This is a genomic window from Nocardia sp. NPDC051321, assembly GCF_044455225.1.
Lineage (GTDB): Bacteria > Actinomycetota > Actinomycetes > Mycobacteriales > Mycobacteriaceae > Nocardia.
Genome location: NZ_JBITEM010000011.1, coordinates 83,372 through 127,416, shown reverse-complemented (window position 1 = coordinate 127,416; position 44,045 = coordinate 83,372). Strand labels below are relative to the sequence as shown.

Below are 44,045 nucleotides of genomic sequence, written 5' to 3'. Positions count from 1 at the left end.
TACCAGCACGACTGGATCAGCTCGCAGAACAAATGAGCTGTCTGACGCCGCGAGTAGACGAGATGGCGGAGCAAGTCAGCCAGCTGGCACCACTACCAGCACGAGTGGATGGGCTTGCGGGCCAGGTGAACTACCTGACCGAGCAAGTAGACCGTCTTGCACCGCTGCCTGAGCAAGTGGACGGGCTCGCGGGACGAGTTGACGGACTCACAGAACACGTAGACGGACTCACAGGACGCGTCGACGGACTCGCAGAACAGGTAGGCGGACTCACAGGACGCGTCGACGGACTCACACAACACGTAGACGGACTCGCCGAACGCGTCGACGGGCTGACCGGACGCGTAGACATCCTCACCGGGCACGTTAATGACCTGGCGGGACACCTGAACGATCTCAACGGACACGTGAATGACCTGACCGGACACTTGAACGACCTCACCGGGCACGTGGACAACCTGACCGGACACATGAATCACCTGACCGGACGAGTGGACCACCTGACGGGCCGGGTGGATTTCCTGACGGAACAGATGGATCAGCTTGTGGAATTGCCTGCTCGGGTGGCCAGGCTCGAAGGGCAGGTGGGCGAGTTGGCGGTGATGGTGCGGCAGAACTCGCAGACGTTGGATGTGGTGGTCGATCTGCTGAGGAAGCAGCAGCCCGCGTCGCTCGAGGGCCAGGGGTAGTCGGCGTTCGAAGCGCGGGACATTTCCTGGTCCCACTTCATTTTAGCCCGGGTGACACCCGCAATACATCGGTCTGCGGGGCGATGTATTGCGGAGCGTTGCGCTTCTACGCTGTTGACCGGTCTTGGTCCGGCACAGGGTGGAGGGTAAATGGACGATCTGCGAGGCAAAGTCGCTGTTGTTACCGGGGCGGCCAGCGGAATCGGCCGGGGTATGGCCGAAGCATTCGCCGATGCGGGGATGCGGGTGGTGCTGAGTGATGTAGAGGTCGCCGCGCTGCATTCGACCGCAGCCGAATTCCGCACTGCCGGAGCGGATGTGCATGCCGTAGTGGCGGATGTTTCGGCGCCGGAAGATGTTACGACGCTGGCCGAGGCGACGCTGGAAAAGTATGGGGCCGTCCATGTTCTATGCAATAACGCAGGGGTCTATGCGGGTAGCAGGCCCAGTTGGAACAGCACGCTGGATGATTGGCAGTGGATTCTCGGGGTCAACCTGATGGGTGTGGTGCACGGCCACAGCATCTTTCTGCCGATCATGATCGAGCAGGGTGAGGCGGCGCACATCGTCAATACCGCGTCACTTGCCGCGGTGGTCGGCGGATCGTCGCTGTACGGTGCGACGAAGTCGGCGGTGCTGGCGTTGTCGGAGACCGTCTATCTCGAGCTCATCGACGGCGGTTTCAAGCCGCGGATATCGGTGCTGCTTCCCGGGGTGGTCGACACAAACATCTTTGATTCCGAGCGTAATCGGCCGAATCGGTTTCCCGACGTCGGCCCGCGCCCCGACGGCTGGAATGCCGAAGCCGCCCGGAAAGCATTCGCGCTCGGTACAAGTCCGCGAGTTATCGGCGAGCACGTGGTACGGGCAATTCACGAACAACGCTTCTATGTACTGACACACCCGGAGTGGAAAGGACACGTAGCACACCGGATGAACCAGATCATCAACGGCGACAACCCCACTCGGTTACCACCGCCCGGACTGTAATCGCCACTCAGGAAGCGACGCCGGTCTGCTTGCTGCCGGATCGCGGAAAGCCCAGTAGCAGTCGGCAGACCTCGTCGGGGACGTCCAGTTGCGGGCAATGGCCGACGCCGGGAAGGGCGACGAACTCGCTGCCGGGCAGCATGGCGTGCAAGGCACGGGCGGCGGAGATCGGGATGATGCGGTCCTTGGTGCCGTGCACGACCAGAACCGGGCAGGTGATGACGAGATCGACGTGACCCAAGGGATGTTCGCGGGCGTAGCGGGTGGCGTCCAGGCCGCGCGCGGCGACGGCGGCCATATCGGGCACCGAACGCACGGCGGTGGTGAGGAATTCGGGGTCGGCGAGGACGCCGGGTCCGTAGACGAACAGCGCCACCGCACGCCGGACACCCCAGCGGACCAGCGCGGTCGGGATGGGCAGCAGGGCAACGAGGCGGCAGAACATCCGGTATTCACGTAACCGACCGACCCGGGCCAGCCAGTGCCGGGCCAGGAGTGGCTCGTCGAGGGCGACCACGGCGGTGACCTCATCCGGATGCCGGGCGGCGGCGTGCAAGGCGGTGGCGGCGCCGAGCGAATTGCCGACGAGGGCCAGCGGGCCGTGCTCGGCGATGATCGCGTCGACGAAGCTGTCGAACTGTGAAGTCAGCGGGCCTGGCTCGCGCGGATCCGCGAGGCCGAAGCCCGGGAGGTCGACGGCGAACGCCGCACGTCCCTCGGCCGCCAGCGCGGCGAGGACGCCGCGCCAGGTGTCCGCACTGTCGGCGTAACCGTGCAGCAGTAGCATCGGGGTGCCGGAGCCGGAAACGGACAGGACCCGGGTCGTGACGCCGTGGTAGCGCGCCGTGGTTTCGGTGATCATCGCCCGGTTGCCCCTTTGCGAGCTCGCACCAGCGCGGTGCGTAGGACCAGCGGCGTTTCGATGGCGGAACAGGGCATCCCGAGCACGCACGCCGTTGTAGCGCACCCGGGACCCCGCAAAACCGTTATGCCAGCAGACCCTTGGCGATGTGCGTCACCTGGATCTCGTTGCTGCCCGCGTAGATCATCAGCGACTTGGCGTCGCGCGCGAGTTGTTCCACGCGATACTCGGTCATGTACCCGTTGCCGCCGAACAGCTGCACTGCCTCCATGGCAACCTCGGTGGCCGCCTCGGATGCGTAGAGCTTCATCGCGGAGGCCTCGGCGAGCGTCGGCGGCTTGCCGGCGCGACCCCGCTCCAGCGTGTTGAACACCATGTTCTGCACGTTGATCCTGGCGATTTCCATCTTGGCCAGCTTGAGCTGGACGAGCTGGAAACGACCGATCTCCTGGCCCCAGAGCTTGCGATTCTTCGCGTAATCCAGGCAGAGCCGGTGACATTCGTTGATGATGCCGAGCGCCATGAAGCCGACACCGATGCGTTCCGCGGTGAAGCTGGACCTGGCGCTCTCCCTGCCGTCGCCGCCCTTGTGCTCCTCGGTTTCGCCGAGCAGACGGTCCTTGCCGAGGCGGACATTGTCGAAGAAGAGCTCGCCGGTTGGCGAGGCGTGCAGGCCCATCTTCTTGAACGGCTTGCCCTGGGTGAGTCCCTCCATGCCCTTGTCGAGGACGAAGGTGAGCACCTTGCGCTCGCGCTTGTCGCCGCCGTCGCCCTCGTCGAGCTTGGCGTAGACGATCATCACGTCGGCGAACGGGCCGTTGGTGATGAAGGTCTTCTGGCCGTTGAGCAGGTAGTCGTCACCGTCCCGTCGGACGTAGGTCTTCATGCCGCCGAACGCGTCGGATCCCGAATCCGGCTCCGTGATCGCCCATGCCGCAACCTTTTTCATGGTCACGATGTCGGCAAGCCAGCGTTCTTTTTGCGCCAGCGTGCCGCGCGACATGATGGTGGTCGCGCCGAGACCGATACTGACGCCCATCGCGGTGACCAAACCCATACAGACACCGGACAGTTCGCCGATCAGCACGGCCATCAGCGATTCCTGCCCGGCGAACGGGCTACCGCCGGAGGACTTTTCCTTCTTCTCCGGCAGTGGCTCGCCCGCGGCGATGGCGGCCTCTTTGGCGCGCTGTTTGCCGAGCAGCTTGTCCACCGCCTCGCCACCCATGGCGTCGATCCCGAACTCGCTGAACAGCTTCCGGATGATCGGGTACGGCGACAATTCGCCGCTGTCCAGCGCATCCAGATTGGGCCGGATCTCCTTGTCGATGAACGTCCGCACGGCATCGCGGATCATCACATCGGTCTCGGACCATTCGAACATCGTTGTTCTCCTTATCGTTCCGGCGAGCTCAGGGCAGCCGAGCGGAGATGTCGTCGATCAGCCACGGTCCCTCGGTCTCGATCGTCTTCACATCGTGCCAACCGGCCAGCTCGGAGATGGCACCGCCCTGCACCGCGAACACCTTGCCGGTGATCGGGCACTTGTCCGAGGCGAGGTAGGCGACCAGCGGCGAGATGTTGGCGGGGCTGAAGGCGTCGAACTCACCGTCTTCGACCTCGTCGGCCTCGGCCGCCATCATGGCGCCCATGCCGGGCGTGGCCAGGGTGAGCCTGGTGCGCGCGATCGGCGCGATGGCGTTGACGCGCACGCCGTAGCGGGCCAGTTCGTCGGCCGCGACCAGGGTCAGCGCGGCAATCCCCGCCTTGGCCGCGCCGTAATTGGCCTGGCCCGCGTTCGGCACGGTGGTGCCGGAGGCGGACGCGGTGTTGATCACCGCGGCGTTCGGTTGATTGCCCGCCTTGCTCTGGTCTTTCCAGAAGGCGGCGGCGTGGTGCAGCACAGCGGCGTGACCCTTGAGGTGCACGGCGATCACCGCGTCCCACTGCGCCTCGTCCAGGCCCGCGATGAACGCGTCGCGCAGGATGCCCGCGTTGTTCACCACGATATCGAGGCCACCGAGCTCGGAAATCGCCTGGTCGACCACGTTTTTCGCGCCGTCCCAGGTAGCGATGTTCGCGGTGTTGGCGACCGCGGTGCCACCGGCGGCGATGATCTCGTTCGCGACCTCTTGCGCGGGCGTGGTGTCGGTGCCCTCGCCCGCATTGCTACCACCGAGGTCGTTGACGACCACGGCCGCGCCCTCACGGGCGAACAGCAGCGCGTGCTCGCGACCGATGCCGCGACCGGCGCCGGTGATGATGGCTACTCGACCTTCGAGTGCACCCATCGATGTCTCCTCTTCGTGAAGTCTGTGCTGAAAGTTGCGACTGGACAACGACCTTCGCCGGGACGGCGGAACCGTCCCGGCGAACGGTCACTCCGCGATCTCGGCGAGTCCGTCGCTGAGGACGACATCTTCACCGCGCACGGTCTCGAAGGCGTAGGTGGTGATGCCGTCGGCGGAACCGACCTTCCAGATCCGGGTCTCCAGATCGTCACCGGGGAAGACCATCTTGGCGAAGCGCACCGCAAACCGCTTCAGCCGGTGGACATCCGACCCACCAACCTCGGTCAGCACCGCCCACGACGCGAACGCCATGGTGCACAGCCCGTGCGCGATGATGCCGGGCAGCCCGGCGTCCTTTGCCACTTGCTCGTCCAGGTGCAGCGGCACGGGGTCGCCGGAAGCCGGTGAGTATCGGAAGGTTTGGTCGTCGTCCACATGCTGCGGGACAACGGCCACCGGCGGCTGTGTCCGCAGGTTCTCGTCGAACTTGTGCGCGGGCGCCGCGGCACCGACCGTCTTGCCAGCGTCGATATTGCGGAAGAAGGCGGTCAGGTACTGCTCATTGACCAATTCCCATGCCTCGGTGCGGCATTCGACGAGGATGGTGATGGCCGTGCCGTTGGACCGGCTGGTGTAACCGGTCGCCTTGGCGCGCGAGACCAGCCGGTCGCCCGGCTGGATGGCGCGGTGGAAGTGGAAGTCCTGCTCGCCGTGCAGGACCCGGCCGAAGATGTCCATCGGCGCGACCTCGATCACCGGCATCATCATCGCCTCGAAGACGGGGACGATCGCGAAGACCGGCGAGGCGACCTTGCCCGCGAGATGCGCCTCGATCGGATCGTTGGTGGCTGCGGCGTATTCGCCGATGCGCTCGCCGGTCACCTCGAAACGCTCATCGTCACACCAGGTTTCGAGACCGCTGTCGTCGAATTCGACGAGGCGGGCCGTAGTGGTTTCCGAGGTCATGCGGTGTCCTCTCCGGCACGAGCACCTGGCCCGCCGCTCATGCCGATGCCAGGGCGTCGAGCTGCTCGAGAGACTTGTCCAGCTGCTTGAGGCCGTCTTTCTCGACCGCCTTGCCGAGCGCGCCCTTGATCAGCGCGCCCTCGAAGTCACCGGAGACCACGATGGTGCTGCCGCCGTCACCCTTGGGCTGGATGTCGAAGGTGAATTCGGTCTTCACGCCGGCCATTCCGGTGCCGCCGAGGGTGAGCTTGGTCGGCTGCTGGACCGAGACCACGGTCCACTCCAGCTTGTTCGCCATGCCGAGCATCACAATCTTGGCGACCAGCTTGGCGCCCTCGGTCAGCACGGCGGGCGGCTCCTCCATGAAGCGCTCGTGGATGGTGAACCACTTCTCCCAGGTGTTCGGGTCGGAGACGACCGTCCAGAGCGCCTCCGGGGTGGCGTTGACGTCCTTGGTTGCTTCGATGTGTCCCATTGAGCTAACTCCTCGTCGAATTTCGTTGTGCGAGTTCAGCGAATCAGCGGTCGGCGCGCTGGTAGGCGGTCACCACCGCGGCACCGCCGAGGCCGATGTTGTGCTGCAGGCAGGCGGTGACGTTGTCGACCTGACGCTTGTCGGCGGTGCCGCGCAGCTGCCAGGTGAGCTCGGAGCACTGCGCCAAACCCGTTGCGCCGAGCGGATGTCCCTTGGAGATCAGGCCGCCGGAGGGGTTCACCACCCACTTGCCGCCATAGGTGGTCTGGTTGTCGTCGATCAGCTTTCCGGCTTCGCCCTCGCCACACAGGCCGAGCGCCTCGTAGGTCAGCAGTTCGTTCGCCGAGAAGCAGTCGTGCAGCTCGATGGCCTGGAAGTCCGCCGGGCCGAGGCCGGACTGCCGGTACACCTGCCGCGCCGCTTGCACGGTCATGTCGTAGCCGACCAGGTTCTTGGCGGTCTCGTCGAAGGTCGAGGTGAAGTCGGTGGTCATCGCCTGGCCGACGATCTCCACCGCCTGCGCGGCCAGGTTGTGCTTGTCCACGAACGCCTCGCTGGCCAGGATCACCGCGCCGGAACCGTCGGAGGTCGGCGAGCACTGCAGCTTGGTGAGCGGGTCGTAGATCATCCGCGAGCCGAGGATGTCGTCCATCGAATACTCGTCCTGGAACTGCGAATACGGGTTGTTCACCGAGTGCTTGTGGTTCTTGTAACCGATCTTGGCGAAGTGTTCGGCGGTGGTGCCGTACTGCTTCATGTGCTCGCGGCCTGCGGCGCCGAACATCCACGGCGCCACCGGGAACAACACCTCGGAGATCTCGGCGAGCGCCATGATGTGCCTTGCCATCGGCTGCTCGCGGTCGTCCCAGGTGGAGCCGAGCGAGCCGGGCTGCATCTTCTCGAAGCCCAGCGCCAGCGCGCTGTCGGCAAGTCCGCCTCGAATCGACTGTGCCGCAAGGTAAAGCGCGGTCGAGCCGGTGGAACAGTTGTTGTTGACGTTGACCACCGGGATGCCGGTCATGCCGAGCTCGTAGACCGCGCGCTGGCCGGAGGTGGATTCGCCGTAGACATAACCGACGTAGGCCTGCTCGACCAGGTCGTAGGCGATGCCCGCGTCGGCGAGCGCCTTGGTTCCGGACTCGCGAGCCATATCGGGGTAGTCCCAATCGGTGCCGTCTTCGTTCTTGCGGCGGCCCGGCTTTTCGAACTTCGTCATGCCGACGCCGACGACGTAGACCTTGTTCGCCATCGAACTCCCTCAGGTTGTCTGCCCGGCGCGCTCTGCCGGGTGCTGCCCGCACGCGGCAGCGGTGGGCCGATCCGTCCGGATCCAGCTGAAAACAAACATACAGAGATGTATGTAAGTACGCAAGGTTGTTGCCGCTACCGCAGGTTGCGGGTATCGAATAGCCCGGTGGTAGCGCTGAATCGCCGACATACAGGTGGAGGTGTATGTGTTGCCGGTTTGTGCTGGTACCCAGTGAATTTCCGGCGCGAACACAGTGGACCCCGTTGCTGTGACGTAGCTCATTGCGCCTGATGACGTAACAGCCGCGTAATCGTTCGGAAATTCCCCGACCACAACCGTGTACGACCGTCGAATGGTTGCATTCAACAGTGTGGGCATGAGGAGTTAACGTGGTCGAGCTCGAGACCCGGTCGTCGAATTCTGACGGGATCGCCGCAGCGAAGGAAACACTCGAGGACTACACCCTCCGGTTCGCGCCACGGAGTTATCGAAAATGGAGCCCGGCCGTGGTCGGGATCTCTGCCCTCGGTGGCATCGCCTACCTGGCCGACTTCGCCATCGGCGCGAATATCGGCATCGCGCACGGCACCGGAAACGCGCTGCTCGGCATCGGCTTCTTCGCGATCGTCATCATGGTGACCGGGTTTCCGCTCGCCTATTACGCGGCACGCTACAACCTCGATCTCGACTTGATCACGCGCGGTAGCGGATTCGGCTATTACGGCTCGGTGCTTACCAATGTCGTGTTCGCCTCGTTCACCTTCATCTTTTTCGCGCTGGAGGGCTCGATCATGGCCCAGGGGCTGGAACTCGGCCTTGGCGTACCGCTGTGGCTCGGATACCTGGCCTCGACGCTACTGATCTTCCCGTTGGTCATCTACGGCATGAACACGCTGGCCAAACTGCAGGTCTGGACGACGCCGCTGTGGCTGTTGCTGATGGTGCTGCCGTTCGGGTTCCTGCTGGTGCGGCATCCGGATTCGGTGTCGTCGTTCTTCGCCTACGGCGGCGAGAACGGTTCCGGGGTAAGCGTTTCCGGCACGCTGCTGGCCGCGGGCGTGTGTCTTTCGCTGATCGCGCAGATCGCCGAGCAGATCGATTACCTGCGCTTCATGCCGCCGCGCACGCCGGAGAACGCGCGCAAGTGGTGGGGCTGGATGCTGCTTGCCGGACCGGGCTGGGTGGTCTTCGGTGCGCTCAAGCAGGTGGTCGGCCTGTTCCTCGCGGTGTATCTGATCGCGAATCTGCCTGCCGCGCAGGGCATCGCGAATCAGCCGGTGCACCAGTTCCTGGAGATCTACCGCGACATGGTGCCGGGCTGGCTGGCGATGACGCTGGCCGTGGTGCTCGTGGTGATCAGTCAGATCAAAATCAATGTCACGAACGCATACTCGGGGTCGCTGGCCTGGACCAACTCCTACACCCGGGTCACCAAGTCCTACCCGGGCCGGCTGATCTTCCTCGCCGTGAACCTGGTGATCGCGCTGATCCTGATGGAAGCCAACATGTTCGACTTCCTCAACAACATCCTCGGCTTCTACGCCAACTGCGGCATCGCCTGGATCGTCACCGTCGCAACGGATATCGCGGTCAACAAGTACCTGCTGAAGATCTCGCCGAAGCAGCCGGAGTTCCGCCGCGGCATGCTCTACGACTTCAATCCCGTCGGCTTGGTCGGGTTCGGTCTCGCCGCGGTGCTGTCGATCATGACGTTCTTCGGCGTCTTCGGTGAGCTACTGAAGCCGTACTCCCCCATCGTCGCGCTGGTGGTCGCCCTCGTCGCCACCCCGCTCACCGCGGTCGCCACCAAGGGCAAGTACTACCTGCGCCGCACCGACGACGGCATCGACCTGCCGATGTTCGATGAGCACGGCAACCCGTCCGGCGAAACCCTGACCTGCCACGTCACCGGCCTGGAATTCGAACGCCCCGACATGATCGCCTCGGCGATTCCCGGACCCGAAGGCGAGATCCAGTACATCAGCTCCCTCGCCCTCTCCACCGACAAGGCGGGCCAACACCTCCTCCCGCAACAGCGTTGAACCCGGTCACTCGGCCGCGCGTACGTCGGCGAGTGCGGCTTCGGCGATGTTGCGGAGGTGGGCGGTGGCGCGGCGCCAGCGGCGTTGGGCGCGTTCGTTGTCCGGGTCGACGAAGTTGGAGATGAGGATGCCGCGTAGCGCGTCCATGGCGGTGTAGATGAAGTCGCGGGCCTCTTTGCGGCGGATTTCGTCGGGGACGAAGCGGGCGACGGCCATCAGGACGGCGTTGTTGACGAACGGCTCGACTTTTTCCATCGCGGCGGCCAGCACCGGATCGGTGCGGCCGGCGACCCACAGTTCTACGGTCGCGATGAACAGCGGGCCCTGGTGCAGCTCCCACAGGAATTCGAGCGCGGCGGCGACGGGATCGTCGCCGCGCTCGACCTTGGCCATCTCCCGCATCGCGGTCTCGGCGCGCAGTTGCGCCAGGTGGCTGATGGCGGCGACTACCAGGTCGGTCTTCGAACCGAAGTGATGCACCTGGGCGCCACGGGTTACGCCCGCGCGCTCGGCGACCCGCGGCGTCGTGGTGCCCGCGTAGCCGTACTCGACCAGACAGTCGATGGTCGCGTCGAGCAGCCGGGTGCGCATCTCGGTGCTGCGTTGCTCCTGGGTGCGGCGCTGTGGTTTCGCGACTTCGATCCTGGCCATCCGGCGATTCTACACTTACATACAGCTCTGTATGTTCAGATGGAGCGTGCCGTCAGGCGACCAGCGCCGCGGCCGCGACCAGGCGAGCGTCGCGACGGGCGGCGAAGACGGTGATCGCGAACAGCGCCACGCCGACCACGGCGAGTCCGGCGCCGACCATGGCGGGCGCGGTGTAACCGAGCCCGGCCGCGATCACGGCACCGCCGAGCCACGCACCCGCGGCGTTGGCGATGTTCAGCGCGGCGTGGTTCAGCGCGGCGGCCAGGGTCTGCGCCTCGTGCGCCACGTCCATCAGCCGGGTCTGCAGTCCGGGCGCCAGCGACGCGCCGGTCGCGCCGACCAGGAACGCGCCGACCGCGGCGGTGTACGGATTGTGGGCCGCCGCAACGAATATCGCCAGGATAACGGCCATGCCGATCATCGAGGCGTAGATCGCCCGGTCGACGCCGCGGTCGGCAAGCACGCCGCCGACGATATTGCCGACCACCATGCCGACGCCGAACAGCATCAGCACGATCGGCACCAGCCCGGCCGACATGCCGGCGACGCTGGTGAGCGTGGTGGTGATGTAGGTGTAGACGGCGAACATGCCGCCGAAGCCGATCGCGCCGACCAGCAGGGTGAGCAACACCTGGGGGCGGCGCAGCGCGCCGAGTTCGGTCATCGGGTTGGTCATGGTGATGCCGGTGAGCTCCGGCACGAAGCGGATCAGTGCGGCTACCGTCGCCAGCCCGATCACCGCGACCACCACGTAGGCGTCGCGCCAGCCGAGATGCTGGCCGAGCCAGGTGGCTGCGGGAACGCCGACAACATTGGCGGCGCTCAACCCGAGCATAACCGCGGCAACCGCCTTCGCGCGCTGACCCACCGGGGCAAGCGTGGCGGCGGCCAGCGAGGCGACGCCGAAATACGCGCCGTGCGGCAGGCCGGAGACGAACCGGGCGAGCACCAGGGTCTGGAAGGTCGGCGCGAGTACGGTCGCCACGTTGCCCAGCGTGAACGCCGCCATCAACGCGATGAGCAGCTTCTTGCGGGAGACCCGCGCGCACAGGGCGGCGATCACCGGCGCGCCGATCACCACGCCGAGTGCGTACGCCGAGACCGCGTGCCCCGCGGTCGGCTCGGAAACATTCATGGCATGCGCGATATCCGGCAGCAAACCCATGGTGACGAATTCTGTTGTGCCGATACCGAATCCACCGAGCGCCAGCGCGAGCATGGCAGGCATATGCCAAGTCGTCCGCGCAGGCTCGGGGCGTGCGGGGGCCTGGGCGGCGAGTGGTGTGGTCACGTATCCATGAAACGCCCCAACAGGCGGTTTCGCTTCCCCAGTAAACGTGAGTTGAGACACGCTAACAATGACGAAAACGTGCAGGTCAGAATGTAAAAATGCGCAATAGGGACACGTCATGCCCCGCCACCTGGCAAATTCCATTCGGAAACAACCGCGTACCCCACCCGACCCGGACGACCGTACGACCGGATGTGGTCAGCGTCATCCCTGCCTCGGATTCGCTTCCGGCGTCGAGCTATTCGATTGCTCGACGGCGCCTGGCCGGTGCCCGGAAAACAGTCCGGGCACCCGTACCACCGTGTGGTGCGGGTGCCCGTAAGGTCATCCTCCCGGCGCCGGATTCGCTTCCAGCGCCGGGTTATTCCTGGACTAGCGCAGTGCGCGGGCCAGGTTCGCGTCGAGCGCGCCGAGGAATTCCTCGGTGCTCAGGTAACCCTGGTCGCCACCGACCAGCGACGCGAGGTCCTTGGTCATCTGACCGCCTTCGACGGTCTTGATGACGACGTCCTCGAGGGTCTGCGCGAAGCCGATCACCTCGGGGGTGTTGTCGAGCTTGCCGCGGTGCTCGAGCCCGCGCGTCCAGGCGAAGATCGACGCGATCGGGTTGGTCGAGGTCGGCTTGCCCTGCTGATGCTGGCGGTAGTGCCGGGTGACGGTGCCGTGCGCGGCCTCCGCCTCACAGGTCTTGCCGTCCGGGGTCAGCAGCACCGACGTCATCAGGCCGAGCGAACCGAAGCCCTGGGCCACGGTGTCGGACTGCACGTCACCGTCGTAGTTCTTACAGGCCCAGACGTAACCGCCCTCCCACTTCATGGAGGAGGCGACCATGTCGTCGATGAGGCGGTGCTCGTAGGTCAGGCCCGCCGCGTCGAACTGGGTCTTGAACTCGGCATCGAACACCTCCTGGAAGGTGTCCTTGAACATGCCGTCGTAAGCCTTGAGAATCGTGTTCTTCGTCGAGAGATACACCGGGTAGTTCTGCTGCAGGCCGTAGTTGAACGAGGCCCGCGCGAAATCGACGATCGAAGCCTTGAAGTTGTACATGCCCATGACGACGCCGCCGTCTTCCGGCATCTTCACGACCTCGTGCTGGATCGGCTCGCTGCCGTCCTCCGGCGTGAAGGTGATGGTGACCGAGCCGGCCTGATACACCTTGAAGTCGGTGGCGCGGTACTGGTCGCCGAAGGCGTGACGGCCGATGATGATCGGCTTGGTCCAGCCGGGCACCAGGCGTGGAACGTTGGAGATGATGATCGGCGCACGGAAAATGGTGCCACCGAGGATGTTGCGGATGGTGCCGTTGGGCGACCGCCACATCTTCTTCAGGCCGAATTCCTCGACGCGCGCCTCATCAGGAGTGATGGTGGCGCACTTGACGCCGACGCCGTGGCGCTTGATCGCCTCGGCCGCGTCGATGGTGACCTGGTCGTCCGTCTTGTCCCGGTATTCGATGCCCAGGTCGTAGTACTCGAGATTCACATCGAGATACGGGTGGATCAGCTTGTCCTTGATGAACTGCCAGATGATCCGGGTCATCTCGTCGCCGTCGAGTTCGACGACGGTACCTTCAACCTTGATTTTGGACATGGATCTTCGTGTCCTCCTAGGATGGTGCCCTCATTGCACGGCCAGGCGAACACGCTTGTGAGCGGACCCCAGCTGTTCCAACAGACAACGTATATGCCCCGCGTTGTCCGCGAGACGTGTGGTGCAAACAAGACAAGCGTACTGCTGCCGATGATCGTGGTGTGCGGGCAGCCCCCTGAGTGAGAAACCCCACGAACTTACTGGCTGGTAGGTCATTCTGCAATTCGCAGGTCACCCGGCCCAACGACCTCGGTCCGCGCATCGCCGAGCTGGCGATACGCGGACCGAGGGGGTATCGAGGAGATTCAGACGCCGACGTGGACCGGGCGCGCCCCGTCCTCGGCACCCTCGATCAGGTTCGCGGGCCGGTCCCTGATCATGAACGCGATCACCGGAACGGCGGCGAGGAAGAACCCGGCGCCGACGTAGAACGCCACGTCGTAACTGTGAATCGAGGCACGGGCGATCAGGTTGTCGATCGTGGCGTGACTCTCCGCGTAGGACTTGGCGGTCTGCACCGAGATAGTGGTCAGCAGCGCCGTGCCGACCGCCCCGCCGACCTGCTGCGCCGCGTTCAGCAGCGCACTGGCCACGCCGGAATCCGCCTCCTCGACCTGATGCAGCGCGACGGTCTGCATGCCGACGAACAGCGGACCCATGCCGAGCGCGATCAGCACCTGCGCGGGCAACACGCTGGACGCGTAGCTGTCACCGAAACCGAGCTGCGCCAGCCACAGCAGGCCGATCACCCCGAGCACCGCACCGGCCACCATCAGCGGACGCGGGCCGAGCTTCGGCAGCAGCGCACTGGTGACGCCCGCGGAGATCGCGATGCCGGCCGGGAAGGGCAGGAACGCGAAACCGGCCTTCAGCGACGAGTAGCCCAGGGTGATCTGGAAGTAGTAGCTGAGGAACAGGAACATCGCGAACATGGCGATCGGCACAAGCAGCGCAGCGAGGAACGCGCCGCCACGGTTGATCTCGCCCGGAATGTGCAGCGGCAGTAGCGGATTGGCCGAGCGCCGTTCGATGACGACGAACGCGATCAGCAGCGCGGCACCGGCGATGAGCAGGCCGAGGGTGCTGCCGGACAACCAGCCGTCCTCGGCGGCGCGACTGAAGCCGTAGACGATCGCGATCAGGCCGAGCGTCACGGTGACCGCGCCGGGCACGTCGTAGCCGCCGGTACGCGGCGCCGGCACGTCCTTGACCACCCACGCCAGCGCGCCGAGCAAGGCGAGCAACGCGATCGGGGTGTTCACCAGCAGGCACCAGCGCCACGAGGCGTACTCGGTGAGCGCGCCACCGGCGATCAGTCCGAGCGCGGCACCACCGGCCGAGATACCCGCGAACACGCCGAATGCGGTGGCCCGCTCGCGCGCCTCGGTGAAGGTCACCGACAACAGCGACAACGCCGCCGGTGCGAGCAACGCCGCGAACGCACCCTGCAGCGCGCGCCCAGCGAACATCTCCGCGCCGTTCTGCGCGAGACCGGCAAGTGCCGACGCGGCGGCGAAGCCGACCAGGCCGATGATGAACATCCGGCGTCGGCCCAGGTAGTCGGCCAGTCGACCGCCGAGCAGCAGCAGGCCGCCGAAGATCAGCGTGTAAGCGGTCAGCATCCACTGCTTGTTGCCGTCGCTGATGCCGAGATCAGCCTGCGCGAACGGCAGCGAGATGGTCACGATGGTGGCGTCCAGAACCACCATGAGCTGGGCTAATGCGATCACGCCGAGGGCGAACCAGCGGGCCGAACCGCCTCGTTTTTCAGATATCTCTACCGCTTGCGCAGTGTCGGTCACGGTCATCTCCTCATCACTTCGAACTCGGTGGCTATCCTGTCAGTAGGCGCCAATTGGCGTCAAGCGAAAAATGTCGTGATGCGACATTTGGCGGTTAATGACACGAAAACGCTGGGTTTCGATAAGGTGGGAGCATGCTCGAGTCACCGACGCCGACGGGCGCGAGTGCCGCAGCGCAGACCCCTGCGAGCGCCGCGCCGAACGCCAACCCCGGCCTGCGCGAACGCAAGAAGCAGCAGACCAGGTTGCGGATCATCGAGATCGGCCTGAACCTGTGCGAGGCACAGGGTTTCGACGCGACGACGGTCGAGCAAATCGCCAATGCGGCCGACGTGTCGCCGCGCACGATCAACCGGTACTTCGACAGCAAAGAGGACATCGTCCTCGGTCCGATTCAGGACTTCGGCCAGGCGGTGGCGGCGGCCCTGCGCCAGCTCCCGGTCACCGGCAACGAACTGGAATCGCTGCGCACGGCGTTCCTGCAGGTCGTCGACCGAGCCGTCAGCGAACCCGGCGGCGGCCCGGTCTCCTTCCGGCAATTCCAGCAGATGCAGCGCATCGTGCGCAGCAGTCCCTCGGTCAGCGCGCGCAGCATCGAGCACGCCGACAACAAGAACATCGCCATCGCTGAGGTGGTCGCCGAACGGCTCGGCAGCACACCCTGCGCACTGCCGGTGCGGCTGATCCTCGGCACCTGGCAGCTCATCGGTCACCTCGCCATGGAGTGCGGCGAGAGCATGTTCGACTACGACGATCTGCACGAGGCCGCCACGGCAGGCCGGAACTCCTTCACCGCCGCGTTCAAGGAGTTCTTCCGCGTCTGCGGCGGCGCGCGGACCAGCGCTTCCGGCTGAGTTCGAGGACAGAATTCGGCCGCCGCTCGACGGCCGGTTATGATGCCCTCAGGTCATGAGTGCCAGCGCGAAGCCCCGGCTTGCTGGACGGCAACCCTCCAGCAGCGGTGGGGTGCTCCGGGTGATGACCGGGCTCTCGAAGGTCGAGAGCAAGCGCGCTTTCAGGAGGTTCCCGAAATGTGTTGTTGTCCTTCGCCTAAATCCCGATAACCCCCTAGTTCTGGCGAACAACCTTTTCTTTGGAGCAAAGCTCATGAGTAATTCCACCCTGCCCGCGGCCGATATCGATCCCACCGCGCAGTGGTCCTTCGAGACCAAGCAGGTGCACGCGGGCCAGGCACCAGACGGCACCACCGGTGCCAGGGCCCTGCCCATCTATCAGACCACCTCGTACGCCTTCCGCGATACCGATCACGCCGCGGCGCTGTTCGGCCTCGCCGAGCCGGGCAACATCTACACCCGGATCATGAACCCCACCCAGGACGTGGTCGAACAGCGCGTCGCCGCGCTCGAAGGGGGTGTCGCCGCACTGCTGCTGGCCTCCGGACAAGCCGCGGAGACGTTCGCGATCCTGAACCTGGCGACCTCGGGCGATCACATCGTGTCGAGCCCGCACCTCTACGGCGGCACCTACAACCTCTTCCACTACTCGCTGCCCAAGCTCGGCATCGAGGTCTCCTTCGTCGACGACCCCGACGACCTGGACCAGTGGCGGGCCGCGATCCGGCCGAACACCAAGGCGTTCTACGGCGAGACCATCGCCAACCCGAGCAGCGCCATCTTCGACATCCCCGGTATCTCCGCCATCGCGCACGACGCCGGGCTGCCGCTGATCGTGGACAACACCGTCGCCACGCCGTACCTGATCCAGCCGCTGGCGCACGGTGCCGACATCGTCGTGCACTCGGCGACCAAGTACCTCGGCGGGCACGGTTCGGCGGTGGCGGGTGTGCTCGTCGACGGCGGCACTTTCGACTGGACGGTGACCGACGCGCAGGGACAGCCGCGCTTCCCCGGCTTCACCACCCCGGACCCGAGCTACCACGGTGCGGTGTTCGCCGACCTCGGTGCGCCCGCCTTCGCGCTCAAGGCGCGCGTGCAGTTGCTGCGGGATCTCGGCTCGGCGATCTCGCCGTTCAACGCGTTTCTGATCAGCCAGGGCATCGAGACGCTCAGCTTGCGGGTCGATCGGCATGTCGCCAACGCCAAGGCGGTGGCCGAATTCCTGACCACCCAGCCCGACGTCACGAAGGTGATCTACGCGGGTCTGCCGACTTCGCCCTGGTACGAGCGGGCCAAGCGGCTGGCACCGAAGGGGCCGGGCGCGATCGTCGCCTTCGAACTTCGCGGTGGTGTCGATGCGGGCAAGAAGTTCGTCGACGGATTAGCCCTGCACAGCCATGTGGCTAACATCGGAGATGTGCGCTCCCTCGTGATTCACCCCGCGTCGACCACACATTCGCAGCTGACGCCCGACGAGCAACTGCTCGCCGGTGTCACCCCGGGTCTGGTCCGTTTGGCGGTGGGCATCGAGGGAATCGAGGACATTCTGAGCGACCTGCGTGCCGGTTTCGCGGCGGCGGCGACGTGACGGTGAGTACCGAACCGAGTTTCGCCCGTTCGTCCGGGGTGGCCCTGCCACCCCCGGACGGGCGGCTCGGCATCATCGCCATCGGAGACGTGAAGCTGGAAAGCGGCACGGTCATCCCGCAGGTGCACCTCGCGGTGCAGCGGTGGGGCGAGCTCTCCCCCTCGCTGGACAACGTGGTGCTGGTCGAGCACGCGCTGACCGGCGACTCGCACGTGGTCGGCCACCCGGACGACATTCATCAGCTGCCCGGCTGGTGGGACGGTATGGTCGGGCCGGGCTGTCCGCTCGACACCGACGAGTGGTGTGTGATCGCGACGAACGTGCTCGGCGGCTGCCAGGGCAGCACCGGCCCTTCGACGCTGGCGCCCGACGGAAAGCCTTGGGGCGCAAGGTTTCCGGAGATATCCATCCGCGACCAGGTGTCCGCCGAGGCGGCGCTGATGGACCGGCTCGGCATCGAGCGGCTCGCCGCGGTGGTCGGCGGGTCGATGGGCGGCATGCGGGTGCTGGAGTGGATGGTCGGCGCGCCGGACCGGGTCGGCTCCGCGCTGGTGCTGGCCGTCGGCGCCCGCGCCACCGCCGACCAGATCGGCACGCAGACCACCCAGATCGCGGCCATCAAGGCCGATCCGGACTGGCAGGGCGGCGATTATCACGACACCGATCGCGCGCCGATGGCCGGCATGGGCATCGCCCGGCGGATCGCGCACCTGACCTATCGCACCGAGGACGAGCTGGACCACCGGTTCGAGAACAGCGCGCAGGGCGCCGAGGATCCGTGGCGCGGCGGCCGGTACGCGGTGCAGAGCTACCTCGACCACCAGGCCGACAAACTTTGCGGGCGTTTCGATCCCGGCACCTACGTGCTGCTGACCGAGGCGATGAACCGGCACGACGTCGGGCGCGGACGCGGCGGCGTACGAGCGGCGCTGGCCGCGACGCCGGTCCCGTGCGTGGTCGGCGGCGTCGACTCCGATCGGCTGTATCCGCTGCGCACGCAGCAGGAACTCGCCGAGGGATTGCCTGGCTGCGACGGACTGGAGGTCGTGCACTCGCGCGACGGACACGACGGCTTCCTCACCGAGGCCGCGGCGGTGTCCAAGCTGCTGACCGAGACGATGCGGCTGGCGCAGCAGAGCCGTCAGCCTGCTAACTGAATCCACCTCGTGCGCAGCGGTTTCGCCGCGCACGATCAGTCGTCGGCGGGGGCGCCGACCAGCAGGCCGACGATGGCGTGGACGAATCCCTGCAGGCGTTCGCGGGGGTATTCGTCGGGCTCGCTGACCGCCAGCCTGCCGAGCATCTCGGCGACCTGTAGCAGCGAGTTGGTGAGCAGAACGGAATCCACTCCGGCCCAACGGGGTTCGAGCGCGGTGCCGATCCGGACCAGCGCCTCGGCCTGGTCGAATATGCCCGCGCGGGACTTGCGCAATGCCTCCCGATATTCGTCGGGGGCATTGCCAGGTCCGGCGAGGATCAGCCGCCAGCGGGTCGGATTCTCCAGTGCCACACCGACGAACGCCTCAACGGTGGCCGAGGCGGCGACGACCGGGTCGGCGCCCATCAGATCGGTCGGCATGGTCTCGGCGACCTGCTCGAGGCCCCGTTCGCGCTCCCGTTCCAGCAGTGCCGCAACGAGTTCGGCGCGAGTCTTGAAGACGGTGTAGAGCACCGGCTTGCCGACGCCGGCCTCCTGGGCGACCGCCTCCATGCTCAGTTCGTGCAGTTCCGCCCGGCTCAGCACCGCGAAGGCGGCGTCGAGCAGTTGGGCTCGGCGCTGCTCCGGCGGCAGCCGTGGCGCGTAGCGCCTGCGCGGCTTGTCCGCCGCGGTACGCGATGTCGTCACTGCCGCTGCACCTCCATGCGGTCCATCCTGACAGCATTCCGATCTCGATCCCGCATCCCCTCCGACACAAATGCTACGCATCCGTTGTATTCATTGCCAGCAATTGCTACGGTTGCGTTGTATTCACCCCCGGTGCCGGGGCGATCACCGCAAAGGAGCATGTGATGCACTTCGATCCGACCACCCTGCGCCGGGACGACTACGGGTTCTTCGGCCCCGATTCGCCCAGCTGGAAGGTCTGGACCGCGCCGACCGCGGTCATCGGCTTCCAGCGGGCCGTCGTGCTCGAGCACTTCGATCCGTACCTCACCGCGGCCGTCGCCGACTCGCGCGGCATCTACAGCGACCCGCGCAAGCGCCTCGATCACACCTTCTCCTACTTCCTGATCGCCGCGATCGCCGACGGGCGCACCGCCATCCAGGCGGCCGAGCACCTGATGCAGATCCACGCGCCGATGACCGGCATCGAACCGATCAGCGGGAACCGCTACAGCGCGAACAGCCCGGACACCCAGCTGTGGATCCACATCACCGGCTGGCACTCGGTGCTCAAGGCCTACGAAATGTTCGGGCCCGGACTGACCAAGGAAGAGGAGACGCGCTTCTGGCAGGAATGCGCGATCGCGGCCGAGCTGCAGACCTGCAAGCCCGAGGATGTGCCGCGCTCGCGCGCCGAGGTGCGCGAGTACTACGAGCGGGTCCGGCCGCGGCTGTGCACCTCCGAGCGGGCCGAGGAAGGCATGCACCATCTGCTGTGGACCTCACCGCGCAATGGCGCGGGCATCTCGTATTTCCTTGGCAGCAGGCTGCTTTCGCTGGCGTCGGTGTCGACACTGCCGAAGTGGATGCGCAAGCTCGGGCGTTTCGATCGGTGGGGCATCGTCGATCTCGCGGTTCGACTGCCCGCCAAGGTGCTGGTTTGGGGATTCAGCCGGTTCAACTCGTTCGGGCTACTGGTCGCCGCGCCGTTCATCGCGCCGATGGCGGGACAGATCCTGAAAGAGCACATCAACGCGCAGCCGCCGACCCGGCCGGAGACGATCACCCCGACGGAAGCACGTGCGTTGTACGGCAGTCGATCCGGGCGCGCCGCGCTGGTCGCTGAGCCTGCCTGAGTTTCGGGATTCGCCCGCCGCATCGAGGGGTGCGGCGAGCGGTTCACCGAATTGGTTCTACCGCAGCGAAATCCGCCGTGGCGGGCTCACCCCGAGCGGCGCGCCTGCTCGATCAGGTTGATGTTGGATTCGATCCAATCACGCAGTGCCGCAATGGGTGTGCGCAGGCTGTGGCCGAGATCGGTGAGGGTGTACTCGACGCGTGGCGGAACGGTGGGATGCACGGTGCGTGTGAGGAATCCGTCGTTCTCCAGCTCGCGAAGGGTCTGCGTCAGCATCTTCTGCGAGATGCCCTCGATGCGCTTGTGCAGGTCGGTGTAGCGCATGGTGCCGTCGGCCAGGGCGTCGACGATCAGTACCGTCCACTTGCCCGCGATCCGGTCGAGCACCTGACGGGTGGGACATTTTGCCGAGTAGATGTCGGCGGGCAGGCCGGAACCCTCGATGAGCGTGCGCACCTTCGCGAGTGTAACGCACTTTTTAGTGCCCTCTTCCTATTAGAGCGCCACTCTCCGATAGTAAGAATTATGGAAATACAGACACTTTCGGTTCCCGCCGCGATCCGCGCCCGCCGCACCACCCGCCACTTCCGGCCCGATCCCCTAGCACCGGAGCTGATCGATGAGCTACTGGACCTGGCGGTGCAGGCGCCGAGCGCATGGAACATGCAGGATCGCTCGATCGTCGTGGTCACCAGTGAATCCGGGCGGCAGGCGCTGTCGAAGGCCGCGTTCGGCCAGCCGCAGCCGCTGGAGGCGCCGGTCGTTCTGGTCTTCGTCGCCGATCCGACGGCCTGGCAGGACAGCAATGCCGACATCGCCGAACTGGCCGGGCGCAACGGGGCGTGGAACGCGGAGTTCGAGGCGATGTTCCACTCGCGCAACGAGTTCCATTCGTTGCGGGAACGCGGGCTACTCCGGGAGAACGCAGTCAAGAACGCGATGATCGCGGCCACCTACGTCATGCTCGCCGCCACCAGCGTCGGCCTGTCCTCGGCTCCGATGAATGGCTGGGACCCCGACCTGATCAAGCAGGCCATCGGTATCGGCGATCGCGACGATCTGGCCATCGCGGTCCTGGTCGCCGTCGGTTACAGCGACGCCACCCCGCCGCACCCAGGTCGGCGCCCTCGCGAACGGGCGGTTTTCACCGAGCAGTACCCCGTATTCCCTTGCGCACCAACGCTGCCCGCGGCTGCCGGGAACTAGCCTACGCCGAGGGTGTTGATGGTGGCGGCGATGAAGACGATGGCGGACCCGAGCAGGGTCAGCGCGCCGACGTCGAAGGGCTTGCTGCGCACGGCGAGCAAGCCCACCCGCGCGGTCGGCAGGCACAGGCGGAACGCCGCGGCGAGCAGGGTCGCCCCGCCGAAGAACAGTGCGCCTCGGCGCCACCGGTCCTGGGCCACGAACACGATCGCCACCGCGATGACCAGCGTCACGACGACCATCGGCAGGTGGCTGCGCAGGAACTGGGAGCCCAGGTTGCTGCCTGCCCGCTGGTCCGCGGTGGACGTGTCGGCATCGGTCACCCCTCGATTCTTACAGACGCCCCACCCTGCGCGCGCCGTCGACGGGCTCAGTCGGCGGCCGCAACATCTACTACAGGACGTAGTTTGAATGTAGAGTCGAATCATCCGATTTAGGAGGGTGGGTTGATGAGGGCCTTGACACGGATCCGGCACTACCTGAAGGCAGTGCGGCAAGCGAAGCGAAACCGGTCCGATCTGACCGGCTGGCTGCTGCGACGACCACAACTCTTGTTCAGCACCATGGTGTTCGAGTCCGCGCTGCTGTTCGCCAACCGGCTGGACCCGAAGCTCAAAGAGCTGGCCGAGCTGAAAACCGCGGGGCTGGTGAACTGCGAATTCTGCCTGGACATCGGCTCCGCGCTGGCCCAGTCCGCAGGCCTCACCGAACAACAACTCGCCGACCTGCCGCGCTACCGAACCAGCGACGCCTACACCGATCTGGAAAAGCTCGTCATCGCCTTCGCCGAAGCCATGACCGCCACCCCCGCCGTCGACCTCGAAGACCTGCGCACCACCTTGCTGACACACCTGTCGAAATCCCAACTCGCCGAACTAGCCGCCACCATCGCCTGGGAAAACCAGCGCGCCCGCCTCAACCAGGGCCTCGGCGTACGCCCGACCGGCATGGCCGAGGGCGGCATGTGCGCACTGCCGGAGCGCCCAGCAAACTAGGTCGCCGCAGCGGCCGGTTCGGCACCTGATTGACTGTCTGCCGTGTTCCGACTGATGTTTCATGAGCCCGCGATCCCCGGGAATACCGGCAATGCGATTCGGCTGGTTGCGGGGACCGGGTGTGAGCTGCATTTGGTTGAGCCGTTGGGGTTCGATCTTTCGGAGGCGAAGTTGCGGCGGGCCGGGTTGGACTACCACGATCTGGCTTCGGTGACGGTGCACAAGGATCTGGCGGCGGCGTGGGCGGCGCTGCGGCCGGAGCGGGTTTTCGCGTTCACCACGCGGGCGACGACGCACTACACCGAGGCGGCGTATCGCGAAGGTGATGTGCTGCTGTTCGGCACCGAGCCGACGGGGCTGCCCGCGGCGGTCGTCGACGATCCACACATCACCGCCCAGTTGCGCATCCCTATGCTGCCTGGCCGCCGCTCCATGAACCTGTCCAACGCCGCCGCGGTCACGGTGTACGAAGCCTGGCGTCAGCTCGGTTTTCCCGGCGGAGTGTGACCGCCGCGCACGAATTCGCGGGCGGCGCACACCGCCGTAAGGTGTACGGCTGCAGCGCTGTTCATCGTACGCACGGTAGCTCGGCGTGCCCGCCCTCGATCGCCGGGCACGCCGAGTATCGGTTCTCAGGACTCCGATTCTGCCGAACTCGCTGAACCCGAGGAACTTCCGGTAGCAGCCGAGGTTCCGGTGTTCGCCGAACTCTCGGCGCCCGCCGCGGCCCCCGAGCCACTACCGGCCGCCACACTCGGCGCCGGTCCACTCTTCTTGCGCCGCAACACCGTCCGCACGACGCCCCAGATCACGGCGGCGAGCACCACCAGGAAACCGAGCCACGGCAGCGCCTTACCGGTGAACACGACCGCGTCCTTCAGCCAATCCACCAGCGAGTGCCAGCCCGCGACGATGCCCTCCCAGAAGTTGTCGGCGCGGTCCTGCTGGGCTTTGGTGGTCGCGGTGGTGAGGTCGATGGTGAGCGTGGACAGCGCGACCTCGTCGTCGAGGTGCCGCTTCTGCGCGGTCAGGCTGTCGAGTTCGCCCTGACGGCTGGACAGCGCCTGCTCGGCGTTGATCAGGTCGGCGGTGTTGGTGGCGCCCGCGATGAGCCCGCGCAGCCGGTCGACGGAGGCCTGCAATGCCTTGATCCTGGCGTCCAGGTCTTCCCACTGCATCGTCACGTCGTCGCGGTTGGTGTGTACCCGGGTGACCCGGCCGATGCCGCCGAGCCCGTCGATGAACGCGTCGGTCTTGTCCGCGGGTATCCGGACGGTGAGCGTGGCGCTGGGATCGGTGTCGTCGGTGCCGGGCTGTTCGGTCCTGCTGTCGATTCGGCCGCCGACCTCGCGCACCCGGTCGGCGATCGTGCTTGCCGCCTCGACCGGTTTGCCCGCGGTCATCTCGACGTTGCCGGTGACGACTTCCTTACGCGCCGTGACCGTTTCACCGCCTGCGTTGTTGTCTTTGCGCGCGGGTCCCTGGTCGCGCAGCGCCGGTGGGGCCGACGCGGGGGCGGGCTCCACAGTGGCGTAGGAGTCGGGTCTGCCCGGTGGCGGCGGGACCTTCTTCGCGTTGTTGTCAGCGCCGCAGCCGACGAGCAACGTCAGACCGAGCAGACCGATGCACAGCACAGCAAGCTTCCGCATAATTCGCACAGTAGCCGCTGTGATCGCGCGAATAGCCCGACATAACCGTTCTCTAGAGCCCTTCTAACACTTTCTTAAAAGTGCGCGCGGCCAGGTCATTCGCCGAGCTTGGCGGCGATCTTCCGATCCGTGCGGCCAGCGGCGGATGCGACCCGTTCAGCGGAAGTCGCGCGACTTCGAGTCGACGCGCAGGTCCATCCGCTGCAGGTGTTCGGCGACGACGCTGACCGCGCCCTCGGCGTTCTGCACACGGCCGCGGATGATCAAGGCGGGAGCGCTCTGCGCCAGGCGGCGGAAGCGGGCCCACAAGCCGACCGAGCAGACGACGTTCACCATGCCGGTCTCGTCTTCCAGATTGAGGAAGGTGACACCCGCGGCGGTGGCAGGGCGTTGCCGGTGCGTCACCGCGCCGCCCACCAGCACCCGCGACCCGTCGCGGACGGCGAGCAGGCCCGCGGCGGGAATCACGCCGAGGGCATCGAGCTGTTGGCGCAGGAATTCGGTGGGGTAGCTGCCCGGGGAGACGCCGGTGGCCCAGACGTCCGCGGCGGCCAGTTCCAGGTCGCTCATGCCGGGCAGCACGGGGGCGGTGGTGGCGGCGCCGGTGCCGGGCAAGCGATCCTGGCGTTCTCCGGCGGCGGCGCCCGCGGCCCACAGCGCGGCGCGGCGGGTGCCGCCGAGACCGCCGAGGGCACCCGCGGTAGCGAGCGATTCCGCTTGGACGACGGTGAGTTCCACCCGTCCGGTCAGGTCGAGGAAGGAGGTGTACGGCCCGTGTTCCCTTGCGGCGACGATCTTTTCGGCGAGATCGGGGCCGATGTGCCGGACCGAGGCCAGGCCGAGGCGAATCTGGGTGCCGTCGTGTTCGAGGGTGGGTTCGGCGCGGCTGGCGTTGATGTCGGGGCCGTGCACCAGCACCCCGTGTCTGCGCGCGTCGGCGACCAGGGATTGCGGGGAGTAGAAGCCCATCGGTTGCGCGCGCAGCAGGCCGGCGCAGAAGGCCGCGGGGTGGTGCAGTTTGAACCACGACGAATAGAACACGATCGAGGCGAAGCTCTGCGAATGGCTTTCCGGGAAACCGAAATTCGCGAAGGCGTAGAGCTTCTCGTAGATGCGGTCGGCGATCTCGCCGGTAATGCCGTGCAGGTCGCGCATGCCCTGGTAGAGGCGTTCTTTGAGCCCCTCCATGCGTTCCGGTGAGCGTTTGGAGCCCATCGCGCGGCGCAGCTGGTCGGCCTCGGCGGCGGTGAAGCCCGCGACGTCGACGGCCATCTGCATGAGCTGCTCCTGGAACAGCGGGACGCCGAGCGTGCGGGACAGCGAATTCTCCAGTGCCGGATGGTCGTAGGTCACCTCCTCGGTGCCGTTGCGCCGCCGGATGTAGGGGTGCACCGAGCCGCCCTGGATCGGGCCTGGCCGGATCAGCGCCACCTCCACCACCAGGTCGTAGAACTTTCGCGGCTTCAGCCGGGGCAGCGTTGCCATCTGGGCCCGCGACTCCACCTGGAAGACGCCCACCGAGTCGGCGCGCGAGAGCATCTCGTAGACGGCGGCTTCCCGCAGATCGAGCTTGTGCAGCTCGACGATCACGCCGGTGTGCTCGCGCACCAGGTCGATCATGTAGTGCAGCGCGGAGAGCATGCCGAGGCCGAGCAGGTCGAACTTCACCAAATCGATTGCGGCACAGTCGTCTTTGTCCCACTGCAGCACGCTGCGACCAGGCATCCGTGCCCATTCCACCGGACAGACGTCGGCGATGGGGCGGTCGCAGATCACCATGCCGCCGGAGTGAATGCCGAGATGCCTTGGCAGTCCTTCTATTTCGGATGCCAGCTGCAGCACCTCGGTTGGGATATCGGTGCCGGTCTCAGTGCCGACGCCGGTCCATCTACTCACCTGCTTACTCCACGCGTCCTGCTGTCCCGGCGAAAAGCCAAGTGCGCGTGCGGCATCGCGGACCGCGGACTTGCCTCGATAGGTGATCACGTTGGCCACCTGGGCGGCGTACGCGCGGCCGTACTTGGTGTAGACGTGCTGAATAGCCTCCTCGCGGCGGTCGGATTCGATGTCGACGTCGATATCGGGCGGCCCGTCGCGCTCCGGCGCGAGGAAGCGCTCGAACAGCAGGTTGTTGGTGACCGGGTCGACGTTGGTGATGCCGATCGCGTAGCAGACGGCCGAGTTGGCCGCCGAACCCCGGCCCTGACAGAGGATGTCGTTGTTCTTGCAGAAGGTGACGATGTCGTGCACCACCAGGAAGTAGCCGGGAAACTCCAGCTTGTCGATCACCGCGAGCTCGTGCTCGAGCTGCCGGTACGCCTGCGGGTTTCGCTCCGGCGGGCCGTAGCGGGCCGCGGCGCCGGCCAGGGTGAGCGCGCGCAGCCAGGACTTCTCGTCGTGTCCGGCGGGCACGTCGAACGGCGGCAGCTTCGGCGCGATCAGCTTCAGGTCGAAGGCGCATTCGCGGGCCAGCGTGACCGCGTTGCGCACCGCCTGCGGGCAGTCGGCGAACAGCCGTGCCATTTCCGCGCCGGAACGCAGGTGCGCGCCGCCCGCCGGAGCCAGCCAACCGGCGATCTCGTCCAGGCTCTGCCTGGCCCTGATCGCCGCGAGCGCCATGGCGCGGCGGCGCTGGCCCGGCGCGGCGAAATGCGCTCCGGTGGTGGCTAGTACGGGGAGGCCGAGGCGGTCGGCCAGGGCGATGAGGTGGGCGTTGCGCTCGTCGTCCTCCGGAATGCCGTGGTGGGTGAGTTCCACGCTCACCCGGTCGGTGCCGAACCGTTCCGTCAGGTCGCGCAGCGCGGCCTCGGAACGCACGAGACGTGTACTGCCCGACTGTAAATCGGCCGCGAGCGCTTGGCGCAGGTGCCCTTTCCGGCAGCCGGTGAGGATCTGCCATTGCCCCTCGGCGGCCGCGGTGAGCGCGTCGAGATCGTAGCGGAGGATGCCCTTCTCCCCCGCCGCCATGTGGGCGGCCGCGATCTCCCTGGATAGTCGGCGGTAGCCCTCTTGACCGCGGGCGAGTACCAGCAGGTGCGGTCCGGCGGGATCCGGTGATCCGGTGCGCGGGATGGAATCCGGCGCGTCGACGTGCCTGCGGCTTGCGGTCGAATTACCAAGCCGCTCAGCGGTTTTCGGAGTCTCACTAAGCCCTGTCAGCGCGAGCGGAGCCATCTCCGCGGAACCGTTCCGGCGTGCACGCCCTCTGGACCTGGCACCCGGAACACCCTCGGCGGGCTGGGTACCCAGCGACAGCTCGGCGCCGAAGACCGTCGGCATCCCCCATTCCCTGGCCGCCTCCGCGAAGCGCACGGTCCCGTAGAAGCCGTCGTGGTCGGTGAGTGCGATCGCCTCGAGGCCGAGTCGCACCGCCTCCTCCACCAGTTCCTCCGGCTGGCTCGCGCCGTCCAGGAAGCTGTAGGCCGAGTGCGTGTGCAACTCCGCGTACGGCACCGTCGGCCCGTCGGCGGGTCGCACCGGCTCGGCCAGGTACTCGCCGCGCTTGCGGGACCAGGCCGGGCTGTCGCCGCCGTCGCCGGGGTACATCGCGTCCGGGTTGGTCCGGCCGGGCCGTCCCGACAGCACCCGCTCCAGTTCCGCCCAGGTAGGCGGCCCGTTGCTCCAGCCCACCGCGATACCTCCTCGGACGGATCAGTTGGTCGGTAGCGGCGCCGTCGAGCCCTCGGCGAGCGCCGCGTCGACGTGGTCGAGGCCGGCCCGGATCAGGGCGCCGTAGGCGTCGTTGGCAAGGACGTCGAGGTGGCCGCGGGCGATGGCCAGCTGCATCCGGGCGGCTTCGAAGTCGCCGACGCGGCGGTGGCTGTCGGCCAGGTTGAGGTACAGCGAGGGGAGGAAGCTGCGGAGTCCTTCGTCCAGGGGGATGCCGGGGCCGAATACCGCGGCAAGCGCCCGCCGATCCCAGAGCAGCGCGTCGGCAGGCGTGTCCTGTAGATCGGCGAGGTGATGCGCGATCACGCAGCGGTGCAAGGGATCACCGCCCTCACCGATCTCGTCCCACAACTTTTCCAGCGCCTGTCGCGCCGCCGCTTGGTCCCCACCACCGAGCCGCACCGCGGCAAAGATTTCCGCCATCCGATCGTCCGCCATGCGGTGAGTATCGCACATATGTTCGATCGATTTCGAGAGGTTGTTCCGCCCGTGTTCACCACCTCGACCCCAGCCCCGAAAAGTGATGCGTTCCACTTGGCGAGTAAACTTACTTCGGAGTAAGTTCAGGTCACCCCACCTTGCAAAGGAGCAGCGATGAGTGACGCATCCGCTGATGCCAGCCCGCCCGAGACCCGGCGCGGCCGTCGCAACCGTGACATCTCCGGGCGGCATGTCCTGATCACCGGCGCTTCCTCCGGCATCGGCAAGGCGGCGGCGATCGCCGTTGCGGGCAAGGGCGCCACCGTGTTCCTGCTCGCGCGCCGCGCCGACGAGCTCGCGGCGGTGGTCGACGAGATCAGGGCCGAGGGCGGCAGCGCCTACGGATACCAGTGTGACGTCACCGATTCCGACTCGGTGGACCACGCCGTGAAGACCATTCTCGACGAGCACGGCCACGTCGACATGCTGGTGAACAACGCGGGCCGGTCCATCCGCCGCGCCATCCACCGCTCCACCGACCGGCTGCACGACTTCGAACGCACCATGGCGGTCAACTACTTCGGCGCGCTGCGCATGACGCTGGCCCTGCTGCCGCAGATGCGCGAGCGCAAGTTCGGCCACATCGTCAATATCAGCAGCGCGGGCGTGCAGGTGGCGACGCCACGCTTCGCCGCCTACCTGGCCAGCAAGGCGGCGCTGGACAAGTTCGCCGAGGTGGCCTCGGTGGAGACCATGGCCGACGGCGTCACCTTCACCACCATCCACATGCCGCTGGTGCGTACCCCGATGATCACCCCTAGCGGCGATCAGGGTCAGCCTGCCGAATCCCCCGAGTGGGCGGCCGCGACGATCGTGCGCGCGCTGACCGAACGCCCCAAGCGCATCGACGTGCCGATCGGCACCTTCGCCGAATACGGCGCCCTGCTCACCCCCAAGTTCCGCGACCGCATCCTGCATCGCTACTACCGCGCACTGCCGGACTCCCCCGCCGCCAAGGGCGAGCAGGTGGAGGAAACCGAAGACAACGCGGAACCCGTTGTGCCCGAGCGCGAACCGCGACCTCGCTCGGCGGCCCGTCGAGCCACCGGCACCGCCATCCGCCGCGCGGCGCGCTGGGTTCCCGGCACCCACTGGTAACGGTCAGTCGACGAGCTGCTGGACCGTGTCGACCGCCAGCCCGGTTACCGGTTTGGCAGCGGCATTGCAGCTGGCCTGCCGTGGCGGAAAAGCGATGGTGCGGGCGGTTACTCGCCAGCGGCGGCCGTCGCGGTGAGTGACGAGTGCGGCATCGGCCGAGGCATGGTCTGGCACGACCGTGAGGTCGTTGGTGGCGGCGCAAACCTGTTCGCGCACAGCGACTTCCGCGAGTTGCTCCAGCGGCGGATAGCAGCTGCGGCCGCGCAGGCCGGTCAGCGAGACCTGGCCGCGGCGGGCGGCCTCGACCATCTCCTCGGCCGTCGCGGCGTCGAGTCGGCCGTAGGTGAGTCCGGAGGGCAACAGCACCAAGGCGGGTGCGAAGCGGTGGCCGCCGGTGTGCGAGCACTCCCACACTTGCCCAGGGTATTTCGTGGCAAGCTCGGCGGCGATGGGGCGGCCGAGCAACGCGCAACACTGGTCACGCTTTCCGTGCGCGCACACCAGTACCAGCGGATCACGTACGGGCACACCGATTCCCGGCGCCTGACCGGTCAACAGATGTAGGTCGATATCGAGCAGTTGCTTCAGGTCGGTGATCTCGAAGCGCTCGCACCAGGAACCCTCCGGACGTGAGCTGGCCAGCAAAACCGTTCGGGTGCCGTTGAATTCGTTGCGGCCGGGACGACGGATCAGGGTCGGGCGCACGTGCGCGGCGGCGGTGCGGGCCGCAAGCTCGGGGGTGAGTTCCGGGCCGAGTACCTCGTCGCCGATCACATCGCGACCCCACGCGCCGGGGTGTTCGACACACAACCAGCCGGTCACCTGGGTAGCGGTCCCCGGCAGCGGCGTTTCCGTCGCGGCGGCCGAACAGAGCATCCCCTCGAAGCCGGTGTTGCTCACGTTGCGAGGAACGGATGCACGACGGCCGCGAACTCGCGGTAGTGGTCGCGGTGGATGCTGTGACCGGCGGAGAAGACGGTGACCGTGCAGTCGGCGATGGCGGCACGCACAAGCGCCAGCTTGACCGGGTCGACCATGCCGCCGGGGCCGCCGCGCAGCACCAGCGTCCGCGCGGTGATGTCGGGCAGCCGGTCCCACCATTCCGGGTTCGGCTTGCGGAACTGTTCCAGCGCGGTCCTGGTCATGGACCGGTCGAAGGCGAGCACCGCGCGCGGATGCCTGGCCAGGCTGCTCGTCGCGTGCCAGAGTTCCGGAACGCTCGGGAAGCGGCGGGTCAGCCGCAGTTCCTCGGCGCCGGACTGCAACGGCAGCGGGCACTCCTCGATGACGAGCCTGCGCACCAGCTCCGGCCGCTCCTGCGCGACGCGGGAGACCGCGTAGCCGCCCAGCGAATGGCCGACCATATCGACCGTGGACAGTTCCAGCCGGTCGCACAGTTTCCGCATGTCGGCGCCGAATTCGTCGAAGCGGTAGGAATCGGTGTGCGAGCTGCGGCCGTGGCCGCGCAGGTCGGGAATGATGACCCGGCGACCGGCCTGGATCAGTTCGCGGGCGAATCGGTCCCAGGTGTGTCCGTCTCCGCCCATGCCGTGCACCAGGACCACGGGCACGTCGGAACCCGCGGTCGCCGCCGAATCCCGGTAGGCGATCCGCACGTCACCGAAGTCGAGTCTGGTCACCGTGAGATCCACGATCTTCGATCGTACTGGGCTTGTCAGCTACCGGCCTGGGACCTGTCGCACGGATCACGTGAGCCGGGCGCCACATCGTAGGTCCGGACGGCGCTTCGCGAACTTCGCTGGTCGGCCGGTCTCGGCGCGGGTGCCCCGAAAGAAACAGCTGGCGAATCCCTTTGCGCCGCGAAATACTCCGCGCATGCCGTCATTCGCGGACTACGACCGCCGAAACTATCCCACCGTCGATGTCGCCACCGGATACGACGGGTGGGCGCCCACGTACGAGCAGACTGTTATGGACGAGATGGATCTCGTCCTGCTGGACCGGCTGCGACGACCGGAGTGGCCCCGGGTGCGCAAAGCCGCCGATCTGGGGTGCGGGACCGGGCGGACCGGGGCTTGGCTGCGTGCGCAGGGCATTTCCCATATCGACGGGGTCGATGTGAGTGCGGGGATGCTGGCGCGGGCGAAGGAGCGTGCGGCACACACCACGCTCACCCAGGCGGACGTGCGGGACACCGGACTGACGGGTGGCGCCTACGACCTGGTGATCGCGTCGTTGATCGACGAGCACCTGCCCGAGTTGGCACCGTTCTACGCCGAGGCGTGGCGGCTGGCCGCACCCGGCGCGCGGTGCGTCCTGGTCAGCTTCCACCCGCAGTTCATGATGACGACCGGGATGCCGACGCACTACACGCCCCAGGGCGGCGAGCCGGTGGCGATCAGCACCAACCTGCACCTGCTCAGCGAGCACGTGACGGCGGCGCTGGACGCGGGCTGGGTGCTCACCGAACTCACCGAGACGCTGATCGACGACACCTGGCTCACGGCCAAGCCGAAATGGAAAGAGCTGCGCGGACAACCGTTCACGATGGCGACGGTGTGGACCAGGCCTCAGTCGTAAAGTCCTTCCGCACGCCAGATCTCGTCGTGATAGACGAGCAGTAGCACCCGGACGTCGGCCGGTTCGCCGTCGAGTTGGACCTGCGCTCGGGCGGTGAAAGTGGTTGGGGTGTCGTCATTCTCGCCCGTTTCCGGCACCCACCAGCGTTCGTCGACCGGCCACGGGCCGGCCCAGCCGGTCAGCCGCCACTGCCTGCTGCCCCAGCTCAGGCGGGATGGGTCGGCGTTGAACATGGCGCGTTCGGTGACCTGGATCGGGGCGCCGTCCTCGGCTTCCAGGCGGACCAGCGGGAGGTTGAGCAGCAGCAGAGCGGGGGCGGGCTCGGGCAGCCTGCCCGGCCACGGTAAGGCCGGGTCGGCGGCGGGGACGGGTTCGTCGCCGAGCGCGACCAGGGTGATCCGCTCGGCGGGCCCGCGACCGCCGCTGAGCACCCCGACCCGCACCGCCTCGCCGCCGAGCAGACCCTGCACCCGGATCAGCGCGCGCCTGGCCCGTTCGTCCTGCTCGCCGACGCCGCCCCACAGCCCGAGTTGGAGCGCGCCCGCCGCCACCACCTCGACCGGTTCCAGGCGCAGCAGGGTGACCGGCGCGGTGGGCCGGTCGCGTCGGGTGAGCCAGCCGTCCAACTGCCAGCGCACCCGGTCGGCGGTGTCGTCCGGGGTCAGCGGTTCCGCGCACCGCCAGATGCGGGAAAGTTCCTCTCCCGCATCGGTTTCCGCGAAAATCGACAATCGGGTGCAGGCCAGCCCGGCGTTCGAGAGCTCGGCGTGCAGCTTGGTGGCGAGCAGGCGACCCACGAAGGCGGCGGCATCGACCCGCTCGATCGGCGGGTCGCAGCGGTACTGCACCGTCAGGTCTTTGGGTGGCGGCTGCGCGGAAGGCGGGCGCTCGGGTTGTGCCCGCGCACAGCGATGTGCGAGCACGGCGTCGGCGCCGAACCGCGAGGCGACCTCGCCGGGGGTCAGTGCGGCGAAATCGCCGATCCTGCGTAAACCCAAGCGGTGCAACAGATCCACCAGATCGCTGCGTTCCGGTGCGGCCAGGCTCGGCTCGACCGCGAGCTCGCGCACCGGCATCGGCGCGAGAAACTTCGCGCCGGCCCCGGCGGGCACGATCGCGCCGCGCCGGGCGGCGATCACCGCCGTGGACAGTTCGTCGGCGATGCCGATCTGCGCCTCCACCCCGGTGGCCGCCGCCGCGTCGACGAGCCGCTCGGCCGCCGCCTCCTCGGAACCGAAAAACCGTGCGGCGCCGCGTGCCCCGAGCACAAGCAGGCCCGGCCGCAGCACCTCGACCCCGGGCACCGTCGCGTCGACGGCCGCGACCACCGGTTCGAACAACCGCGCGTCCCGATCCGGATCCGCCTGTGCGAGAAACAGATCCGGGCACCGCGCCTGCGCCTCCCGCCGCTTGAACCCGCGCCGCACCCCGTCGGCCCGCGCGATCGCCGAACACGCGATCACCCGATTGGCGAAGAGCACCGCCACCGGCTGAGTCGCGGACAACCGCGCCACCGCGGCAGCGGCCACCGCGGGCCAATCCGGACACCACAGCGCCAATACCCGGGCCGCCGCCTTCTCTCGGCTGGGCGGAATCACGGTGCCGTACCGCTCATCTCGGCTCCGGCGCGAGCGCCAACAGCGAGGGCCGGCGGCGCGGACAGCGGCGAAGCTGAGCACATTCCGCCCAGCGCACGGGCGAGCGGCCATAGCTGCGCCGTCACGAGACCGCCTCATTGGCATCGACCGGTATCGCGATGCGCGTGGGTGTCTCGTGCAACGCCCATTCGACGCGGCCGGAGTTCGAGCGCAGGTCCAGACGGCCACGGCGGGGTGGGCCGGCCTTGCCCCGCACTTCGACCTCGAGGCCGAGGGAGCGCAGGCGGCCGCGGCCGTGACCGAGGCCCGCGTAACCGGCGATGCGGGCGTCGAGATGCAGGGCGGCGCCGGGCCAACGGCCGTCGGTGACCACGAGGGTGGTGCCCTTGTTGCGGGCGCGGGCGGCGATCACCCGGGTGCGGGCAGGGGCGACGGCACCGCCCCCGAGGCCGAGCACGACCAGGTCGAGGCCGTCGAGCAACACGGCGGCCACCTCCACCGGGTCCGGGCCCGGGTCGGGGATCACGGCCAGCCGTTCCAGCTGAGCGCCCATCTCCACCGCGGCGAGCAGGCCGAGCCGGGGCACCCCGACCACCGCGGCATGCCCGCCGTCCTCGGTCACCGCGGCGAGCAGCCCGGCGAGCAGCGAACGCGCACCCGTGTAGGACACGACGGAACCCTTGGCCAGGCCACCGCCGGGCAACAGCTCAGCGAGCGCGGGCGGCACCGCGAGCGACTCCCGGCGCAGCTCGGCGTCGAGCGGAATGCGCTCGGCCGCCGCCTCGCCGCGACCCGGTATCGCGGCCATTCTGCTGCGCAGTTCAGCCAGCGTCGGCGGGTTCTCCCGCCCGCCCCCGAGCGGCCGTGCCCCCTCCTGCGGTTTCGCATCCGAACCCATCCCTACCACCTACTTCCCACGATGGACCCAAGGCGACGCGTACGGAACGACCCCACGAACGAGGGATCAGCACCGATTCAGCTATCGATCCGTATCGAATATACGTTCGATACCTGCTCAGTAGAAACCGACCCCCGGGTTCCGTCAAGGCCGCACCCCCGGCACCGCGATTTCGCAACGATGCCGTTGTAACCGCTGGTCGGTCAGTTGCTCAGCTGTTATCCGCGGCGGCAAGCAGGACAACCCGTGTCACAGTGACGAACGCCGCCGACCTCCCCCACAGCTCGACTACCACGCCAGGCATAGAAACGGCGGCCGTTCGTGTCAGCAAACCCCGTAGCCCACCCTGTTTTCCGCTACCCTCGCACCGTGACCGAACGCGCTCGTCCCATTGTCGGCCCCGACTATCTCGTCGCAGGGCGCTACCGGCTGCAGTCGAAGCTGGGTGGCGGTGGCATGGGCGCGGTCTGGCTCGCGCACGACCGGCTGCTCGACCGGGACGTCGCCATCAAGCAGGTCATCTCGACGGCCGGGCTCGGCGAAGAAGAGGCCAACGAGATCCGCGCGCAGATCATGCACGAGGGCCGGGTCGCGGCCAAGCTCTCGCACGAGCACGCGATCGCCGTGTACGACGTGGTGCTCGAGGCCGGCGAGCCCTGGCTGGTGATGGAGCACTTACCCTCGCGCAGCGTGGCCAAGGCGCTCGCGCTGGTGGACACGCTGCCGCCGATCGAGGTGGCGCAGATCGGCGCGCAGGTCGCCGACGCGCTGGCCGCCGCGCACGCGGCGGGCATCACGCACCGCGACATCAAGCCCGGCAATATCCTTGTCGCCGACCGCGGTCCGATCGTCGGCATGGCCAAGCTCAGCGACTTCGGCATCTCGCGCGGCGCGGGCGAGCACTCCGACGAACCCGACGGCGTGATCACCGGCACCCCCGCCTACTTGCCGCCGGAGGTGGCGCGCGGCGCACAGCCGACCAAGGCCAGCGACGTATTCTCCCTCGGCGCAACGCTGTACACCGCGATCGAGGGGCAGCCGCCGTTCGGCCTCGACGAGGACAGCGATGTCCTGGTGCACCGCGCGGCCATGGCGCAGATCATTCCACCGACCCGCAGCGGGATGCTCACCGAGGCGCTGCTGCACATGTTGGAGCCCGCGCCGCAGCGACGGCCGACGATGGCCGAGGCCAGGGACGAAATCCTCACCGCCGCCTTCGGTCCCGGCACGGGGCCGTACATTCTCGGCGCGCCGGTGCGCACTGAGGACGGCACGATTCCGGCGTGGGCGGCGCGGAATTCGGCGTCCGGCCTGCGCAGTCCGCACTCGACCCCGCTGCCGCGGCCGCATCGCGCCCCGGTGGGCGCCTCGGCGGCCCCCGCGCCGCAGCGGACCAAGCCGCCGCAGGCGAGCAACGCGCCACTTGCGATCGCCGTCGGCCTGCTGATCGGCCTGGTCATCATCATCGCGATCATCATCGCGGTGATGTAAACCCCTGCCCGCCAACGCGGCTGACGGTTCAGTCGATGCGGCGGTGATGCGCCCAGCGGGTGAGCGCGTTGCGGTTGGACTGCTGGGTTTTGCGGAGCACGTTGGAGGCGTGGGTCTCCACGGTTTTCACCGAGATGAACAGGTTTTCGGCGATTTCGCGGTAGGTGTAGCCGCGGGCGAGCAGGCGCAACACCTCGAGTTCACGCGGGGTCAACGAATCCAGTTCCGGATCGAGCGGCGGCTCGGGCACCTGCGACTTCCCGGTGAACGAGTCGAGCACGAAACCGGCAAGCCGCGGGCTGAACACCGCGTCACCGCCGGACACCCGGCGGATACCGTCGGCCAGTTCGGCACCCGAAATCGTCTTGGTCACATAGCCTCTGGCGCCCGCCCGGATCACCGCGATGACGTCCTCGGCGGCATCGGACACACTGAGCGCCAGGCACACCGGGCCTTGCTCGATACCGGCGAGCACCGCGACGCCGCCACCATCGGGCATGTGCACATCGAGCAACACCACATCGGGATTCGTCGCCTTGATCCCCGCGATCGCCTCGGCCACACCACCGGCTTCGCCGACGACTTCCATGTCGGTTTCCCTGCTCAACTCCGCTCGCACACCCGACCGGAACACTGCGTGATCATCAACAAGAAAGACCCGCACAGCCACGCTCTCCGCCTCTCCGCGTAATAAGGCCAGACCTAGGTGCCGCGTTAGTAACGTTGGCGGCTGGCGGTTATGTAGTAGCCACGTTAGCCCGTACCCGACAAGTTACCCATGTCCGCGCGAAAGCTCCCCCGCCTCCCCGCGTATTCAGGCCAGACCTAGGTGCCACGATAGGGCCGTTGGCGACCGACGGTGATGTGGTGAGTGGGTCAGTCGGTACCCGGCGAGTTACCCATGTCCTTCGAAATCAGCTATCCGGAAGGCCCGGATGCCGTCCGGTCGCGGTGACGTACGGCAGCGTGGACGAATTCTCCGGCGCCGCAGCGGAGCTCGCTTCGTCTGCTGTTTCCTCACCGCCGGAATCCGTGCGCGGCATGGTGATTCGTACCTCGGTGCCGCGACCGGGGGTGGACAGGATCTCCACCTGGCCGCCGCGGCGTTCGATCCGGCCGCGGATGGACTTGGCCAGACCCTGCCGGTCCTGCGGTACCGCGGTGGTGTCGAAACCGGCGCCGCGGTCACGCACGAAGATGCTCACCTGATGCGGCTCGGTCTCGGCGAACAGGTCGATCTCCGGGACTCCCGCGTGCTTGGCCGCGTTGACCAGCGCCTCCCTGCTGGCGCCGAGCAGCGCGGTGAAGTGCTCCTTCGGCAGGCCGGCGCCGGTCTCGCCGATGTCCATCGACACATCGCCGACGGTCACCGGGGTCACCTGCACGCCGTGCTGGTCCTCCACCTCGCCCGCGATGGTGCGCAGCGCGGCGGCCAGGCTCGACTGCGCCGGACCGGAATCCTCGAACAACCACTTGCGCAGTTCCCGCTCCTGGCTGCGGGCCAGCCGCACCACCTCCTGCGGGTCCTCGGCCTGGCGCTGGATCAGGGCCAGCGTCTGCAGCACCGAATCGTGCAGGTGCGAGGCGATCTCCTCGCGTTCCTCATTGCGGATCCGGGCGGAACGTTCCGCGTTCAACGCCCGCATCATGCGCAACCACAGCGGCACCGTCAGCAGCCCGGCTCCGACCAGCGTGACCGCCACCGCGATCAACGCGGACCCGAGCGAGCTCAGATCGATCCTGGCCAGCACCACCACGCCGAGTCCGGCCACGATCAGCGTGCCGCCCGCGACGATGCGCGCCCAGGTCACCACCGAGGGCCGCGCGGGCAGGCCGAGCAGCGACCGGGGGCCGTCCGCGTCGTACTCCCGCCACACCAGCGCCGCGCCGATGGCGACGACGATGATGGGTGCGATCACACTCGCCGCGGTCCCGCTGAACAGCCACGACACCCCGATGGCAAGGCCGATGCCGAGCATCGCCAGCCCGATCGCCTGGCGCCGTTCGGAGCCGGACGCCTTCGCCACATCCGAGCCGCCCGGTGTGAAGATCCACAGCAACCCGTAGGAGACGATGCCCGCACCGAACGCGGACAGCAGCACGAAGGCCATCCGCACCTTGAATACGTCGATCCCGAGGTGGTCGGCGATACCGCCCGCCACGCCACCGACGATCCGCCCGCCCGAGCGCCGCACCATCCGGGGATGCGGCGGCCTGGCCGGGTCCAACACCGGCGCGGGCCCGAAACCGCGCCCGGCGTCGAACCCCCGCGCGGCATCGAACCCTCGGGTGTCGAACGAGGGCGCAGACGGGTACATGCTCTCGATAGTGGCACGACCCGGCGACAGCTAGCCATCAGGAATCTCCCTGATCTTCTGCCATTCAGCGGATGATTGCGTTGAGCGGGCAACTCCAAAAGGATCAGGAGAATCTTCAGGGTTCTCCCCGATGTGCGGATGTGCTGGTCAAGCACAGGATGGGAACCATGACGAAAACGAGCTTCGGGGATCAGCTCCAGCAGATCTGGCGGACACGGCCGGTGCGGTTGCCTCGGCAGGGGCCGATCGCTGGCGTGGCGGCCGGGTTCGCGCAGCGCTACAACGTCGATCCGGTGCTGGTGCGGGTGGCGTTCGTGGTGTCCGCGATATTCGGTGGATCCGGGGTCGTGCTCTATCTGCTGGCCTGGCTGCTGTTCAGCGCCGCCGGTGACGAGTCGTCGGCGGCGGAGTCGCTGGTCGGCAAGGGACAGAGCTCGCAGTCGCAGACCAAGACGATCGTGTTGATCGTCGCGCTCGCCATCGCGGTGAGCACGATGGGTCCGGTCGGCGTCGGCCTCGGCGGCTCCGGGCTGATCAGCATGGCCTTGATGCTGGCGGGCTGGTGGATGCTGCACCTGCGCAATCCAGAGCCGCCACCAGGCACCACCAGCGAGTTCAGCGGGCTCGTCGCGGACAGCGGAATCATGGCGACCGGCTACCCCGGCGCGGTCTTCCCGCAGGGCGCGCAGCGCACCGCAGGCGATATGTATATGCCGCCGACCAGCGTGTACACGCCGTACACGAAGCTGCCGGACGCCTACACACCGGAAGCGCCGAGCGACACCGAAACCGTGCTGCCACAGCGGGATTCCGCGCCGAGCGGCACCGACCAGGTGCGAAGTGCCGACACCGTCCTGCTGCCCGAGGGCGACCAGCGCGCCGATTCCGCGCCGCGACTCGAAAAGGGCGACGCGCCAGGCGAATCCACCGTTCTGCTCGACAAAGGCGACAACGCCACCGAGGCGCTCGACACCTCGGGCTCGACAACGGCAGACGGCCGCACCCCGTCACTCAGCAAAGACTCGGCACCGCGCGGCACCTCCGCGCTGAAGCCACCGACCCCGGCCACCATCGGCCGCACCACCCCGCCCTCCTGGGACCCGCTCGGCGTCGCGCCCCTCGCCTGGGACCTGCCCGAGCCGACCCCGGTCCGCACCGTCGTCGCGCCACCGCCGAAGCGCCCGCGCTCCCGGCTGACCCCGGTGGTCATCGGCCTCGCCATCCTCGCTGCCGCCGGTGCGGGCGCACTGACCGCCTCGGGTGTGCAGTGGATGACGCCGGGCCGGATCGCGGCGGTGGCGCTTGCGGTGATCGGCCTCGGCCTGGTGCTCGGCGCGTTCCTGCGGCGCGGTTACGGCCTGCTGGTGCTGACCGCTCCGCTGGCCGGGTTCGTCCTGCTCGCCTCGGCGATCGGCCCGATCGACTTCAACCGTGGTGCGATGGGCGAGCACAACTGGACACCGACCTCGGTCAGTGAGCTCCACTCGAACTACCGGGTGACGATGGGCTCCGGCGCGCTGGATCTGCGGCAGCTGAACCTGACTGAGAACCGCGCCATCGACGTCGACGTGCAGATGGGCGACTTCCAGATGTGGGTGCCCGCAGGCATGACAGTGCGCGCCAAGTGCACCGCGGCCATGGGTGATACCAAGTGCGACAACGGCATCACCGGACCGAACAAACCTGGCGACCCCGTGCTGGATCTGAATGTCAACGTCCGAGCCGGAAACGCGGAGGTACACCGTGGCTGACAAGTCCACCGAAACCGAGTCGCGCCGCGGCCCGTCCGCCTCGCTGCTCATCATCGGCCTGCTCGCGCTCGGCGTGAGCGCGTGGGCCTTCGTCGGCCCCGAGTCGTGGCCCGCCTCCAGCGCGGTCCCGGTCGGCTGGATCGTGGTGCTCGCCGCCATCATCATCGGCATCGTGCTGGTGGTCTCCCCGCGCAGACACCGCTGATCGACCGGACAAAAATGGCCCGTCCTGGAAAGGACGGGCCATTTCTGTTGCGCTAGTGGGGATTCACTCCCATTCGATGGTGCCCGGTGGCTTGCTGGTCACATCGAGGACGACCCGGTTGACCTCGGCCACCTCGTTGGTGATCCGGGTGGAGATCCGCTCCAGCACCTCGTAGGGCAGCCGGGTCCAGTCGGCGGTCATCGCGTCCTCGCTGGAGACCGGGCGCAGCACGATCGGGTGGCCGTAGGTGCGGCCGTCGCCCTGCACGCCGACGCTGCGCACGTCCGCGAGCAGCACCACGGGGCACTGCCAGATCTGCTTGTCCAGCCCGGCCGCGGTGAGCTCCTCGCGCGCGATGGCGTCGGCCTGCCGCAGCGTGACCAGTCGATCCTCGGTGACCTCGCCGACGATCCGGATGGCAAGTCCGGGGCCGGGGAACGGCTGGCGGCCGACGATCTCCTCGGGCAGGCCCAGCTCGCGGCCGACGGCACGCACCTCGTCCTTGAACAGCAGGCGCAGCGGCTCGACCAGGTCGAATTCCAGGTCGTCCGGCAGGCCGCCGACATTGTGGTGGCTCTTGATGTTCGCGGTGCCGCTGCCGCCGCCGGACTCGACGACGTCCGGGTACAGGGTGCCTTGCACCAGGAACTCGACCTTCGGCGTAGCGCCGCCGCTCTGCTCGATGACCACCTCGGAGACCGCGTCCTCGAAGGACCGGATGAACTCCCGCCCGATGATCTTGCGCTTCTCCTCCGGATCGGTGACGCCCTTCAGCTCACCGAGGAACTTGTCCACCGCGTCGACGGTCACCAGCTTGGCACCGGTCGCGGCGACGAAATCCTGCTGCACCTGCTCGCGCTCCCCGGCCCGCAACAGGCCGTGGTCGACGAACACACAGGTGAGCCGGTCACCGATGGCGCGCTGCACCAGCGCGGCGGCGACCGCGGAGTCGACACCGCCGGACAGCCCGCAGATCGCGTGCCCGGCACCGATCTGCTCGCGCACCGAGGTGATCAGCGACTCGGCGATATTGGCCGGGGTCCAGGTGGCGCGGATACCGGCGATCTCGTGCAGGAACCGGCTGAGCACCTGCTGGCCGTGCGGCGAATGCAGGACCTCCGGGTGATACTGCACGCCGGCCAGGCGCCGGGCCCGGTTCTCGAACGCGGCAACCGGTGCGCCCGCGGAGGTGCCGGTGACCTCGAAGCCGGCCGGTGCGTCGGTGACCGCGTCGCCGTGGCTCATCCAGACCGGCTGCATGGTGGGCAGGCCGCCGTGCAGCACGCCACCGTCGACGCTCAGCTCGGTGCGGCCGTATTCGCGGGTGCCGGTGTGCGAGACGGTGCCGCCGAGCGCCTGCGCCATCGCCTGGAAGCCATAGCAGATGCCGAAGACGGGGATGTCGAGATCGAACAGCCGCGCGTCCAATTGCGGTGCGCCCTCGGCATACACGCTGGACGGGCCGCCGGACAGGATCACAGCGAGCGGCTGCCGCTCGGCGATCTCCTCCACCGTGGTGGTGTGCGGAATAACCTCCGAGAACACACTCGACTCACGGACCCGCCTGGCGATCAACTGTGCGTATTGCGCGCCGAAGTCGACGACGAGGACCGGTCTCTGTGTATCTGCCACCAGCACAGTTTAGTGACGCGCCAACTCGGTCGAACCATCGCCCGCAGCAGCGTCGCCGAGCCCAGGTCCAGCAAGCAAAAAGCCGAGCCAGCAAATCGCACCACCCGCCCCGTGCCGCTGACTATCCTCGTGCTCGTGCCATTCGCCCGCGCGATCGACGCCGACATCCACTACGAGGACAGCGGCGGGAGCGGCCCGGTGGTGCTGCTAGCACATGAATTCTTCATGGACCGGACGATGTTCGCGGCTCAGATGGCCGCGCTGGCACCGGAATTCCGGATCGTCTCGTGGGACGCGCGCGGTCACGGCCGCACCAGGGACGAGGGTTTACCGTTCACCTATTGGACCGCGGCGCGCGACGCGCTGACCGTGCTCGACCACCTCGGCGCCGAACGCGCGGTGGTCGGTGGCACCGCGCAGGGCGGCTTCACCGCGCTGCGCACCGCGCTCATCGCGCCGGAACGAGTGTCGGCGCTGATCCTGATCAGCACCGAGGCCAACGGCCCGACCGCCGAGCAGTCCGACGCCACCCAGCAGTTCCTGGAGCAGTGGTACGACGACGGCTCGCGCGAGCAGGCGGTCAATCAGCTGGCCTCCTGGCTGATCGGCGACGACAACTGGTACCGCACGATCTGGACCACCCGCTGGTTGCTGCGCGAGTGCCGCGGCATCGAGGTCGCGGCGGGCTGCCTGCTCAGCCGGGACTCGGTGCTGGAACGGTTGTCCGAAATCACCTGTCCCGCCTTGGTAATTCACGCCACCGACAGCGGCATCCCGCCCGACCGGGCCAGACAGCTGACCCAGGGACTCGCCGCCGCCAGCTACGTGGAGATCCCGGGCGCCCGGCTCGCGGTCACCATGACCCACCCGGAACCGGTGAACATCGCCATGCGCCAGTTCCTGCGCGAACGGATCACCCCCTCGCACGCCCGGTAAGGCTCACCCACGAACGCTGAGCCCGACCTTCTGGAACTCCTTGAGGTCGGAGTAGCCGGCCTTGGCCATCGAACGACGGAGCCCGCCAACCAGATTCAGCGAGCCGAACGGGTCGTCGGAGGGGCCGTACAGCACCTGCTCGAGGCTGGGGCGCACGGCGTCGCCGGTGCCGTCGTCCAGCTCCCACTCGACACCGAGCAGCGAACCGCGCGGCACCGAGGGGTGCGCGGCGGCCGACGGCCAGTACCAGCCGCGACCAGGCGCCTCGGCGGCCACCGCGAGCGGCACCCCGAGCATCGCGGCATCCGCGCCGCAGGCGATCGTCTTGGCGAGCTGGCCGGAGGTCTCCACATCGCCGTCGGCGATGACGTGCACGTAGCGCCCGCCGGTCTCGTCGAGGTAGTCGCGGCGCGCGGCGGCGGCGTCGGCGATCGCGGTAGCCATCGGCACGCCGATGCCGAGCACCTCGCGGGTGGTGGTCGCGCCCTGGAACGAGCCATAGCCGACGATGACGCCCGCCGCGCCGGTGCGCATCAGATGCAGCGCGGTCCGGTGATCGCTGACGCCACCGGCCACCACGGGCACATCCAGCTCGGCGATGAAGGTCTTGAGGTTCAACGGCTCACCGTCACCGACGTGCTCGGCGGAGATGATGGTGCCGTGCACGACGAGCAGGTCGACACCGGCCTGCACCAGCGCGGGAGTCAGCGCGCGGGCGTTCTGCGGACTCACCCGCACCGCGACTGTCACGCCCGCCGCCTTGACCTGCGCCACCGCGGCAGCGAGCAGCTCAGGCTGCATCGGCGCGGCGTGCAGCTCCTGCAGCAGCGAGACAGCCCGCTCGTAGCCGCCCTTGCCGACGAGCTCGAGCAGCTGATCGATCTTCGCCGCGACATCCGCGTGCCTGGCCCACAAACCCTCGCCGTTGATGACGCCGAGGCCGCCGAGGCGCCCGAGCTCGATAGCGAACTCCGGCGACACCAGCGCGTCGGTCGGGTGCGCGAGGAACGGGATCTCGAAGCGGTAGGCGTCGAGCTGCCAAGACAGCGACACCTGCTTCGACGAGCGGGTCCGGCGCGAGGGAACGATGTCGATATCGTCCAGCTCATAGGTACGCCGGGCGGTCCGGCCCATACCGATCTCGACCATGTCGCGCACGTCTGTACTCCTATCTATTGGCCGCGCGGGCGCGGCGTGTTCGTGGCCCCCGGAGTCTCGCGTCCGAGCTGTCGAGACTCGCGCCTGCGGCGCATGCGCTTCGACAGCTCGGAC

The 44,045-nt window shown here is 67.6% G+C and carries 39 protein-coding genes, 1 pseudogene and 1 riboswitch; of the genes and pseudogenes, 16 read left to right on the top strand and 24 right to left on the bottom strand.

Going from position 1 to position 44,045, the window contains the following annotated elements; genetic code table 11:
* Both ACIA8C_RS26345 and ACIA8C_RS26340 read left to right on the top strand, forming a co-directional pair.
* A pseudogene (locus ACIA8C_RS26345) lies at positions 1–689 on the top strand (hypothetical protein); the annotation flags it as partial.
* 150 nt (positions 690–839) lie between these two features.
* Positions 840–1,679, top strand: a complete 840-nt coding sequence (locus tag ACIA8C_RS26340; RefSeq protein WP_397139125.1) for an SDR family NAD(P)-dependent oxidoreductase — start codon at positions 840–842, stop codon at positions 1,677–1,679.
* A 7-nt stretch (positions 1,680–1,686) separates the two neighbouring features.
* Here ACIA8C_RS26340 and ACIA8C_RS26335 read toward each other — a convergent pair whose 3' ends face one another.
* The 6 genes from ACIA8C_RS26335 to ACIA8C_RS26310 all read right to left on the bottom strand — a co-directional run bounded on the left by ACIA8C_RS26335 (position 1,687) and on the right by ACIA8C_RS26310 (position 7,522).
* Positions 1,687–2,541 carry an alpha/beta fold hydrolase gene (locus ACIA8C_RS26335; RefSeq protein WP_397139123.1) on the bottom strand — a complete coding sequence of 285 codons (855 nt, stop codon included), beginning with the start codon at positions 2,539–2,541 and terminating at the stop codon, positions 1,687–1,689.
* 124 nt (positions 2,542–2,665) lie between these two features.
* A complete protein-coding gene (locus ACIA8C_RS26330) occupies positions 2,666–3,925 on the bottom strand; it encodes an acyl-CoA dehydrogenase family protein (RefSeq protein WP_397139121.1) in 1,260 nt (419 codons plus the stop codon).
* Between the two features lie 28 nt (positions 3,926–3,953).
* Positions 3,954–4,832: an SDR family oxidoreductase gene (locus ACIA8C_RS26325; RefSeq protein WP_375902922.1), complete on the bottom strand. Its 879-nt coding sequence runs from the start codon at positions 4,830–4,832 to the stop codon at positions 3,954–3,956.
* A gap of 87 nt (positions 4,833–4,919) precedes the next feature.
* Positions 4,920–5,798: a MaoC/PaaZ C-terminal domain-containing protein gene (locus ACIA8C_RS26320; protein ID WP_397139119.1), complete on the bottom strand. Its 879-nt coding sequence runs from the start codon at positions 5,796–5,798 to the stop codon at positions 4,920–4,922.
* A gap of 37 nt (positions 5,799–5,835) precedes the next feature.
* Entirely contained in the window at positions 5,836–6,273 is a 438-nt protein-coding gene (locus ACIA8C_RS26315; RefSeq protein WP_397139117.1) for an SRPBCC family protein, read from the bottom strand.
* A gap of 43 nt (positions 6,274–6,316) precedes the next feature.
* Positions 6,317–7,522 carry a lipid-transfer protein gene (locus ACIA8C_RS26310; protein ID WP_397139115.1) on the bottom strand — a complete coding sequence of 402 codons (1,206 nt, stop codon included), beginning with the start codon at positions 7,520–7,522 and terminating at the stop codon, positions 6,317–6,319.
* 389 nt (positions 7,523–7,911) lie between these two features.
* Here ACIA8C_RS26310 and ACIA8C_RS26305 point away from each other — a divergent pair, with 389 nt between their 5' ends.
* Positions 7,912–9,564, top strand: a complete 1,653-nt coding sequence (locus ACIA8C_RS26305) for a purine-cytosine permease family protein (protein ID WP_397139113.1) — start codon at positions 7,912–7,914, stop codon at positions 9,562–9,564.
* Positions 9,565–9,570: 6 nt separating this feature from the next.
* On the opposite strand, the gene ACIA8C_RS26300 is transcribed toward ACIA8C_RS26305, so the two are convergent.
* The 4 genes from ACIA8C_RS26300 to ACIA8C_RS26285 all read right to left on the bottom strand — a co-directional run bounded on the left by ACIA8C_RS26300 (position 9,571) and on the right by ACIA8C_RS26285 (position 14,904).
* Positions 9,571–10,215 (bottom strand): TetR/AcrR family transcriptional regulator, encoded by a 645-nt coding sequence (locus tag ACIA8C_RS26300; protein WP_397139111.1) that lies wholly within the window; start codon positions 10,213–10,215, stop codon positions 9,571–9,573.
* A gap of 52 nt (positions 10,216–10,267) precedes the next feature.
* A complete protein-coding gene (locus ACIA8C_RS26295; RefSeq protein ID WP_397139616.1) occupies positions 10,268–11,434 on the bottom strand; it encodes an MFS transporter in 1,167 nt (388 codons plus the stop codon).
* Between the two features lie 444 nt (positions 11,435–11,878).
* Positions 11,879–13,096: an NADP-dependent isocitrate dehydrogenase gene (locus tag ACIA8C_RS26290; protein WP_397139109.1), complete on the bottom strand. Its 1,218-nt coding sequence runs from the start codon at positions 13,094–13,096 to the stop codon at positions 11,879–11,881.
* Between the two features lie 305 nt (positions 13,097–13,401).
* Positions 13,402–14,904: an MFS transporter gene (locus ACIA8C_RS26285; protein WP_397139107.1), complete on the bottom strand. Its 1,503-nt coding sequence runs from the start codon at positions 14,902–14,904 to the stop codon at positions 13,402–13,404.
* Between the two features lie 128 nt (positions 14,905–15,032).
* Here ACIA8C_RS26285 and ACIA8C_RS26280 point away from each other — a divergent pair, with 128 nt between their 5' ends.
* The 3 genes from ACIA8C_RS26280 to ACIA8C_RS26270 all read left to right on the top strand — a co-directional run bounded on the left by ACIA8C_RS26280 (position 15,033) and on the right by ACIA8C_RS26270 (position 18,500).
* Positions 15,033–15,752, top strand: coding sequence for a TetR/AcrR family transcriptional regulator (locus ACIA8C_RS26280; protein WP_397139105.1), 720 nt, complete (start codon positions 15,033–15,035; stop codon positions 15,750–15,752).
* A 51-nt stretch (positions 15,753–15,803) separates the two neighbouring features.
* Positions 15,804–15,914: riboswitch (SAM riboswitch) on the top strand.
* Positions 15,915–16,005: 91 nt separating this feature from the next.
* Entirely contained in the window at positions 16,006–17,343 is a 1,338-nt protein-coding gene (locus ACIA8C_RS26275; RefSeq protein WP_397139103.1) for a bifunctional o-acetylhomoserine/o-acetylserine sulfhydrylase, read from the top strand.
* Complete coding sequence (locus tag ACIA8C_RS26270; protein WP_397139101.1) at positions 17,340–18,500, top strand: homoserine O-acetyltransferase; 1,161 nt, start codon at positions 17,340–17,342, stop codon at positions 18,498–18,500. The genes ACIA8C_RS26275 and ACIA8C_RS26270 overlap by 4 nt, the downstream gene beginning before the upstream one ends.
* 35 nt (positions 18,501–18,535) lie before the next feature.
* On the opposite strand, the gene ACIA8C_RS26265 is transcribed toward ACIA8C_RS26270, so the two are convergent.
* A complete protein-coding gene (locus tag ACIA8C_RS26265) occupies positions 18,536–19,189 on the bottom strand; it encodes a TetR/AcrR family transcriptional regulator (RefSeq protein WP_397139099.1) in 654 nt (217 codons plus the stop codon).
* Between the two features lie 164 nt (positions 19,190–19,353).
* Here ACIA8C_RS26265 and ACIA8C_RS26260 point away from each other — a divergent pair, with 164 nt between their 5' ends.
* Complete coding sequence (locus tag ACIA8C_RS26260) at positions 19,354–20,304, top strand: oxygenase MpaB family protein (protein ID WP_397139097.1); 951 nt, start codon at positions 19,354–19,356, stop codon at positions 20,302–20,304.
* A gap of 86 nt (positions 20,305–20,390) precedes the next feature.
* Here the strand turns inward: ACIA8C_RS26260 and ACIA8C_RS26255 are convergent, their stop codons facing one another.
* Positions 20,391–20,762 carry a winged helix-turn-helix transcriptional regulator gene (locus ACIA8C_RS26255; protein WP_397139095.1) on the bottom strand — a complete coding sequence of 124 codons (372 nt, stop codon included), beginning with the start codon at positions 20,760–20,762 and terminating at the stop codon, positions 20,391–20,393.
* Between the two features lie 69 nt (positions 20,763–20,831).
* On the opposite strand from ACIA8C_RS26255, the gene ACIA8C_RS26250 reads away from it, so the two are divergent.
* Positions 20,832–21,512 carry a nitroreductase family protein gene (locus ACIA8C_RS26250; RefSeq protein WP_397139093.1) on the top strand — a complete coding sequence of 227 codons (681 nt, stop codon included), beginning with the start codon at positions 20,832–20,834 and terminating at the stop codon, positions 21,510–21,512.
* On the opposite strand, the gene ACIA8C_RS26245 is transcribed toward ACIA8C_RS26250, so the two are convergent.
* Positions 21,509–21,754, bottom strand: a complete 246-nt coding sequence (locus ACIA8C_RS26245) for a DUF3017 domain-containing protein (protein ID WP_223885296.1) — start codon at positions 21,752–21,754, stop codon at positions 21,509–21,511. The two genes, ACIA8C_RS26250 and ACIA8C_RS26245, sit on opposite strands and share 4 nt — an antisense overlap.
* A 207-nt stretch (positions 21,755–21,961) precedes the next feature.
* Between ACIA8C_RS26245 and ACIA8C_RS26240 the strand changes: the two genes are divergently transcribed.
* Both ACIA8C_RS26240 and ACIA8C_RS26235 read left to right on the top strand, forming a co-directional pair.
* Positions 21,962–22,507 carry a carboxymuconolactone decarboxylase family protein gene (locus ACIA8C_RS26240; protein WP_397139091.1) on the top strand — a complete coding sequence of 182 codons (546 nt, stop codon included), beginning with the start codon at positions 21,962–21,964 and terminating at the stop codon, positions 22,505–22,507.
* Positions 22,508–22,549: 42 nt separating this feature from the next.
* Positions 22,550–23,014, top strand: coding sequence for a tRNA (cytidine(34)-2'-O)-methyltransferase (locus tag ACIA8C_RS26235; RefSeq protein ID WP_397139089.1), 465 nt, complete (start codon positions 22,550–22,552; stop codon positions 23,012–23,014).
* Positions 23,015–23,139: 125 nt separating this feature from the next.
* Here the strand turns inward: ACIA8C_RS26235 and ACIA8C_RS26230 are convergent, their stop codons facing one another.
* The 3 genes from ACIA8C_RS26230 to ACIA8C_RS26220 form a co-directional block, all read right to left on the bottom strand.
* The gene (locus ACIA8C_RS26230; protein ID WP_397139087.1) at positions 23,140–24,156 is read right to left on the bottom strand and encodes a DUF4349 domain-containing protein; all 1,017 of its coding nucleotides are present in this window, start codon (positions 24,154–24,156) and stop codon (positions 23,140–23,142) included.
* Between the two features lie 156 nt (positions 24,157–24,312).
* Entirely contained in the window at positions 24,313–27,786 is a 3,474-nt protein-coding gene (locus ACIA8C_RS26225; RefSeq protein WP_397139085.1) for an error-prone DNA polymerase, read from the bottom strand.
* Between the two features lie 21 nt (positions 27,787–27,807).
* Positions 27,808–28,263 (bottom strand): hypothetical protein, encoded by a 456-nt coding sequence (locus ACIA8C_RS26220; RefSeq protein ID WP_396995754.1) that lies wholly within the window; start codon positions 28,261–28,263, stop codon positions 27,808–27,810.
* Between the two features lie 156 nt (positions 28,264–28,419).
* Between ACIA8C_RS26220 and ACIA8C_RS26215 the strand changes: the two genes are divergently transcribed.
* A complete protein-coding gene (locus tag ACIA8C_RS26215; protein WP_397139083.1) occupies positions 28,420–29,403 on the top strand; it encodes an SDR family NAD(P)-dependent oxidoreductase in 984 nt (327 codons plus the stop codon).
* A 3-nt stretch (positions 29,404–29,406) separates the two neighbouring features.
* On the opposite strand, the gene ACIA8C_RS26210 is transcribed toward ACIA8C_RS26215, so the two are convergent.
* Both ACIA8C_RS26210 and ACIA8C_RS26205 read right to left on the bottom strand, forming a co-directional pair.
* Positions 29,407–30,279 (bottom strand): sucrase ferredoxin, encoded by an 873-nt coding sequence (locus tag ACIA8C_RS26210; RefSeq protein WP_397139614.1) that lies wholly within the window; start codon positions 30,277–30,279, stop codon positions 29,407–29,409.
* 20 nt (positions 30,280–30,299) lie between these two features.
* On the bottom strand, positions 30,300–31,055 hold the full coding sequence (locus tag ACIA8C_RS26205; RefSeq protein ID WP_397139081.1) for an alpha/beta fold hydrolase: 756 nt from the start codon (positions 31,053–31,055) through the stop codon (positions 30,300–30,302).
* Between the two features lie 184 nt (positions 31,056–31,239).
* Between ACIA8C_RS26205 and ACIA8C_RS26200 the strand changes: the two genes are divergently transcribed.
* Positions 31,240–31,944 (top strand): class I SAM-dependent DNA methyltransferase, encoded by a 705-nt coding sequence (locus ACIA8C_RS26200; protein ID WP_397139079.1) that lies wholly within the window; start codon positions 31,240–31,242, stop codon positions 31,942–31,944.
* On the opposite strand, the gene ACIA8C_RS26195 is transcribed toward ACIA8C_RS26200, so the two are convergent.
* The gene (locus ACIA8C_RS26195; protein ID WP_397139077.1) at positions 31,935–33,542 is read right to left on the bottom strand and encodes a DNA polymerase Y family protein; all 1,608 of its coding nucleotides are present in this window, start codon (positions 33,540–33,542) and stop codon (positions 31,935–31,937) included. The genes ACIA8C_RS26200 and ACIA8C_RS26195 overlap by 10 nt on opposite strands.
* Positions 33,543–33,663: 121 nt before the next feature.
* The gene (locus ACIA8C_RS26190; RefSeq protein ID WP_397139075.1) at positions 33,664–34,440 is read right to left on the bottom strand and encodes a hypothetical protein; all 777 of its coding nucleotides are present in this window, start codon (positions 34,438–34,440) and stop codon (positions 33,664–33,666) included.
* 369 nt (positions 34,441–34,809) lie between these two features.
* On the opposite strand from ACIA8C_RS26190, the gene ACIA8C_RS26185 reads away from it, so the two are divergent.
* A complete protein-coding gene (locus ACIA8C_RS26185) occupies positions 34,810–35,931 on the top strand; it encodes a serine/threonine-protein kinase (RefSeq protein ID WP_397139073.1) in 1,122 nt (373 codons plus the stop codon).
* A 28-nt stretch (positions 35,932–35,959) separates the two neighbouring features.
* Here the strand turns inward: ACIA8C_RS26185 and ACIA8C_RS26180 are convergent, their stop codons facing one another.
* Both ACIA8C_RS26180 and ACIA8C_RS26175 read right to left on the bottom strand, forming a co-directional pair.
* Entirely contained in the window at positions 35,960–36,595 is a 636-nt protein-coding gene (locus ACIA8C_RS26180; RefSeq protein ID WP_397139612.1) for a response regulator, read from the bottom strand.
* Positions 36,596–36,845: 250 nt separating this feature from the next.
* Positions 36,846–38,129, bottom strand: coding sequence for a PspC domain-containing protein (locus tag ACIA8C_RS26175; RefSeq protein ID WP_397139610.1), 1,284 nt, complete (start codon positions 38,127–38,129; stop codon positions 36,846–36,848).
* A gap of 278 nt (positions 38,130–38,407) precedes the next feature.
* Between ACIA8C_RS26175 and ACIA8C_RS26170 the strand changes: the two genes are divergently transcribed.
* Both ACIA8C_RS26170 and ACIA8C_RS26165 read left to right on the top strand, forming a co-directional pair.
* A complete protein-coding gene (locus ACIA8C_RS26170) occupies positions 38,408–40,000 on the top strand; it encodes a PspC domain-containing protein (RefSeq protein ID WP_397139608.1) in 1,593 nt (530 codons plus the stop codon).
* A complete protein-coding gene (locus tag ACIA8C_RS26165) occupies positions 39,993–40,205 on the top strand; it encodes a hypothetical protein (RefSeq protein ID WP_397139071.1) in 213 nt (70 codons plus the stop codon). Before ACIA8C_RS26170 ends, ACIA8C_RS26165 begins: the two co-directional genes overlap by 8 nt.
* Before the next feature lie 63 nt (positions 40,206–40,268).
* Here ACIA8C_RS26165 and guaA read toward each other — a convergent pair whose 3' ends face one another.
* A complete protein-coding gene (guaA, locus tag ACIA8C_RS26160) occupies positions 40,269–41,837 on the bottom strand; it encodes a glutamine-hydrolyzing GMP synthase (RefSeq protein WP_397139069.1) in 1,569 nt (522 codons plus the stop codon).
* A 135-nt stretch (positions 41,838–41,972) separates the two neighbouring features.
* Between guaA and ACIA8C_RS26155 the strand changes: the two genes are divergently transcribed.
* Positions 41,973–42,773, top strand: coding sequence for an alpha/beta fold hydrolase (locus ACIA8C_RS26155; RefSeq protein WP_397139067.1), 801 nt, complete (start codon positions 41,973–41,975; stop codon positions 42,771–42,773).
* A gap of 3 nt (positions 42,774–42,776) precedes the next feature.
* Here the strand turns inward: ACIA8C_RS26155 and ACIA8C_RS26150 are convergent, their stop codons facing one another.
* The gene (locus ACIA8C_RS26150; protein WP_397139065.1) at positions 42,777–43,931 is read right to left on the bottom strand and encodes a GuaB3 family IMP dehydrogenase-related protein; all 1,155 of its coding nucleotides are present in this window, start codon (positions 43,929–43,931) and stop codon (positions 42,777–42,779) included.
* Between the last annotated feature and the right edge of the window lie 114 nt (positions 43,932–44,045).

Bases quoted from the DNA above. Each gene is read 5' to 3' on its own strand.
- ACIA8C_RS26285 (WP_397139107.1), bottom strand. From the start codon at position 14,904: ATGACCGTGACCGACACTGCGCAAGCGGTAGAGATATCTGAAAAACGA.
- ACIA8C_RS26190 (WP_397139075.1), bottom strand. From the start codon at position 34,440: ATGGGTTCGGATGCGAAACCGCAGGAGGGGGCACGGCCGCTCGGGGGC.
- ACIA8C_RS26320 (WP_397139119.1), bottom strand. From the start codon at position 5,798: ATGACCTCGGAAACCACTACGGCCCGCCTCGTCGAATTCGACGACAGC.
- ACIA8C_RS26295 (WP_397139616.1), bottom strand. From the start codon at position 11,434: ATGCTCGCGCTGGCGCTCGGTGGATTCGGTATCGGCACAACAGAATTC.
- ACIA8C_RS26335 (WP_397139123.1), bottom strand. From the start codon at position 2,541: ATGATCACCGAAACCACGGCGCGCTACCACGGCGTCACGACCCGGGTC.
- ACIA8C_RS26200 (WP_397139079.1), top strand. From the start codon at position 31,240: ATGCCGTCATTCGCGGACTACGACCGCCGAAACTATCCCACCGTCGAT.
- ACIA8C_RS26325 (WP_375902922.1), bottom strand. From the start codon at position 4,832: ATGGGTGCACTCGAAGGTCGAGTAGCCATCATCACCGGCGCCGGTCGC.
- ACIA8C_RS26275 (WP_397139103.1), top strand. From the start codon at position 16,006: ATGAGTAATTCCACCCTGCCCGCGGCCGATATCGATCCCACCGCGCAG.
- ACIA8C_RS26260 (WP_397139097.1), top strand. From the start codon at position 19,354: ATGCACTTCGATCCGACCACCCTGCGCCGGGACGACTACGGGTTCTTC.
- ACIA8C_RS26175 (WP_397139610.1), bottom strand. From the start codon at position 38,129: ATGGTGCGGCGCTCGGGCGGGCGGATCGTCGGTGGCGTGGCGGGCGGT.
- ACIA8C_RS26250 (WP_397139093.1), top strand. From the start codon at position 20,832: ATGGAAATACAGACACTTTCGGTTCCCGCCGCGATCCGCGCCCGCCGC.
- ACIA8C_RS26170 (WP_397139608.1), top strand. From the start codon at position 38,408: ATGGGAACCATGACGAAAACGAGCTTCGGGGATCAGCTCCAGCAGATC.
- ACIA8C_RS26240 (WP_397139091.1), top strand. From the start codon at position 21,962: ATGAGGGCCTTGACACGGATCCGGCACTACCTGAAGGCAGTGCGGCAA.
- ACIA8C_RS26315 (WP_397139117.1), bottom strand. From the start codon at position 6,273: ATGGGACACATCGAAGCAACCAAGGACGTCAACGCCACCCCGGAGGCG.
- ACIA8C_RS26230 (WP_397139087.1), bottom strand. From the start codon at position 24,156: ATGCGGAAGCTTGCTGTGCTGTGCATCGGTCTGCTCGGTCTGACGTTG.
- ACIA8C_RS26215 (WP_397139083.1), top strand. From the start codon at position 28,420: ATGAGTGACGCATCCGCTGATGCCAGCCCGCCCGAGACCCGGCGCGGC.
- ACIA8C_RS26330 (WP_397139121.1), bottom strand. From the start codon at position 3,925: ATGTTCGAATGGTCCGAGACCGATGTGATGATCCGCGATGCCGTGCGG.
- ACIA8C_RS26220 (WP_396995754.1), bottom strand. From the start codon at position 28,263: ATGGCGGACGATCGGATGGCGGAAATCTTTGCCGCGGTGCGGCTCGGT.
- ACIA8C_RS26310 (WP_397139115.1), bottom strand. From the start codon at position 7,522: ATGGCGAACAAGGTCTACGTCGTCGGCGTCGGCATGACGAAGTTCGAA.
- ACIA8C_RS26340 (WP_397139125.1), top strand. From the start codon at position 840: ATGGACGATCTGCGAGGCAAAGTCGCTGTTGTTACCGGGGCGGCCAGC.
- ACIA8C_RS26210 (WP_397139614.1), bottom strand. From the start codon at position 30,279: ATGCTCTGTTCGGCCGCCGCGACGGAAACGCCGCTGCCGGGGACCGCT.
- ACIA8C_RS26245 (WP_223885296.1), bottom strand. From the start codon at position 21,754: ATGGTCGTCGTGACGCTGGTCATCGCGGTGGCGATCGTGTTCGTGGCC.
- ACIA8C_RS26300 (WP_397139111.1), bottom strand. From the start codon at position 10,215: ATGGCCAGGATCGAAGTCGCGAAACCACAGCGCCGCACCCAGGAGCAA.
- ACIA8C_RS26290 (WP_397139109.1), bottom strand. From the start codon at position 13,096: ATGTCCAAAATCAAGGTTGAAGGTACCGTCGTCGAACTCGACGGCGAC.
- ACIA8C_RS26280 (WP_397139105.1), top strand. From the start codon at position 15,033: ATGCTCGAGTCACCGACGCCGACGGGCGCGAGTGCCGCAGCGCAGACC.